Below are 57304 nucleotides of genomic sequence, written 5' to 3'. Positions count from 1 at the left end.
CGCCCTCGGCCTGCCCGGCACCCACCTGTTCGCCGACGCCATCAACCCCGGCCGGCACGGCAACCTGATCCCCCAGCTCCGCACGCTCGGTGCCCAGATCGAGGAGATCTCGCCCACCCAGTGTCGGCTGACCGGCCCCCAGCGGCTGACTGGCGCCGCCGTACAGGCCACAGACATCCGCACCGGCACCGCGCTGCTGATCGCGGGACTGACCGCGCGGGGCACCACCACCGTCACCGGCCTGGACCAGCTTCAGCGCGGCCACGCCGACCTGCCCGCCAAACTCCGCACCCTCGGCGCCGACATCACCGAGGTCACCCGATGACCCCGGCCACGCGGACGCTGGATCGGATCGTCGCCACCACCGACGTCCACTCCAACCTCGCCCACAGCGCGGGGATGCTCACCCAGCTCCACGCGGAGCGCGGGCGGTCGCTGGTGGTGGACTGCGGGGACTTCTTCGAGGGCACCGGCTTCTACCGCCTCGGCCGCGGCGGGATCGAACGGCAGATCCTGCTGTCGCTCTACGACGTGATCGCGCCCGGCAACCACGGCTGGAGCCACCACTTCGAGCCTGGCCTGCACGAGCTGACGGTCTGCGCGAACGCCGTCGCCGAGGCCACAGGCCGCCCGCTCTTCCGCCCTCTGCACCTGGTGGAGATCGGCGGCCGGAAGGTGGCGGTCACCGCCGTCATCAACCCGCAGGCGTTCAGCGCCATCCCGCTCGACCAGCGCGCCGGACACCGCGCCATGGACCCGGTGCGGGCCCTGCGCGAGCTGCTGCTGGCCCACCACCACGAGGTGGACACCTGGATCCTGCTGTCCCACTCCGGCTTCGAAGAGGACCGGGAGCTGGCCAGTGAGTGCCCGTTCCTGGACATCGTCTTCGCCGGGCACTGCCACAGCGACCACTACGCGCCCGAGCCGGTCGGCACCACCCTGGTCGTCAAGGGCGCCGAACTCGGCGCCGGGTATGCGCTCGCCGAGCCCGTCGGCTCAGGCTGGGCAGCCCGCACCTGCCGCTTCCCCGACACGGCCACGCTCCCCGCCGAGCTGGAGGCGATCGGCGAGGCGATCGAGGCGATCAGGGCCCGGCTGGCCGCGCCGCTCGGGCCCGTCGCCCGCCGCTGGCAGCACACGGTGCCCGACCGGCGCGACCTGCTGGAGGCTGCCGCGGCCCGGTTGCACACCGGTCTGGGCGCCGAAGCCGTGATCCTCAACGAGACCGCGCTTCGGCCCACCGCGCTCGGCGAGGTGCTGCACCTGGCCGACCTGCTGGCCATCGAGCCGTTCGGCAACCAGCTGGTCCACGCGGCCCTGCCCGAAGCCGTCTCCGGGGACCTGCCCGGTCTGCTGGCCCACCTCACCGAACGGGCCGGGCCGCTGGTGGTGGCCCCCGATCCGCTGCCGCCCGGCGTCCGCAGCGTGCTGACCACCGATTACCTCGCCGAGACCTTCCTGGCCGGCCGCGCGGACGAAGCCGGGCTCCAGCTCGGCCAGGCCGTCCGGCACGTCCTCGCCGAAATCCCGCCCACCCGCGTCGAAGGAGAAGCCGAATGATCCTCACCGGACCGGAGATCACCGCCGCCGTCCGCGACGGCAGGTTGCGGATCGCCCCGTTCGAGCCCGACCAGGTCAACCCCAACAGCTACAACGTCCGCCTCGGCCGGACGCTGATGACCTACACGGGCGACGTCATCGACGCCCACCACCCCAACCCCACCCAGGAGATCGAGATCGGTCCGGGCGGGTTGGTCCTTGAGCCCGGTGAGCTCTACCTCGGCCATACCGTGGAGGAGGTCGGCTCCGACACCTTCGTGCCCCTGCTGTTCGGCCGCTCCAGCGTGGGCAGGCTCGGCCTGTTCGTCGAGATCACCGCCCCGATCGGCGACATCGGCTTCCACGGCCAGTGGACCCTCATGCTCTCCCCGACCCGCCCGCTGAAGGTCTACCCGGGCATGAAGATCGGCCAGATCATGTTCTTCGTCTCCGTCGGCCCGGTCGACCTGTACAGCGGCAAGTACCAGGCCGCGCTCGGCCCGCAGGCCTCCGGCTACTGGCGCGACCAGCCCGGCGTCGAGGCGGTGGCCCGATGATCCTTACCGGAGGTGCCATCGCCGCCGCCGTCACCGCGGGCGAGATCGCCATCGAGCCCTTCGACCCGGCCCGGCTGTCCCCCAACGCCTACGACTGGCGCCTGGGTGAGACGTTACGGGTGTGCGACGGCGACCTGGACGCCGCCGCACCCACCGCCTTCGCCGAGACCGTCATCCCGCCGGGCGGCATGGTCCTGGAGCCGGGCGTGCTCTACCTCGGGGTAACGCTGGAGCGGACCGGCTCCGAGCGGTACGCGCAGATGCTCAACGGCGACCGCACCACCGGCGTGCTCGGTATCTGGGTCCACGTCTCCGCGCCGCTCGGTCACGCCGGCCACGCGATCCGCTGGACGCTGGAGATCCGCGTCGCCAGGCGCGTGCGGGTCTACCCCGGCATGACGTTCGGGAAGCTGATCTTCCTTCAGACCTTCGGCGCCCCGGCCAGCTACCAGCAGCTCGGCCTCAAGTACACGGCCACCGACGGCATCGACATCTCCCGCCTCTACGAGGAGATTCCCGGAGGTGCGGCATGACCTTCCCACGACCCGGCCAGCCGTTGGTGGCGACCTGCCTCGACCTGCCGGCCGGCAGCCCCGGCGGCAGCGTCGAGCTCTTCCGCGACCTCTACACCGGCGAGGACCCGCTCATCCCCGCCCGCGCCTTCATGCTCCAGCCGCCTGGGCGCCGACCCGCAGTCCCGGCCGGACTCGAACTGCTGGCCGTCACCGGCAAGACCCTCGAAGGCCCCGCCTTCCGGCGGTACGTCGCCGCGCTCGGACAGGCCCTCGCGCATGCCCTGGCCCCGGAGCAGATCGGGGTGCTGCACCTTCACCACCTGGCCTTCGGCGCCACCCCGGCCCTGATGCGGGCCCTGCCCCATCACCCGCGGATCGCGCTGGTCCACGGCACCGACCTGCTGTTCGCCGAGATGCACCGCGACCAGCTTCGGGTGCTGCGCGAGACCGCCCGCCTCGCCGACGCCATCGTGGCACCCACCCCCGCCATGGCCGACCACCTGATCCGCCTCGCACCCCAGACCGATACCCACAAGATCCACCACATCCCATGGGGCATCCCCGACCACCTCCTCACCACCCCGCCCGCCGCACCGAAGCGCTCCACGACCAGCCACCTGCGGCTGCTGTACGCCGGTCGGCTCACCGCCGAGAAGGGCGGCGACGTCCTCATCAAGGCCCTGACCGCCGCGAGAGGGGTCGAACTGAGCGTCGCCGCCCCGCGCGCGGAGTTCAACGCGCTCCAACCCGTGCTGCGGAAAGCCGGCATCCACGCCCGCTACCTCGGCTGGCTCCGCCGCCCCCAGCTCTGGCAGGCGTTCACCGAGCACGACGCGCTCGTCATGCCGTCCACCACGCTCGAGGCCATGGGCCTGGTCGCCCTCGAAGCCCAAGCGTGCGGCCTGCCCGTCCTCTACCAGCCAGTCCCCGGCCTGCGTGAAACCCTCGGCGGCTCAGCGCTGGCCACCGACTTCACCGACACCGCCGCCATCGCCCGCGACCTGGACCGGCTGCGGACCTCGCCCAGCCTCCTGCCCGCGCTGCGAAACGCCGGCCGGACCAACGCGGCCCGCTACCCGCTCAGCACCACCGCGGCCGCCCTGACCGACCTCGGCAAGCAGTTCAGCTGACCGGGGTTCGCGCCGAAGCCCGCCCCGCTCCGGCCAGCTCACTACGCTGGCCGGAGCGGGGACGTCCACAGTGAATCGGGGAGACGATGACACCCAGCACCGACCGCATCCACCAGCTCCTGGCAGGCGGCGTACGCGAGCACGCCTACCCCGGGGCCGTGTGGGCCGTCGGCGACGCGGCCGGAACCCGGGCCAGCGGCACCGTCGGCGTCCTCGACCCCGACCAGCCAAACACTCTGATGCACCTGGACACCGTCTTCGACGTCGCCAGCCTCACCAAGATCCTCGCCGTCTGGTCCACCATCGGCGCGCTGTGGGAGGACGGCCGGCTCCCGCTCGACCAGCCGCTCGGCGGCTTCTGGCCCGAGGTCACCGGCCGCCCCCTCGGCCAGGTGAACGCCCGGAGCCTGCTGACCCACACCGCCGGTGTGCCGCTGCGGGCCCAGCTGAAGAACCTCTACGGCACCGACCCGGCCGCCGTCCGCACCGGGGTCCTGCACGAGGCCCTGCACCGCCCGCCGGGCGAGGCCGTCGAGTACACCGACCGGGCCGCCCTCATCCTCGGCTACCTCGCCGAACACCTCTCCGGCCAGCCGCTCGACAGGCTCGCCACCGAGCGGATCTGGCGTCCACTCGAGATGCACGCCACCCGCTTCGGCCCGCTGGCCGCCGACCAGGCCGCCCGCTGTGCCCCGACCGAACTCGACCAGGACACCGGCACCCACCTGCAGGGCACTGCCCACGACTTCTCCGCCCGCCTCCTCGGCGGCGTGTGCGGAATCGCCGGCGTCTTCTCCGCCCTGGACGACCTGGCCCGCTTCCTGCGGTACATGCTCGACCCGGTCACCGCACCCGTGCAGCCCGGCTTCGGCCCCGCCTGGACCGAGGAATCCCTGGCCGTCCACACCGGTCAGCTGGAGCCCGTACGCGGCCTGTTCTGGCACCCCGCTCCCGGCACCGCCCCGGCTGAGCACACCTGGGTGCACTACGGCTTCACCGGCACCGCCATGTGGATCTCACCCAAACGAGGAACCTGGGCCGTGCTCCTGACCAACAAGCTGTTCCTCACCCGCGACCGGCAGCCCCTCACCGACATCCGCAACGCCTTCCGGGAACTGGCGTTCAGCTGAGAACTCCAGGTGAACGCGGGTGCGCTACTCGGCTACTGCGATCCTCTCGTCAGCGCGAAGCGGCTGAACCCGCCTTCGACTCCCCAGCGGGCGATGAAGGGAGACGCCACGGCCAGCAGGGAGAGGGGTGCGCCGACAGCGCTTGGAAGGCTGAGCTGGGAGACTGCCCACGCGAGCCCCAACGACAGGAGCCAGGCTCCGAGGAACCAGACGCGCTCCCAGTCCCGTGCGGGCCGTCCCTGCGCGAGCTTGTCCTCGGGAAGCAGGGCCACGTACTTTCCGGCCGCGTAGTTCTCGGAGATGGTCACGACCATGACCGCCAACTCGCGCAGCGCGCTCTCGGGGTCCTGGTCCAGCTTGGCCTCCGCCTGCCGCAGCGAGCCGATCACACGAGCCGCGTGCGCGCGGATCTCCTTCCGGCGCGGTGAGAAGAGCCGAGTATGCCGAGTGGTTCGATGTGCCCGCCGCAACCCTCGTTCGACGCCGGCGCACTGGTAACTGATCCAGCGCAGGTACGTGACTCGCTCGATGGGAGAGACGCTGAAGGCATGTCCGCAGGAGGTGACCACGAGACTGGCCCAGCGGATCAGCTCGTAGCGTTCGACATCAGCAAGGTCGTTGTAGGCCCTGCTGAGCGGCCGGAACAGCCTGACGGTGATGGCGACGACGACGACGCCTCCACCCCACAGGGCTGCGAGCCGCAGGACTGCCTGGAGCGCGGGCACACCAGCGGACGGATGGTCCTTGATGGTGGCCACGAGAGGCACCACCATCCCGGCCAGGTACGCAAGCCGCATAGCCCAGACCCACAGGGAGTGCGGGAGCCGCGCCCGCCAGAACGCCCGCAACGCCTCAGCAGTTCGGGAGAGGTCCGCCTCCTCAGCGCCCATCGACTGCAAGGCAGCCTCGAGGCCAGCGGCTTCGGCTTGTATCTCCCGCGCGGATCGAACAACGACGATCGCCATGGCCCCCCTCAGAACGCATCGGTGGCCAGAGCATGCCACGAAAGCTCGCTGGCTTCGTAGCGGATCACAGCATTCGAGGATGCGGGCCCGGCGAGGTTGCCAGCGACGACCGCCCTCGGAGCTGTGCACCCGCACGGATCACTCTGACAGCACTGCCTTCCAGGGTGGGTACCGTCTCAGGCGCGATGCTGGTCGATGGAGATGACCGAGCCTCCACGGGATGCGATGTGTTCGCGCAGGGCCTTGTTCTCGTGGTGCAGAGCGCCGATGACGGTAGCGGCGGCGTCGAGCTTGCGCTGCAGCTCGGTGATCTTCTGGGTCTTCTTGCACAGGTCGTCCTGCAGCTGGCTGATCTCGGAGTCGCGCCGGGCCTCTCCCACGGTGCGGCGGCCCTGCTGGGCGGTGTAGGTGTTCCACTCGTCCATGACTGCGGTGGCGCGGTTCATGGTCGCCCGGCTGACGCCGGCCTCGCGATACAGGTTCTCCTTGGTCATCTTCCCGTCGGTCACCCGCGGGCGCCCCTCGATGAGGCGGGCCATGGCCTCGCGCAGGGCCTTCTCGGTGGCCGGGGTCACCGGGGCGGTCACTGGGTGACCTTCGCGATGACCGCGTTGACCTCGTCCAGCTGCAGTTGCAGCGAGGCACGGCGGTCGGGGTGGATCTTGGGTGAGGCCATCTGTCGTTCCACGCTGCCCTTCTCCGCGGACCAGATTCCGATGTGGTGGAGTGTGACGATCGCGTTGCCGCACCGGCCGGGGCGGCACATGTCGTGCAGCGGTCCGGTGTGACCGACGGGGATCTTGGCGTTCTCGCGGCAGACCGCGCCGGCCGGGTCTCGGTCGTCGACGGTGCAGTGGTTGAGCTTGCCAAAGCGGATCGGTATCCGGGTCTTGCGAAGCAGGTCGTATTCGACGCGGCCGTCGCCCTGGCGGGCGTTGCCGGTGGACCTCATCTGCTCGGCGGCCTCCTCGACCGCCCGGAAGGCCGCTGTGACCCGTTCCGCGCCAGGGCCGAAGCCGATGGGCCGGCCCTGCTTGTACTCGTCGTAGAAGGCGCTCAGGCGCTCGAAGTGGACGTCCTCCAGGGCCGTGTCCAAGAGCTTGGCCCAGTCGGCGTCCGGGGCGGCGTATCCCTCAGTGAGCCGGTTGGACAAGGTCCGCTTGGCCGCGTGGTGGAGCTGGGTCCCCAGGGCGATCTCCCATCCCGGTTCGGTGCTGGTGAGCATCGACATGGTCTTGCGGAACTGGTGCGGGGATGCCGAACCGGGCGGGATGTGCAGACCGTGCGAGGCAGATCGCGTGTTGACGTACGCGACGAAGTTCTTGACCACTTCACCGCTGTCGAAGGCGTCGCCGTGCTCAGTGGCCAGGATCTTCCCGCCTCCCACACCCGTCGCGAAGATCAGATCGGGGTGCTGGGAGAGCTTCTCGGCAACCCGAATGGTCTCCGCGACGGGTTCGATGATCCACCAACGCTCCTTCGGGACGCTGGGGTTGAGCTTCTGAAGACGGGAGACGACCGCCGGTGTGCCGTAGTATTCAACAACCGAATTACGGGTAATTGCCCTGATTTCCGAGTCGCGCATCATGCTCAACGCGGCGATGAAGGTGAAGCAGGCACCGCGCAGTGCCGTCAGTTCCGCGGCCAAGGCCGTGGCGTCGAAGCCCTCGACCCAGGGACCTCGGCTGCCGTCGGCTCGGGTCACCTGGCACAAGGTGCCCTGGAGCCCGCCGGGGATGCCCCGCCCCTGGGCCACGGCCTCCTCCAGCTTCTCCCGGTGGGAAAGGAGCCGGTTCGCGTGCGCGGCTGTGACGCCAAGGGTCAGGGCGAGCTGGCGAAGGTTGGGCTGCCCTGCCCGCCGGGCAGTAGCGGCCGTGTGCACGGGGATGCGGTTGTCGGGATCGGCCAGGTAGCGGCGCAACCGCTCGTCGATCCCGCGGGCGGACGGCTGGGCTGCCTCGACCAGGAGCCGGTAGTTCTCGCGGGCGGCCAGGATGTCGGGTGCGAAGTCGTGGATGTAGGCCCAGGACGCGCGGACCAGCGCGAACCAGACTTCCGGTCGGATGTTCTTCGTCGTGAGTCCCTCGGGGGTGTACTCGGCGACCTCGTTCACCGTCTGCCCGGGCCAGGGGTCGGCCGGCAGGCCCCCACCAGTCAGCAACCCGTGGAGCGTGACCAGACGGCGCAGGTGGCGGACGTCTAGGACGAGGGCGCTCGCCTCGACCTGCCCTCTGCGGAACGTCAGGAAAGCCCGGATACGGCTGAGCTCCCAGCCGCTGATGTCGCTGGACATTCCCTGACTTTGCGCCCATGTCGCCAACAAGCGCAGTGTGCTGATCTGGGCGTAGACGGTCAGCGGACTGTACGGCCTGCGTGCGACGTTGATGCCGCGCTCCAGCACGGCGGGATGCTGCGGGTTGAGCATGGCCATCGCGACTTCTCGTCCCCGCAGGTTCCACACAGGGTCATGGTTCGGCAGCGGGACAACCCAGGCAGCGGCTGCCATGTTCGCGGCCCTGGGGGTCGCGATCATCGGCCAGCGGGAGGTGTCGCCGAACACGGGCACCGGCACGCCGGCGGTCAGCGGGTGGGACTGCAGGACCGGCTCGTCCGCGGCGAAGATCGCGCTCGCCAGGGGCGCCGGGGAAGCCGAGGATGCGGGCAGGGCGGTGGTCATCGGTCGAACTCCGTGTACGCGGCAAGAGGGATCTGCAAGGTGGTGCCGTCGGCGGCGATCTGCTGGCGGGCCGCCTGTTTCTCGGCAGGACTGCGCTCGGCGAGCACAGCGGACAAGTTGGTGTGGCGCTGGCCCCAGTTCAGGGCGAAGTGCTCCGGGGACAGCCGGTCGCGCAGACCGTCCAGGAAGTCGCTGTACAGCAGCAGCTGGGGGAGGTTGGAGGGCAGGATGAAGGCGTTGCCGCATTCCAGGCACCTCAGCGGTGCGACCGGGCATAGGTCGCCCTCCTTCTTCGCGTACGGGGACTGCCGCGGGTTGCGGCACCCGCTCACCCCCATGTCGAGGTAGCCGTCGCGGAGCTGACCGGCCTGTTCCGCGGTCAGGTCCAGCGCCTCCAGGCTCTCGGGGGAGGAAAGCCCTTCGAGGGCCTGCTCGTCGACCAGGACGGGCCCTTGCAGGGCCCGGTCCAGCCACTTGCCCTGCGCGCGGCTCACCACGGCTCCGGACAGGGTCCGCAGAGTCGTGCCGTGGGCGTAGTGGCCCAGGAACGTGGCCACGCTGTGGTCGTCGGCGGCTGCGGCGACAGAGCCGCGACGGGCGATGACCTTCTCCACCTTGGTGCTCTTGCGGATGCGGCGGATCTCGTGGGGCTCTGCGATGTCCAGGCCGTGTCGCCGAATCCAGTCACCGAAACCCACCTTCACGCGAGCTGTGGAGAAGCTCGCCACCCGGATGTCACGTGTGGACTTGGCCACGACGGCATGCAGGAACAGGCGGTCGCTGTCGGCGGGACCGGCCAGCGGCCGGGCCTTCTCGGTGGCCGCGATTAGTCGTCGGATGATGTAGGCCACGTTGAGGGAGCGTCCTTCGGGATGGATCACGTCCTGCGCTGTAGAGAATTCGCGGTACCGGACCTCCTTGCCCCGCAGCTTCGTGAGCTGGAGCCGCACGCCGTTGGGGGTGAACTCGATGCCGGACAGACACAGCGTGCTGATCTCCTCCGGGGCGTGGCCGGTGGCACAGGCCAGAAGCACCCGGAACGCCTGCAGGTCGAACGAGTTGGGGTAGAGCAAGGACGCCATGGCCTTCGCCAGGGTGAAGGCAGCAGGGCTGCCCGGTCCGTACGGCTCGCCGGTCACCGCGAGCATGTCCGCGAGCATCGCGTGTGGCTCTGCCGACCAGTGCTCCATGTGCGGGGGTATCTGCTCCAGGAACTGGGACATGGTGATCTCGCCGCGCTCCAGGGCCCACAGGACATTGCCGGGGTCCAGCCATCCGTACTTCTCGGGATGGCCCTGGGCCTGCCCGATGAGGGCTTGGCCGTGCGCCAGCCGCTTCTCCAGGGCGCGCAGATGCGCCCAGCCCGCCCGAGCCAGGATCCGCTTCTGCGCCAACGGGAACTCGTCCAACTCGGACGACTGTCCCAGCGGCACCGTGTGTCGGGCGCTGAGGAGTGCGAGGAGCCCCGGCTCAAGCGTGGCGCCCTCGCGCTCGCTGCGGCTGCGGATCAGCCGGTGAAGGGCATAGACATAGTTGGCGGGCGTCACCGAGCCGACCGGATACGACGCCGGCAGGCTCCTGCCGAAGTCGCCCACGAGCGGGGCGAGAGCTGGTTCCGCGCGGCCCAGCGACGCGTCCTGCGGGCGATCGGTGCTCTTGCCCACGTGCTCGGCGAACAGCTTCAGCGCCCTGGTGTACATGTCCACGTTGCCGCTGGTCCAGCGGTGCAGTTCGGCTTGCCGGACCAACTCGTCGGCCAGTTCGCCGACAAGCCTCGAGCAGCGGAAGTCCCCGGGGTTGATCGTTCTCTCAACCATCCTGGTCGACGCCGCCAGCCTGATCGTGAGTGTCCGGGGCCCGATGCGGTCCAGAGCCGGGGCGGACGGCGGGACGGCCACAGCAGGGGTGTAGTCACCGCGCAGGGGCATGGGATGCCTCCAGACCCAGGGTCATGGCCTTGGCGGCGATCTCGGTGTAGGTGGCCCCGTCGTGCTGGGTCCACTGCCGGAAGGCGTCATCGACGTATTTCATCGGATCGTCCATGTAGCGCACGTAGTGATATGTACTGGAAAGGTGCTTATGCCCGAGTCGCTTCTGGACGAGGGTGATCGCGGCGAGGTCGAGGATGTCGATGGGAGAGATCGCGGCGCCGGCCTCCAGCTCCCGCCGCTGCTCGAACTGGCGGAACTTCAAGTGCCGCAGCAGCTGCAGGGCGAACGTGTGGCGAGCGTCGTGGAAGCGCCAAACCTTGCGCGGCAACTGCGGGGCGGACGGGTGGCCGGCGTGCTCGGTCATGCGGGTCCAGGCGTCCTTGCGGATCGCGTCCCAGGACGAGGGGCCGATCATCAGCCCGCCGTGCCCGATGAAGATGGCCATCGCCTCCAGGCCGCCGCCGTCGCGCTCGAAGACCGTGACGCGGCGCATCTCCGGGTCCATGGCCTGCATCACGAATACTCGGCGCCGCCCCTGGTAGGTGCCGGTCAGCTTGCCTGTCGAGTGGTCGATGTCGGTGACGACGAACAGGTCCCGGGCCCTGCGGGCCAGGGAGCGGGCGGACGTGTCGGCGATCTCGTCCCGTTCCAGCATGAAGAAGTTCGACAGCATCGCCCGAGCCGCGACCGGGGCGTACACCACGCGGTGCATCCCGTACTTCGCGCAGGCTTGCAGGTCGAACTCGGTGGACCCCGTTGGTCGGTAGCCGTCGAAGAAGCCGAGTTCGGGCAGCAGCGTGGTCGACCACTCTTGCTTGCGCATGCCGGTCAGCAGCGCCAGTTCGAGACCGGCCCGGCTGCGGTGCGGGTACCAGCCCCGGAAGCCCAGGTTCAAAGTCGCGTCGGGCAACTGGCCACCGAGTCCCACGTCCCGGAAGTACAGGTACTGGTCGGGAGCGAAGTGACGGATGTCCATCCCCCGGGTGATCCCGGAGGCGAGAGGGTTGCGGCCGTCGCCGTCGAGGCGCACGGGCCGCCGCTTGACGTGGCCGTTGTCGAGAAGCCAGCCGTACAGCCGGTCGATCACTCCTGCGTCGCGATCCCAGGTGCCGTCATCGATCGGCTCCTCCTGCAGCTCAGTCCGAGACCGGCGGAAGGCGGTCAAGTCGGCCTCGGTAGCCAAGAGCACACTGGTCCCCCGCTGTTCCAGGAAGTGAACGAGGCTCCGAATCAGGTAGGCGTACTGGCGCATCGTCTTCCGGTCGCGATGGCGCATCGAGAGGTGCCGAAACCAGCCCGACAGGTACTCGATCGGGCGCATCTGAGCGTCGAGGAACAGAGGCGTGCCGTCCTTGATCACTCCCTCTTCAAGGATCGCGCGCACCTCGGCCGCTGAAGGCCCGACGCCTGGGTGCCATCGATCGAGCAAGTCGGGCTTGATGTAGTGAAGTTCCACTCAGATCCCCTTGAGACAGTTCGATCCATAAGAGATAGCACTCCAGTTCGATCCAGCCCGACTGCCCAACCTTTCGAGCTGAGACAGTTCTGAACCATCCGCAGAAGTCGTGGAGTGGTGCGGGGCGCAGTAGGGCGCGGTGTCGATCAGCGGACGCCCGACCGGGAGCAGGCCCGCCACCGAGTGGACGGCGGTGACCTCCAGCGCCTCCTGCTGGGTCAGCGGCGGGAGCAGCGAGGGCAGGCGCTCCGCCAGCATCGTCTTGCCCGCGCCCGGAGGCCCCTTCAGATAGAGGTGGTGTCCGCCGGCGGCGGCGATCTCCAGGGCTCGCCGGGCCTCGTACTGGCCGGCCACGTCGGCCATGTCCAGTCGACCCGCCTTGTCGTCGGACAGGCCCCGCACGCTAGCGCTGGGCAGCATCAGCCCGGCCATCAGCGGATCGGGCCGGCCCGCGATCGGATCGGGCGGCTCCTCCGGTGCCGTCGCCCCGGTCAGGATGGCGACGAGTTGGCGCAGGCTGCGGACACCGATCACCGTCGTCCCGGGAACGAGCGAGGCCTCGGGCGCCGTCTGCTCGGCGACCACGACCCGCTCGTACCCGGCGTCGGCGGCGGCCAGCACCGACGGCAGCACCCCTCGGACCGGCCGCACCCGGCCGTCCAGCCCCAGCTCGCCGATGATCAGCAGGTCGGCGATGGCGGAGGGGTCGAGCCGCTCGGCGGCGGCCAGCACGGCGCAGGCCACCGCGAGGTCGAAGCCACTGCCGCTCTTGGGCACCGAGGCGGGGCTGAGGCCGACCGTCAGCTTGCGCTGCGGCCAGGCCTCGCCGCTGTTGACGACCGCGGCACGGACCCGGTCACGGGCTTCGGTGAGCGCCTTGTCGGGCAGGCCGACCAGGGTGAACGCGGCCACTCCGGGCTCCAGATCGGCCTGGACCTCGACGATCACTCCGTCCACGCCGACCAGCGCGACGGAACAGGTACGGGCGAAGGCCATCTCAGACCACCCCCCGCAGGTGGTCGACCAGGGCCGCACCCCGCGCCCGGTTGACCACCGCGACCAGGTCGATTCGGACCCCGCCCGGTGGGGCGGGAGGCCAGTGCGGATCGGTGGGCCCGGGGTCGTAGTCCGGCCCGGCCAACTCGGCGAAGTGACCGGGCCAGCGCTCGGCCATCCAGCGCTCGGCGAGGCGTTGCAGCCTGGCGGCCTTGGCCCGGTCGATGGCCTCGGTGGGCTGCTGGAACCCCCGCTCGGAGCGGGTCTTCACCTCGCAGACCGCCACGGTGTCGCCGTCGAGGGCGACGATGTCCAGCTCGCCCTCGACGCAGCGCCAGTTGCGGTCCAGGATGCGGAGCCCGGCCTCCGCGAGACGGCGGGCGGCGACCCGCTCCCCGTAGCGGCCGAGGCCGTTCCTGGTGCTGCGCTCCGCGACCGCCCGCGGAGCCTTGCCTGCGTCGACCGTGTCCGGTACGGCCTGGTCCTGCACGATGGTGTGCTGCATGGTGACCACCTCCGCCGAGGAGGCTGCACCAACACGCACGAGGAGGCCCGGGAATTCTCATCCCCTGTGGATAACTCGGACCTGTGGATAACTTTTGTCACCCGCAGGAGTGAGAAGCCCCCGTCCCGCGAAATTCGGCTGGACAACGCGGGACAACATCGTCCAACGTCAGCTCCCGAAGCCGGACTCGTCCGAGGGCAGCTCCAGGTCGCTCTTCGCGAGTTCCTCGATGTTCACGTCCTTGAAGGTCAGCACCCGGACCTTGCGGACGAACCGGGCCGGCCGGTACATGTCCCAGACCCACGCATCCGCCATCGACACCTCGAAGAACACCTCGCCCTGGACCGAGTGCACCTGCAACTCGTAGTCGTTGGTGAGGTAGAACCGTCGTTCGGTCTCGATCACGTACTTGAACAGGCCGACGACGTCCCGGTACTCCCGGTAGAGCTTGAGCTCCATCTCGGTCTCGTACTTCTCGAGATCTTCGGCACTCATCCAGGCGTCCCCTCAATTTGTCAGTCCACCCATTGTGGACCACCGCACCCACGGTCAGAGCCGCACCGGATGCACCGGCGGGCCCTCGACCAGCAGCCGTTCCAGGAAGTCCGCCAAACCGGCCGGGTAGACCGTCTCGGCCGTCCCCCTCAGTTCCTCGACCGTCCACCAGCGCGCCGCGAGCAGCTGGGCGTGCTCGTCCGCGCCCGTTCCCCAGTGGTCCAGCCCCGTCTCCGTGGTCCGGGCCAGGTGGAACCACTGCTCCTGCTCGTAGCGCTGTCCCTGGAAGGAGAACGACACCGTGCCGTACGCCACCAAGGGCCCCAGGTCCACTCCCCGCAAGCCGGTCTCCTCGGCGAGTTCCCGCTCCGCGGCCTCGCGCACACCCTCCCCCGCCTCCAAGCCGCCCCCTGGCGTGAACCACCACGTCTCCCCCGGGGTGGCCGGGTCGGCCCCCAAGAAGAGGAGGATGCGGTCCAGCCCGTCCAGCAGCAGGATCCGCGCCGCCCTGCGACGCCGTGCTGTCATGGCGGCGCTCCACGCTCCTTCCGTTCGCATCGGTGGCGCTACCGATCCTGCCACCCGACGTGGTCGCCCGGGGCGATGTTCGGCAGAGCGGCCCTCCCGGCGGCGGTCCCGCTCAGGAGCTGCGCCCCCGGAGCCGGCGGGCCAGGCCCGCCACCCCGCCCGCCGCCGAGGTCACCACGATCAACGCCGCGCCCGCCACGGTGGCGTAGGCGGCCGGCTCCAGCGGACCGGGCCGCGAGGCCTTCGGGCCCGCGAAGCCGTCGAAGTCCGTGACCCGGTCGAGCAGGCCCGTCCGGCCGAGGGGCAGCAGGGTGGCCTCGACCCTGGCCTCGACGGCGTCGGCCGGGACGGTCCCGCCGTCGACCTCCAGGTGGGTGCGGGAGTCGAGCGAGCCCACCCGGTTGTCACCCAGCAGGAACAGCCGGCCCTGCGGCACCGTCACGCTGAACGACTCGCCCTGGCGGCCCCGCGTCGCGAGGTAGGGCTCGTCCACCGGCTGCCCGTTGACCGTCAGCCGGTGCTCGTTCCCCGTGGTGGTGGCGACGGTGTCCCCGCCGACCGCGACCACCCGCTTGACCATCAGCTCACCGCCCCAGGCCTGGTCCCGGAAGACGACCACGTCACCCCGCCCGATGTCGCCGCCGCCGGCCTTGCGGGCGAGCACGGTGTCCCCGGTGCGCAGCGTCGGGTGCATCGAGGCGGTGGGGATCTTGTACGGCCGGTAGTCGATGGCGATGAGGGCGAAGCCGCCGATCATCAGCACCAGCCCGAGCGCCAGCGCGACGCCCTGCACCACCGCGGCGGGCCGGCGGCCCGCCGGGGCGGGCACGCTCGGGTGGTCGGCCGTCTGTTCCACGACACTGCTCATCGACACCGTCCACCTCTGGCCGACCGGAGAACACCACTGGCACGCCGGAGGCACGGGCGGAGAAGCCGACGGGCCGTGGCACGTCCGAGCAGATTACTCGTCGGTACCACGGCCCGCGCAAGAGCCGGAGCCAACCCGGTGGAACCCTGTCCGGTGGAACTCAGGACTCCTTCCGGCGCTCCACCCGGACCCGCACCCGGCGCACCAGTGGAAGCAGGGCGACGGCCCCCACCGCACCGGCCACGGGCGGCGCCATCGGCGCGGCCGCCGCCAGGCCCTTCTGGTCGAAGGTGTCCGGCACCGGCAGCGTCGACCAGTTGCCGATCGGCCAGGCCACCACGAAGGCGCGCCCGATCACGTTGTCCACCGGGACGGTGCCGCCGCCGGGCTGGTCCATGTGGAAGCGGGAGTCCAGCGAGTTGGCTCGGTGGTCGCCCATCACCCAGATCCGGTCCTTGGGCACCTTGACCGGTCCGAAGGGGTGGTCACCGCAGGGGGTGTTGCCCTGGTAGACGTACGGCTCGTTGAGCGCGACGCCATTGACCTTGACCGGGCCGTCGCCCTCGCACTCGACGGTGTCCCCGCCGACCGCGATGACCCGCTTGATCAGGTCCTTCTCGTTGGCGGAGGGCATCAGACCGACGAAGCTGAGCACGTCCTGCACGCCGCGGACGAAGGCGTTGCTGCTCTGCTGGGTCGGCTCGTCGTTCAGCCAGCCGCCCGGGTCGTGGAACACCACGACCTCGCCGCGCTCGGGCTCGGCCCCGAACCACGGGGTCAGCTTGTCCACCAGGACGCGGTCGCCGACCTGCAACGTGTTCTGCATCGACTCCGACGGAATGGAGAACGCCTGGACGAAGAAGGTCTTGATCACCAGGGCGAGGATCAGCGCGATGCCGACCAGGATCGGCAGTTCCTTCCAGAACGAGCGCTGCTTGCGCGGCTTGGGAGAGGCCTCCGATTCCGCCCCGTCCGCGGGCTCGGCCTCCGCGTGCGGGGAGTCCGGGGAGTCCTCCGGTCCGGTGCCGCCCTGCCCGTCAGTGCTCTGGGCCGCCGTCTCCTCGGCCGAGGCCGAGGGCGATGCGGACTCGGCGGACCGGTCCGCCCGATGGCCTGAGCCCTCGGGCTCCCCGGCGCCCGAACGGGCGCCGATCACCAAATCCCCCACAACGTCTCCTCCCTGCTGTGCGGACGCCCGCGCGCCCGCGTTCAGAGTGCCGCACAGCGGGCACCACGCTCACCACGACCATGAACGCCTCAGGGCTGCCCATCGCGGACGCTCCTGACACCAGCACAGCCTCGGCCCGCGGCCGGAACCGCTCCAGGCCGCACCTGCACTTCTCTATCACTCCAAGACATCCGGCTCGCGGTCTCACACGCGAGGCCAGGCCGGTCGGCGGCCTGCGAGGCTCACTCCGGAGGCCGCCCCGACCGGCGAACGACGAGCGGAAGGATGCCCAACACACCCATAACGAGCGGAGGTTCCACAGGAACCGGCCCAACGCCCACCGATCCCGCGGCAGTTCCGCCGGCCTGCGGCGTCCGGGCGAGAGAGGAGAGTGAACTCGGCGCATCGAGTTGATGGAACCGGTCCAGCGGCCAGACGATCACGAACGCGCGACCGACCACGCCGCTCAGCGGGATCGTCCCCTCTCCCGGGTTGCCCATGTGGAAACGGGAGTCGGCGGAGACGTCCCGGTGGTCCCCCATGACCCACAGCCGCCCCTGCGGCACCTCCACCTTGAAGGTCTGCCGGGACGGCGGGTTGCCGGGCGCCACGTAGGACTCGTCCACCGGACGGCCGTTGACGCTGAGGCGCCCCTGCGCGTCGCAGCACTCGACGGTGTCCCCGCCGACGCCGACCACCCGCTTGATCAGGTCCTGTTCGTCGTCGGAGGGCAGCATCCCGACGAAGGTCAGCACCTGCTTGGCCGCGCCCAGCACCGGGCCGTCGTCGGAGGGCTTGCGATCGTGCTCCAGCCAGCCGCCCGGGTCCTTGAACACCACGACATCGCCGCGCTGCGGCTCACTGCCGAACCAGGGGGTCAGTTTGTCCACCAGTACCCGGTCCCCGATCCGGATGGTCTGCTCCATCGAGCCCGAGGGGATCACGAACACCTGGAGCAGGAAGGTCTTCATCACCAGCGCCACCAGCAGGGCCACCAGGATGATCATCGGTACCTCGCGCACCAGCGAGCGCTTGCGCCGACGGGCCGCCCTGCGGGCACTGCGCCGGCGCTCGGCCCGGCCGCGCACCGGCGGGCCCCCGGCCGGTCCGTCGGCAGCCGGTCCGCCGCCGGCCAGTCCACTGGCAAAAGGTCCGTCGGCAACAGATCCGTCGGCGGCCGGACGGCCCCCATCCGGCCGATCCGCATCCGGGCGGTCCGCCGTCGGCCGGTCCGCGCTCGGCCGGTCGGCGAGCCGTCCCCTACCCCTGGTCCCCATGCCCACCCGTCCTCGCGGTCCCGGCGAAGGCCGCGGGCCGGTCCAGGCCGGTCCAGCGCGAGAACGGGTAGACCACCCAGTCCGCCCGGCCGATCACCTTCTTCTCCGGCACGAAGCCGCCGCCGGGCTCACCGAGGTGGTCGCGGGAGTCCCGGGAGGCTCCGCGGTGATCGCCCATCACCCACAGCTCGCCGGTCGGCACGACCACGTCGAAGGCCACGCTCGACGGGTCGTCGCCCGGGGCCAGGTAGGAGGTCTCGTCGATCGGCACACCGTTGACGGTGATCGGCGCGCCCGGTCCGGTGCTGGTCACCCGGTCCCCGCCGACGCCGATCACCCGCTTGACGTAGACGGTGTCCCCTGCCGGGGCCAGTCCGAGATCCTGGGCGAACGAGCGCAGACCGTCCAGGAAGCTCGACGGCTTCGCCGGCTCCGGGAGGAAGGAGCCCGTCCCGTCGAAGACCACGACGTCACCCCGCTGGGGGTGGCCGCCGAAGGCGTAGGCGAGCTGGTTCGCGATCAGCCGGTCGCCCGGACGCAGGGTCTCCTCCATCGACCCGGAGGGCACCGCGAACGGGCGCGCGACGAAGGCGTTCACCAGCAGCAGGGCCGTCAGGCAGATTCCGACCAACAGCAGCAGGTCCCGAGAGCGCGAGGGCCCTGGCTCCTCGTCCTGCTCCTCCTGAGCCTCCCGCTCGTCCTGATCCCCGTGCTGGTCCTCGGCCCCGTCCCGGTCGTCCCGGTCGTCCCGGTCGTCACCGCCATCGCCGTCACCGCGATCGTCACCGTCACCGGTATCGCCGCCATCACGACGGTCCACGCCGTCGCGGTCCGAGCCGGCGGCCCCCGCCGCGGTGTCTCCGACGGCCTCACCGGCACCGGCCCGGGAGACAACACCGGACCCGCCCCCGGAAACGACCGCGAACCGCGACAGCGAGTCCGCACCGGTGGGTGCGGGACTGCCGTCGCGGTCCGCGGGTGGTTCGTGCGTGCTCATCGGGGGGTGAGCATACCTTGCGGCCGTTCGGCCCCCTCAGAGCGTTCCGATCCCCCGGCGAGGCCGGGAGCCGGTGGATCAGCGGTCGCGCTTCTCCTTGATCTTCGCGGCCTTGCCGCGGAGGTCACGCAGGTAGTACAGCTTGGCGCGGCGAACCGCACCGCGGGTCACGACCTCGATCTTCTCGACGACCGGGGTGTGCACCGGGAAGGTGCGCTCCACGCCGACGTTGAAGCTGACCTTGCGAACGGTGAAGGTCTCACCGACGCCGGCGCCGTGGCGGCGGATGACGACGCCCTGGAAGACCTGGACACGGGAGCGGTTGCCCTCGATGACCCGGACGTGAACCTTCAGGGTGTCACCGGCGCGGAAGGCCGGAATGTCGCTACGCAGCGAGGCCGCGTCGACAGCAGCGAGCTTGTTGCTCATGTTGCTCTCCATCGCAGGCGCCACGGGCCGCCCACGGAAAATAGTCACGATGGGGTCTGTTGCGGGCCGCATCGGCTGACGACGATCCCCCCGTGGCGAGGGCGCCGGTCCACGTGCCCCCTACGGAAGGGAACCAGCGACAGACAACAGCGGCCTATTCTTCCACACCACCGGCCACGGACCGAAATCGGCCGAGCTGCTCGTCCCAGGCCAGGCCGAGGATGCTCAGCGCCTCCCGCTCCTTCTTGTCGAAGGCGCCGTACTGCCAGCGTTCGACCAGGTCGGGCCGGTTCGCCAGGGTCCGGGCGAAGGCCTGCTCCCGCCGCCAGCGGGCGATCTTGCCGTGGTTGCCGCTGAGCAGCACGTCCGGCACCACCCGGCCGCGCCACTCGGCGGGCTTGGTGTAGACCGGGCCCTCCAACAGGTCGGCCATGGCTCCCGGTGCGAAGGAGTCGTCGCGGTGGGACTCGGCGTTGCCGAGCACCCCGGGCAGCAGCCGGGCGATCGCCTCGACCATCACCAGCACGGCGACCTCGCCGCCGGCCAGCACGTAGTCGCCGATCGAGACCTCGACCACCGGCATCCGGGTGGCCGCCTCCTCGATCACCCGCCGGTCGATGCCCTCGTACCGCGCGGGGGTGAAGGCCAGCCAGGGGCGTCCGGCCAGCTCCTGGGCGAGTTCCTGGGTGAACGGGCGCCCGCTCGGGGTCGGCACGACCAGGGTGGGCACCTCGCCCTCGGGCCCGCCGGCGACCACCGCGTCCAGCGCCTCGCCCCACGGCTCGGGCTTCATCACCATGCCGGGGCCGCCGCCGTACGGGCTGTCGTCCACGGTGCGGTGCACGTCGTGGGTCCACCCGCGCAGGTCGTGGACGTGCACGTCCAGCTGGCCGCGGGCGCGGGCCTTGCCGACCAGCGAGATGTCCAGCGGCTCCAGGTACTCGGGGAAGATCGTGACGACGTCGATCCGCATGCCGATCTGCACGCCACGCGGCACAGCGTCACCGACCGCCTCGGCGGCCACCTCGACGCTCTCCTCGGCAGTCACCTCGACGGACCCACCGGCACCCGCCTCGACGGGCCCACCGGCACTCGCCTCGACGCCCGCTCCGACAGCCACCTCGGCGGTCACTCCGACTCCTCCGAACCATCGGCGCCCTCGGCCGAGGACGTCCCGGCGACCTCGGCCTGCTCCAGGTCGATCAGCCCGGGCGGCGGGGTGATCACGGCGCGCTGGTTCTCCAGGTCGATGGTCGGCACGATCTGGGTGACGAAGGGCACCAGCACGTCCGTCCCGTCGGCCGTCCTGACCGTGAGCAGGTCCTGGTAGGGCAGGTGGACGACCTCGGTCAGCTCGCCGACCGGGGTGCCGTCGAGCAGCACCACGTCCAGGCCGATCAGCTGGTGGTCGTAGTACTCCTCCGGATCCTCGGGGCTCTCCTCCGGGTCGACCTCGGAGATGAGCACGGTGCCCCGGAGGGCCTCGGCCGCGTTGCGGTCCTTGACACCGGCGAAGCGCAGCAGCAGCCGGCCGCTGTGCACCCGGCCGGACTCGACGGTCAACGGCCCTGCCGACGCGGGGTCGGTGAGCACGACGGCACCCGGGCCGAGCCGGAGTTCCGGCTCGTCGGTGCGGACCTCGACACTGACGTCCCCCCTGATGCCGTGGGCACGGCCGATCCTGCCGACGACGAGCTGCACGGTGATCGTTCTCCTGGAGTTCCTGAGCCGAAACGAAAAGCGACGGGCTGCGAAGCGATGATGCGACGGAAATACGGATGGAAATGCGAAAAGGCCGACCGGGACGACATGCGTCCCGGTCGGCCTCACAAGCCCTGACGGCTGAACGAGCAGCAGCGTCAGCGAATGTTGTCCACGTCGACCAGGTCGACCCGGACGTTGCGACCGCCGAGGGCGCCGACCACGGTGCGCAGAGCGCGCGCCGTACGGCCACCCCGGCCGATCACCTTGCCGAGGTCATCGGGGTGCACTCGCACCTCGATGGTGTTACCCCGACGCAGGTTGCGCGAGCGCACCTGCACGTCGTCGGGGTGCTCGACGATGCCCTTCACCAGGTGGTCGAGGGCGTCCTCGATCACGATCAGGCCTCGGCGGCGGCGTCGGCCTCAGCCTCGGCCTTGTCCGACTTCTTGGCCTTCGGGGTGATGGCGACGCCGGTGGTGGCGTCCTCGAAGCCGGCGACGGCCTTCGCGAACAGGTGCGAGAAGTCCTCGACCTTGGGCTCCGCGACCTTCAGCGGCTCCGGGGCCGGCAGGCCCTTGAACTTCTGCCAGTCGCCGGTCAGCTTGAGGATGGCGAGCACCGGCTCGGTCGGCTGGGCGCCGACGGACAGCCAGTACTGGGCGCGGTCGCCGTCGACCTCGATCTTCGAGGGGTTGTAGGTCGGCTGGTAGATGCCGATCTCCTCGATCGCGCGACCGTCACGCTTGGTGCGGGCGTCGGCGACGACGATGCGGTAGTGCGGGGCGCGAATCTTGCCGAGACGCTTGAGCTTGATCTTGACTGCCACGGGAGTGGATTCTCCTGGTGTTGACGTGGGTGAGCGGGCTGGCCACCGCGTGGGGTTGCGGGGCTGACCACTCAAGGGACACGCCAGCCGTAGGAGAGAGGGGTCCTGCTCGGCTGCCGAGTACTCAGCTGTCCATTCTGCCACATGGCCGGGAACCGCCTGTACGCGAGCCCTTGACCAGGCGGCCCGCCAAGCGACCGACCGGGTGGCCGGCCACGCGACCGGCCGGCCGGCTGACCACACGGTCACGCGGCTTCCCTGACCCCGGAAGCCGAACCCCGTGGACGCCGGCGGTTCCGTCGAGGGCCGACCGGGAGCCCCCGCTCCCGGTCCGACCCAAAGACTCACCGCCGTTCCGCGGTACGCGTCCTGCCGCACGGCCGTCCCGCCGCGCGGCGCGCACCGCTCGTGTACCCGCGTACCTGCCTCGTGCACCTGCCGTACCTCGTGGTCCGGCCGGGCCGCTTCGCTCCGGCCCGCCCCGGCTCACTCCCGTTCACTCCGACCGGACCGCTGCCCGCACAGCAGCCCCGCCTGGACGTCGACCGACTAAGCGATCTTGAACGGCTGCTGGCACGCGCCGCAGACGATGGACGCCTGCGCGAGCACCGAGGGAACGACCCGGACGTTGCGTCCGCACCCGCAGACCGCCTTGACCCGCACACCGCCCCCGGAGGAGCCGTGCCGGGCGGCCGGGCCGCGGAAGGCGCGCGTAGCACCGTCGCCGGCCACCGCCTCCTGGTGCGCCCCGAGGGCACGGTCCAGGCGTTCGATGGTCTCGGTGTACCGCTCCTGCGTCTCCTTGAGCATGGTCACCTGGGAGAAGCCGCTGCTCGCGTGCGGCTCGACCGGGTGCGCCAGGCCGAGCTCGGAAGCGAGCATCAGGAAGCGCCGGTTGTGGTAGCGGCCCGCCCGCGAGGTGTCCCGGATGTCCCGGGCCGCGGCCAGACCGTGGGCAGCCTCGTGGAGGAGCCGCTCGAAACCGAGGCGGGTCCCGCAGGCTGAGGAGGACTCACCGATCAGCGCCTCGGGCGAGGCGAGGTCGGGAAGGTCCTGATGGAAGGCCTGGATGTCGCTCCAGGCGGCGGCCAGTTCGGCCGCGAGAACGAGGGGCTGTGTCGTGCTCACGCTAGACCAACGATGGAGTGCGAGCCGATGTTCCGCATGTTCTCGTTCCCGGGGAATTCACAGGGAACTCCCAGGAATGCGAGGCCGCGCGCGAATTGCGCGTTCCGGATCTGACGCAAGACCAACCCCCTGCCGGTTTCGGCCCGTAGCGACGCCGTGGGCCTGATGAATTCCGTCCGGGGGGCGGGCTGTCGCCACCCAGGACGTACGGCCCGTGAGCCTGCCGGATTGACAGGGCCACGGGCCGTACACCGTACCGCTATTCCGTTAATACCGGGAGTTGACCGGCCAGTAGGGATGTTGCCGCCGGGGCCCCGCCGGAACCGTTACCGGATTCCTACTCATCCGCATTCCGGGCAAATGTCGCCGCCTACGGTCATTACCCGCGGATGACCGACGTCCGGTGGACATCCGCGGGACATCCACCGAACACCGGACGGATGTCAGTACGCCCGGGCGACGAGCGCGACATTGCCTTCCTGGTCGTCCGTCTGCGGCACCGAACCGTCCGCCGCGACGATGCAGCGCACCGAGACGCCCTGCTCGGCCAGCTTGGCCTCGCCCTCCGCGCCGAGGTCGGCCCAGGAGATCCGGCCCCAGCCGGTCGCGGCGGCCTCGACGGCCTCGTCCATGGTCTTGACGTCGACCGTGCGGGACTCGCGGCGCTCGCGGGACTGGCGCAGCAGCAGCGCCTGGTCCTCCTCCAGGACACCCGGGAGCAGCGCGGCCAGGGCGTCGATGGAGACCGGCTCCTTGCCGCCCGGAATGCGGCGGGCCAGCATCGCGGTGCCGTTCTCGAGGTCGCGCGGGCCGACCTCGATCCGCAGCGGGACGCCCTTGAGCTCCCAGTCGACGGCGCGGCGGCCGAACGGGGTGTCGGTGCGGTCGTCGACCACGACCCGGATGCCGGCGGCCTCCAGCTGGGCGCCGATCTCGCGGACCTTGGCGATGACCGCGTCGTCACCCTTGATCGCGAGCACGACGGCCTGGACGGCGGCCAGGCGCGGGGGCACCCGCAGGCCGCTGTCGTCGCCGTGGGACATGATCAGGCCGCCGACCATGCGGGTCGAGACGCCCCAGGAGGTCTGCCAGACGTACTCGCGCTCGGCGCCCTGGAGCTGGTAGGTGGTGTTGAACGCCTTGGCGAAGTTCTGGCCCAGCTCGTGGCTGGTGCCCATCTGGAGCGCCTTGCCGTCGCACATCATGCCCTCGAGGGTGAGGGTGTTGATGGCGCCGGCGAAGCGCTCCTTGGCGGTCTTGCGGCCGAGCACGACGTCGATGCCGAGCACGTTGGTCATGAAGTCGCCGTAGACCTGGGTGTGGATCATCGACGCGTAGTCGCGGGCGTCCTCGTAGGTGGCGTGGGCGGTGTGGCCCTCCTGCCAGAGGAACTCGGTGGTACGCAGGAAGACGCGCGGGCGCAGCTCCCAACGGACCACGTTGGCCCACTGGTTGATCAGCAGGGGCAGGTCGCGGTGGCTCTGCACCCACTTCGAGAAGTACTCGTTGATGATCGTCTCGGAGGTCGGCCGGACGACGATCGGCTCGTCCAGCTGCTTGCCGCCGCCGTGGGTGACCACCGCGAGCTCGGGGGCGAAGCCCTCGACGTGCTCGGCCTCCTTGGTCAGGTAGGACTGCGGGATGAACATCGGGAAGTAGGCGTTCTGCGCGCCGGCCTTCTTGATCCGCGCGTCCATCTCCTGCTGCATCCGCTCCCACAGGCCGTAGCCGTACGGTCGGATGACCATGGTGCCGCGCACCGGACCGTTGTCGGCCAGCTCGGCCTTGTTGATGAGGTCCTGGTACCAGCGCGGGAAGTCTTCCGCCTGAGGGGTGAGAACGGGTGCCTTAGCCATGGGGCGAATGGTACGGGGAGCGACCCCCCGACTTCGAATCGGTATCACGCCCGGGGCCCTCCGCCGACGCCCCGGACGCCGCCCGGGGGGCGTCCGCAGGGGGCGCACCACCGCGACACGCGCGCACCACCCTGCACCCCTCTGGACGCCGGGCCCGACCCGCTGTTCGCTGGTGTGGGGCGGGACTTTGGGGGAGCCGTAGCAGCACACCGAAGGACCGGATGGGAGGCCGCGATGGCTTCAGCTCGGACGACCGGCACCACCGCACGACCGACGGGCGCACGCCCGCACCACCCGCAGCCCGGAACCGCCCGGCCCGCACGGGCGCGCGACTGGGCGGAGATCCAGGAACGCATGCTGGTACCGCTCTACGAGGCGGTCCACGACCGGATGGAGGTCGGCCCGGCGAGCAGCGTGCTGGGCCTGGGCTGCCGGTCCGGACTGGCCCTGCTGCTCGCGGCCGGCCGGGGTGCCCAGGTCGCCGGGCGGGAACCGCGGGACGAGCTGCGCGAGCTGGCTCACGGCCGTCGGCTGCGGGTGTGCGCCGGGGCCCGGACGGCCGCGGCCGTCCCCCGCCCGGCCCATTCGCTGGTGACGGTTTTCGAGCAGCCGCCCGGCGCCGCCGAGGCCGGCCCGGTGGTCGCCGAGGCCGCCCGGCTCGTCCTCCCGGGCGGGCACGTGGTGCTGGCCGCCTGGGGCCCGCCGGAGCGCTGCGAGAGCGCCCCGGTGCTGGACGTGGCCCGGCGGATGGCGGGCCGGACCACCGCGCGCGACCCGTTCGAGCTGAGCGCGCCCGGCGCGCTGGAGGACCTGCTCGCCCCGGCCGGCCTGCGTCCGGCCGGCAGCGGCCGGGTGAGCTGCCCGTTCGCCTACGCCGACCTCGACAGCGCGGTGCGCGGCCTGCTCTCCACCGGGCTGTTCGAGCCGGCCGAGGAGTTCTCCGGCGCCTCGCTGGTGGCCAAGGAGCTGGAGGAGACGCTCCAGCCGTACCTGCGGGCGGACGGCTCGGTCCGGATGGAGAACCTGTTCCGGTACCTGATCGCCGAGCGGCCGCGCTAGGAAGCACGAAACCGGGGGCGCCCGCCACCACGGCGAGCGCCCCCGGCTTCCGGCTTCACGCCTGGTCGATCGACTTCCCGCCGGCCCCGCCGGGCTCCCCGGCCGCACCGGACTCCTCGGGTCCAGCAGCCCCCGCAGACCCCGTGGACCCCGCAGCCCCCGCAGGCTCCGCTGAGTCCTCGGAGGATGCCTCCCGCGGCACCCCCGCCGCCCGGTACGCCGCCGCCTCGTCCAGCGTCTCCGCCTCCAGCAGCGCCGCCGACAGCGCGTCCAGCCGGTGCCGCTGCTCGGTCAGGATCCGCACCGCGTCGTCGTAGCACTCGGAGACGATCCGCCGGGCCTCCTCGTCCACCGCGTCCAGGGTGGTCGGGGCGGCGGAGAGCCCGTACGCGCCCTGCGGGTCGGAGGGCACCGCGGTGAGCCGGCCGACCCGCTCGCTCATCCCCCAGCGCCCCGCCATCCCGCGGGCGATGTTGGTGACCTGCTCCAGGTCGCTCTCCGCGCCGGTGGTGATCACCCCGTAGACCACCTGCTCGGCCGCCATGCCGCCGAGCGCGCCGATGATCCGCCCCCGCAGGTAGGGCTCGGTGTACGAGTAGCGGTCGTTCTCCGGGGTGGAGAGGGTGACGCCGAGCGCCCGGCCGCGCGGCACGATGGTGATCTTGCGGACCGGGTCCGCGCCGGGCTGGAGCATGCCCAGCAGGGCGTGCCCGCTCTCGTGGTACGCCGTCCGCTCGCGCTCCTCCTGCGGCATCACCAGCGGCCGGACCGCGCCGAGTTGGACCTTCTCCAGGGCGTCCGAGAGGTCCCGCTCGTTGACCGCGTCCTGCCGGCGCTTGACCGCCAGCAGTGCCGCCTCGTTGACCAGGTTGGCGAGTTCGGCGCCGGTCATCCCCGGCGTGACCTTGGCCAGCTGGGTGAGGTCGGCGTCGCCGGCCAGCGGAACGCTGCGGCTGTGGATGCGCAGGATCGCCGCGCGGCCCTCCCGGTCGGGCGGGCTGACGGTGATCCTGCGGTCGAAGCGGCCGGGGCGCAGCAGCGCCGGGTCGAGCACGTCCGCCCGGTTGGTCGCGGCGATCACGATGACGCCCTCGGAGCCGCTGAAACCGTCCATCTCGGTGAGGATCTGGTTGAGGGTCTGCTCGCGCTCGTCGTGCCCGCCCATGCCGCCGCCCGCGCCGCGCTGGCGTCCGATGGTGTCGATCTCGTCGATGAAGATGATCGCCGGGGCGACCTTGCGGGCCTCGGCGAACAGCTCGCGGACCCGGCTGGCGCCGACGCCGACGATCATCTCGATGAACTCGGAGGCGGAGGCGGAGAAGAACGGCACGTCCGCCTCGCCGGCGACGGCCCGGGCCAGCAGGGTCTTGCCGGTTCCGGGCGGACCGCTCAGCAGCACGCCGCGCGGCATCTTGGCGCCGAGCTTGCGGTACCGATCGGGGTTCTTCAAGTAGTCGACCACCTCGGTGAGTTCGGCCTCGACCTCGTCGATGCCGGCCACGTCGGCGAAGGTGGTGCGCTTGCCCTCCTCGGCGGTCACCGGCTTGGGCGGGGCCTTGCGGCCGAGCGGCCCGCCGCCGAGCCCGCCGGCCATCCGGCGGGCGAGCAGCACCCAGATGAAGACCAGCAGCAGCATCGGGGCGAGCGAGAGCAGCAGGTTGGTGAGGAAACTGCGCTGCTGGACCGGCGAGGTGGCGGTGACCTCCACGCCCTGCTGCTGCAAGGTGCTCCAGAGGTTGTCGCCCGCGAAGGAGGGCCGCTGGGTGTCGAACTCGGTGTAGTCGCCCTTGCCGCCGTCCGGTTTGGGCTGGGCGGTCTTGAGCTTGCCCTCGATCGAGTCGCCCTTGGCGTAGATCTTGGTGATGTTGCCCTTGTTCAGCTGGTTGTTGAACTCGGTGTACGAGATCGTGGTGGCCCCGGCGGGGCCGAAGAGGGACAGCAGCAGGTCCGAGATCAGGAACACCACGAGGGCGGTGAGGGCGAGGCCCACCCAGCCGCCGGGCATCCGGCGCTTGGGCGGGGGCGGGGGCGGGGCGCCCTCCGAGCGCCAGGGCTGGTCGGGGGTCTGACGCGGCGGCACGGGTTCGGTCACCCATCGGACAATACGGACAGGTGCTCGGGCGAGCCAATCGCAACGCCGCGCCCGGACCGCCGTACGGCCGCTCCGACCCCTCCCACCAGCGGCTATGCCGCCGCTCCCGGCCACTCCTCGGCGGTCAGCGCGAACCGCTCGTGGTCACGCCAGTCTCCCTGGAGGAACAGCATCCTCGGAGTGAAACCCTCGTGCCGGAAGCCCAGCCGCTTGGCCATCGCGATCGAGCGGTCGTTCTCCGGCTGCACGTTGATCTCCAGCCGGTGCAGGCCCAGCCCGTCGGCCGACTGCGACGCGAAGCAGCGGTCCAGGACCAGTCGCATGCCCTCGGTCATCCGCCCGGTGCCGCTGAACGGGACGTACGAGTCGTAGCCCAGCGAGGCGTTGCAGAACCGGCTCATCACGATGTTGGCGACGTTCACCTTGCCGACCAGCCCACCGGTCTCCCGGTCGAGGATCAGGAAGGTGCGCAGCCCGGGCCCCTGGCGCTCCAGCAGGTCGGGCAGCCCGTCCGGCTCCACCGGGTTCCACTTCCCGATCTGCTCGGCGGACCGCCGGACCGCTTCGGCGTACGCAACCGCGTCCTCGGCCCTCGGGGCCCTGATCATCACTCGCATGCCCCCATCATCGGACACGCGATCGGCCCGTCGCCCGGAAATACCGGACGACGGGCCGATCGGAGCCGATCAGGACCGGCCCCGGTCTGTCGTGGAACGACCGGGGAGCGATCAGGGCCGCTCAAGGACTACAGCAGGTCCTTGAACTCCTTGGGCAGCTCGAAGTCGGCGGGGCCCTTGCCCGCGCCGAGGCCGAACGCGCCGCCGTCCGCCGGGGACTGGCCCGCGCCCGGGCCGAGCGCGCGGCGCTCGGCGGCCGCGGCCTCCTCCTGCGCGCGCTTCAGCGGGTTGCCGCTCTTGCGCTTCCCCTTGGCCTGCGGGGCCTTCTTGCCGGACTTCTTCGCGCCGCCGCCCATGCCGGGGATCCCCGGCATGCCGGGCACGCCCTTGCCGGAGGCCATCGCGGACATCATCTTGCGGGCCTCGAAGAACCGCTCGACCAGGTTCTTCACCTCGCCGACCTGGACGCCGGAGCCCTTGGCGATGCGGGCCCGGCGGGAGCCGTTGATCAGCTCCGGCTCGGCACGCTCGACCGGGGTCATCGACTTGATGATCGCGCCGACCCGGTTGACGTCCTTGTCGTCGATGTTGTTGATCTGGTCCCGGATCTGGCCCATGCCCGGCAGCATGCCGAGCAGCTTGGAGATCGAGCCCATCTTCTGGACCTGCTCCAGCTGGGACAGGAAGTCGTCCAGGGTGAACTGCTTCGGGCCGCCGCGCAGCTTGGCGGCGATCTTCTCCGCCTCGGCCTGCGAGAAGGTCTGCTCGGCCTTCTCGATCAGCGAGAGGACGTCACCCATGCCGAGGATGCGCGAGGCCATCCGGTCCGGGTGGAAGGCGTCGAAGTCGTCGACCTTCTCGCCGTTGGAGGCGAACATGATCTGGCGGCCGGTGACGTGCGCGACCGACAGGGCGGCACCGCCGCGGGCGTCGCCGTCGAGCTTGGAGAGCACGACACCGGTGAAGTCGACGCCGTCGAGGAAGGCCTGGGCGGTGGTGACCGCGTCCTGGCCGATCATCGCGTCGACGACGAACAGGACCTCGTCCGGGTTCACCGCGGCGCGGATGTCGGCGGCCTGCTGCATCAGCTCGGCGTCGATGCCCAGGCGGCCGGCGGTGTCGACGACGACGACGTCGTACTGCTTCTGCTTGGCGTACTCGATCGAGTCCTTGGCCACCTGCACCGGGTCGCCGACGCCGTTGCCCGGCTGCGGGCCGTAGAAGGCCACGCCGGCGCGCTCGGCGACCACCTGGAGCTGGTTGACCGCGTTGGGGCGCTGGAGGTCGCAGGCGACCAGCAGCGGGGTGTGCTTCTGGCTCTTCAGCCAGTGGCCGAGCTTGCCCGCGAGGGTGGTCTTGCCGGCGCCCTGGAGGCCGGCCAGCATGATCACCGTCGGACCGCTCTTGGCGAACCGCACCCGGCGGGTCTCGCCGCCGAGGATCGCGATGAGCTCCTCGTTGACGATCTTGATGATCTGCTGCGCCGGGTTCAGCGCACCGGAGACCTCGACACCGAGCGCCCGCTCCTTGACCTGCTTGATGAAGGCCCGGACGACCGGCAGCGCGACGTCCGCCTCCAGCAGCGCGATGCGGATCTCGCGGGCGGTGGCGTCGATGTCCGCCTCGCTCAGGCGGCCCTTGCCCCGGAGGTTCTTGAACGTCGCTGCGAGGCGATCGGAAAGGGTGTCGAACACGTCGTCGCGGGTCCTCTACGGCATCGGTATCGGTACGGTCGTCGTCCCCCAGGGTATCCGGCCGCCCCGGGTACGGTCTCCACCCCCGGTCGGAACTCCTCCCCGGAACCGGACGCGGGCCCGACGCGGGCCGGACACAGACCGCACGCGGGCCGCACGCGACCCGAGCCGGAACCGGCGCTCAGCCCAGCGCGGCCCGGACCGCCGCCGCCACCTCCCCCGCCCGGCGGGCGGTCAGCGGACGGCCCAGCGGGTCGGTCAGGTAGAACGAGTCGACGGCCTCCGCGCCCAGCGTGGAGACGTGCGCGGTGCGCACCCGGACGCCCGCCCCGTCCAGCGCCCGGCCGATCCGGTGCAGCAGTCCGGGGGCGTCGTGCGCGCGGACCTCCAGCACGGTCGCGGTCGCCGAGGCCACCGCGGGCGCCACCGCGACCAGCGGCGGAGGAGTGGGGATGCCCCGGCGGCGCGGGGCGGCGGCGTCCCGCTCGGCGAGGCGGCGGGTGACGTCCAGCGAGCCGTCCAGCGCCCGGCGCAGATCGGCCCGCAGCCGGGCGGCCTCCGGCAGCCCGCCGTACTCGGCCGCCACCCGCCAGGACAGCAGCAGCACCGGTCCCGCGCCCACCGGGTCCAGTTCGCGCAGCCCGGCCGAGCGGACGGCCAGCCGGTGCAGCGCGAGCACCCCGGCGGCGGTGCCGAGCAGCCCGGGACGGTCCGGGACGGCCAGGTTCAGCTCGACGCCCATCGGCTCGGCGCCCGGAGCCGCCCCCTCGAACCCCTCGAACCCCTCGAACCCCTCGAACCCCTCGAACCCCTCGCACCCCTCGCACCCCTCGGACCCGGCCCGCAGCGACAGCGCCGGCTCACCGGTCCTGGCGGCCTCGACGGCGAGCCGCTCCTGCTCGGCGGTCGGCGCCGCCTCCACCGGCGCGGCGCCCGCCCCGGCCAGCCGGTCCGCCACCCTGGCCACCAGTCCGTCCACCAGCGAGGCCCGCCAGTCGCTCCACGCGGCCGGACCCGTGGCCAGCGCGTCCGCCTCGGTGAGCGCGTGCAGCAGCTCCAGCTCCGGCAGGGTGGTGACCACCTTGGTGATCGCCTCGACGGTGGCCGGGTCGTCCGGGTCGCGCCGGGTCGCGGTGTCCACCAGGGTCAGGTGGTGGCGGACCAGCACCGCCAGGGTCCCGGTGTCCTCGGCGCCGAAGCCCATCCGGGCGGCGAGGTCGCGGACGATCACCTCGCCGGACTCGCTGTGGTCCCCCGGCCAGCCCTTGCCGATGTCGTGCAGCAGCGCGGCGACCAGCAGCAGGTCCGGCCTGGCCACCCGGCGGGTCATCGCGGCGGCCCGCACCGCCGTCTCCACCAGGTGCCGGTCCACCGTCCAGCGGTGCACCGCGTTGCGCTGGGGCCGGCAGCGCACCCGCTCCCAGTCCGGCAGCAGCCGGCCGACCAGCCCCTCCGCCTCCAGCGCCTCCCACACCGGGACGGCCGCCTCCCCCGCGCCCAGCAGGGTGACCAGCTGCTCGCGCGCCTCGTCCGGCCAGGGCACCGGCAGCGGGCGGCACTCGGCGGCCAGCCGGCGCACCGTGGCGTACCCGACGGGCAGCCCGTTCTGCGCGGCGGCGGCAGCGGCGCGCAGCGGCAGCACCGGGTCGGTGGCCGGGCGGGCGCCCAGGGCGAGCACCGCCTCGCCGTCCTGCTCCACCACGCCCTCGGCGAGCGGGCGCCGCTCGGCCGGGCCCCGGGCCGCCGCGCCGGCGCCGCGCCCGAGGCCGGTGAACGGGATGCCCGGCCGGCGCACCCGCCGACCCCGGCCGCCGCGGGCCGCGAGCACCCGGTCCACCGCCCGCCAGGTGACGTCGCCCGCGTACGCGATGGTGCGGGCGGCTTCGTAGACCCGGCGCAGCAGGGTGTCGGCGTCCAGCACCCCGAGCCGCTCGGCGACCTGGTCCTGGTCCTGGAGGCCGAGCCGCTCGGTGGCCCGGCCGGTGACCAGGTGCAGGGCGTCGCGCACGTCGGCCAGCCGCTCGGCGGCGGCGTCCAGGCCCTCCCTGGGTGCGTCGGCCAGCCAGGTGGCGGCGATCGCGTCCAGCACCACGACATCCCGCAGGCCGCCGCGCGCCTCCTTCAGGTCGGGCTCCAGCAGGAAGGACAGCTCACCCTGCCGTTCGGCCCGCGCGCGGGCCAGCTCGCGCAGCTCGGGCAGGCGCGCGGGGGCACTCGCGCGCCAGTCGGTGAGCACCCCGGAGCGCAGCGCGTCGGTGAGCGCCCGGTCCCCGGCGAGGTGGCGGGCGTCCAGCAGGCCGAGCTGGGCCCTGAGGTCGGCGGCGGCGACCGCGCGGGCCTGGGCGACGGTGCGCACCGCGTGGTCGAGCCTGGCGCCCGAATCCCAGACCGGGTACCAGATCCGCTCGGGCAGTTCCCCGGAGACACGTCCTTCGTGCAGCAGCAGGACGTCCAGGTCGCTGCGCGGGGAGAGCTCGCCGCGCCCGTAGCCGCCGACCGCGACCAGCGCGACGCCGGACGGGGCACCGGCCGCCGCGAACAGTCCGGCCAGCCAGTCGTCGGTGAGCCGGGCGAGCGCCCGGCGGCGGGGGCGGCCGACGAGGCCGGGGGCGGCGAGCAGCGCGGCCCGGGCGGCGGGGTGGTCGTGGGGGTCTGGGAGGTCGGGAAGGCCGGGGAGGCCAGGGTGGGCTTGGGGGCCAGGACTGCTGGGAGTGGTCATGCGCGTGGGTCCCGTCCGTCGTGCGAGGGGAGACGCCATCGGCGGGCCCGCTCCCCCGGAGGGGTGACGGGCCCGCCCGGGCTTCGGCGTCTACAGGGCGTCCGGGCCGCGTTCGCCGGTGCGGACCCGGACTGCGGTGTCGACCGGGACGCTCCACACCTTGCCGTCGCCGATCTTGCCGGTCCGGGCTGCCTTGACCAGGACCTCGATCAGGTCGTCGGCGTCGTCGTCCTCGACCAGGACCTCGATCCGGACCTTCGGGACGAGGTCGACGGTGTACTCGGCGCCCCGGTAGACCTCGGTGTGGCCGCGCTGGCGGCCGTAGCCGCTGGCCTCGGTGACGGTCAGGCCGTGGACTCCGAAGGCCTGCAGGGCGGCCTTCACCTCGTCCAGGCGAAAGGGCTTGATCACGGCGGTGATGAGCTTCATCGGGCGTCGACCTCGGTCTTCTCGGCGGGCTTCTCGACAGGCTTCACAGCGGGCTTCTCTGCTGCGGCCGTCCCGGCGGCGGGCTGCTCGGCCGCGGCCGTCCCGACAGCGGCACCGGTCAGGCCGGACGCGGCCCGGGCCAGGCCCGCCCCCACGGCGCTGAAATCGTAGGCGGACTCGGCGTGTTCGGCCTGGTCGATGCCGGCCATCTCGACCTCCCCGGAGACCCGGAAGCCGACCAGCCGATCGACCGCCCTGGCCAGCAGCCAGGACAGCACGAAGGAGTACACCGCGACCACCGCCACGCCCATCGCCTGCTTGCCCAGCTGCCCGATCCCGCCCCCGTAGAACAGGCCCCTGGCGCCCTGGCCGACCCCGCCGGTGGCGAACAGGCCGACCAGCAGCGAGCCCATCGCCCCGCCGACCGCGTGCACGCCGACCACGTCGAGCGAGTCGTCGAAGCCCCAGCGGTACTTCAGCGACACGGCGGCGCAGCAGACCGCGCCCGCGACCAGCCCGATCGCCACCGCGCCGAGCGGGCTGACCGAGCCGCAGGCCGGGGTGATCGCGACCAGCCCGGCCACCGCGCCGGAGGCGGCGCCCAGCGTGGTGCAGGCGCCGTGCCTGAACCGCTCGCAGACCAGCCAGCCGACCAGCGCCGCGCCGGTGGCGACCTGGGTGTTGACCATCGCCATCGCGGCGACGCCGTTGGCGGCCAGTGCCGAGCCCGCGTTGAAGCCGAACCAGCCGAACCAGAGCAGTCCGGAGCCGAGCATCACCAGCGGCAGGCTGTGCGGGCGCATCGGGTCCCGCTTGAAGCCGATCCGCTTGCCCAGGACCAGGCAGAGCGCGAGGCCGGCGGCGCCCGCGTTGATGTGCACGGCGGTCCCGCCGGCGAAGTCGATCACGCCGTTGCGGTCGCCCAGCCAGCCGCCGTCGCCGCCGTCGAAGAAGAACACCCAGTGCGCGACCGGGAAGTAGACGATCGTCACCCAGAGCGCGATGAACAGGCCCCAGGCGGCGAATCTCGCCCGGTCCGCGACGGCGCCGCTGATCAGCGCCGGGGTGATGACCGCGAACATCAGCTGGAAGAGGGCGAACGCGGTCACCGGGATGGACCCGGTCAGCTCGTCGAGGCCGATCCCGCGCATCCCGAGGTGGTCCAGGTTGCCGATCAGGCCGGCGAAGGAGTCGGACCCGAAGCTGAGCGAGTAGCCGTAGAGGACCCACAGCACGCTGACGATGCCCAGCGAGAGGAAGCTCATCGCCAGCATGTTCAGCGTGCTCTTGGCCCTGACCATGCCCCCGTAGAAGAAGGCCAGCCCTGGGGTCATCAGCATGACCAGGGCCGCACTGATGAGTACGAAGGCGGTGTCGCCCGCGCTGAAGCCGTCCGGCATCGGCGTCTCCTCTGTGTCCAGTGCCGATCCGCACCCGGGACCCGTCCCGTGGTGCCACCCGGGGTGTCGGCGTTGGAGAGGAGCGTGCCGAAGGCTGGTTTCGGCTGGTGCGGCCGGTTGTTTCACCGCAGTGACGTGTACGACGCGCGGGTTACGGCTGCGTGAACCGCGGCCCCGCCACCCGGCCGGCGGCAGCACCGGCGCCGGACATACCACCGACCGTGACGGCGGCGGCCGTCACGGTCGGTGGAGCTTTTCCGGTGGCGCCCCCAGATGGAGCCCCAGGGCGGGACCCGTCAGGCGGGGCCCGTCAGACCACCGAGACGAACTCCGGGATGTCCTGGACCACCCGCTCCTTGAGCCGGCTCACCGCGTCCACGCCCTTGAAGCGGGCCGCCGCGGCCTCCGTGGTCTTGCGCACCCGGGAGTTCAGCCGCTCGGAGCGCACCTTGGTGGCGATGTCCACCGCCTGCTCGGCCATCACCGCCGCCTGCTCGGCCTCCTTCTGCAACAGGTGCACGCTGGCCATGCCGATCAGGTTGAAGGCGTACGAGCGCACGTGGTCGCCGTCCTGGCGGAAGAGGTCGACCGCGCGCTCCATCACCGGCGCCGACATCGAGGCGTAGAGCTCGGCGTTGTCCGAGTGGTACGCGAGGTCGCGGAAGGAGTGCGCGTTCTCGGCGTTCAGCTCGGCCGGTGAGAAGAACTTCAGCCAGTCCGGATCGCCGTCGCCCTCCCGGATGTCGGTGAAGGTGTCCTCGGACAGCCGGACCGCCCTGGCGCAGCGGTTGACCTCGCCGATGGTGGCGTAGGCGCGGGCCTCCATCGCGTAGAGCAGGGACTGCTGGCGCGCGGTGGCGGTGTCCCGGCTGCCGTACTGGGCCAGGTGGATCAGCTCCAGGGCGTCCTCGCCCCGGTTGAGGTGGATCATCTGGCGGCTCATGTCGGTGAGGATCAGCGCGCCGAACGGGCGGTCTCCCGCCTCCTTGGCGGCGTGCAGGGCGAGCACGTAGTACTTCTGCGCGCTCGGATGCATCCCGACGTCGTACGACATCCACCCGGCCAGGTGGGCGAGTTCGGCGGTGAGCCGGAACAGCCGCTTGGTGGTGTCCTCGCTGTACGTCTCCTGGAGCAGGTCGGTGACCTCGTGCAGCTGGCCGACGACGGCCTTGCGGCGCAGCCCGCCGCCGTTCTGCGCGTCCCACTGCCGGAACATGACCGTGGTCTGCTCCAGCAGTTCCAGCTCGGGTTCGGAGAGCCGGCCGGTGAACGCCTCGCCGCCGTTGGCCGCGGTGAGGATCGGGGTGGGGACGCCGGTCGGGCCGGGGGTGAGCCAGCGCTGCATCGGCTCGATCAGCGCGGCGCCCGCGGTCAGCGCCAGCGAGGTGCCGAGGAACCCCCGGCGGTTGAGCATGAGGTCGCTGCGGGAGTAGTCGCTGATCAGCTGGACGGTCTGCGGGCCGCTCCACGGCAGGTCGACGCCGCCGCCCACGGTCGAGACCGGGATCGCGGCACGCAGGCCGAGGTCCTCGATCGAGACCACCGAGCCGAACCGTTCGGAGAAGAGTTCCGACATGATCTTGGGGATCGGCTCGCGGGGCTGTTCACCGTCGAGCCAGCGGCGCACCCGGGAGGTGTCGGTGGACACGTGGTGGGCGCCGATCTGCCGGGCCTTGCGGTTGACCTGGCGGGCCAACTCGCCCTTGGACCAACCGCTGCGGGCGAACCACGTGGTCAGCTTCTCATTCGGTTGCTTCTCTGCCATGGGTAACGTCCCCATCCCGCCCGGCCCCTCGCGGGGCCCCCGAGTCGTGACCGCCCGACGGTTGCGGGCTCTTGCCAGACGTGCCGTACCTGAAGGTGCCGCCGCGCCGCGGTGCTGCCGGAACCTCGGCGCCGTCGCACTGGTGTGCCATCGTTGCGGACGATCCGTCAGATTCCCAACTCCCGTTCCTCCAGGGCCCGGGACAGACTCCTCGACGACATCCGCGTGCTGAACGTAATGCCCCGCGAGGGGCCCGCGGGAGCGGCCCTGGCGAAACGCCACCTTTCGCCACCCCCAGGAGTGAACCGAAGCCAGGGGCCACACGCTTCACTTAGGGAGTCCCGACGGCCCGGCATATGCGGGCAGCCCAGTCCCCCGGCGCATCCGGGAGGACTCGACAGACTCCGCAATCCACCGCAGCCACAGGCGAGTTCACCGTCCACTCCGGACAGCGGCAGCCCCACGCACACGACGATCCGGCATCGGCGCCGCCCCCACAAGGCGGCGCCCGAGGCACACCGGCGGAACAGGCGCACACCACGCGCCGCACGCCGCCACCGCACTACGCACCACACGGCTGACAATCGACACACAGTCACCGTCCCGTAACCATCGGCAACGAGAATCTGTTGGGGAAGGCATGGACAACCTGTTCGGCGAACTACGACTGGGGCACCTGCGGCTGGCGCCGCTGGGCGCGCGCCGCCGCACCAAGGTCACCGCGTCCCAGGCCGCCGCGGAGTACACCGGTCGCTGGGGCTGGACGGTCGTCACCGGCGGCCCGGCCACCGGCGCCACCGCCCCGACCCACTGTCCCTGCGGCGCCACCCGCTGCGCCGCCCCCGGCCTGCACCCCGTACCCGGGAGCGGCGGCCCGGCCGGCGCCGCCCGCACCGAGGGCTCGGTGCTGTTCCCCACCGGCCGCGCCTTCGACGTCCTGGACGTCCCCGAGCAGGCCGGCCTCCAGGCACTGGTCCGACTGGAGCGGATGGGCACCCAGGTGGGCCCGGTGCTCGCCGCCCCCACCGGCCGGCTCCAGTTCCTGGTCGCCGCCGGCACCGCCCGGCGCCTGCCCGACCTGCTGTACCGGATGGGCTGGGACGACGCTGCGCTCGACCTGGCCTGCCACGGCGAGGGCAGCTACGTCGCCGCCCCGCCCACCGTCCTCGGCGGCCTCGGCCCGGTCCGCTGGCTGCGTCGCCCCACCCGGGACAACGCGGGCTGCCCGCCCGAGGCCCGGCTGCTGCTCGGCACCCTCGCGTACGCCTGCCACCGCAGCCGCGAGCGCACCGCCGAGCCGGCCTGGATGGCCTCGTGACCCGTCCGCCCGCCACCGGATCGCGCTGAACCGGCGACTCCACCGGTCCGCCGGCCTGCCAGGCCGGCGGACCCGCCCGGCCGCCGGGCACGCGAAAGGGTCCGCCCCCGGGAGGGGAGCGAACCCTTCGCCAGGCCCGTGTCAGGCCCTCGTACGGCCTCGCGTACGCGGGGAGCCTCAGTCCCCGATCAGCGCGTCCACGAACGCGCCCGGCTCGAACGGCGCCAGGTCGTCCGCGCCCTCGCCCAGGCCGATCAGCTTGACCGGCACGCCCAGCTCGCGCTGGACCGCGACCACGATGCCGCCCTTGGCGGTGCCGTCCAGCTTGGTCAGCACGATGCCGGTGATGTCGACCACCTCGGCGAACACCCGGGCCTGGATCAGGCCGTTCTGGCCGGTGGTGGCGTCCAGCACCAGCAGCACCTCGTCCACCGGGCCGTGCTTCTCGACGACCCGCTTGACCTTGCCCAGCTCGTCCATCAGACCGGTCTTGGTGTGCAGTCGGCCGGCGGTGTCGATCAGCACGGTGTCCACGCCCTCGGCGATGCCCTCCTTGACCGCGTCGAAGGCGATCGAGGCCGGGTCCCCGCCCTCGGGGCCGCGCACGGTGCGCGCCCCCACCCGCTCGCCCCAGGTCTGGAGCTGGTCTGCGGCGGCGGCCCGGAAGGTGTCGGCGGCGCCGAGCACCACCGTGCGGCCGTCGGCGACCAGGACACGGGCCAGCTTGCCGGTGGTGGTGGTCTTGCCGACGCCGTTGACGCCGACCACCAGGACCACGGCCGGGCCCTCCTCGTGCTTGGTGGAGCGGACGGCCCGGTCGGCGTCCTTGCCGACCAGCTCGACCAGCTCCTCGCGCAGCAGCGCGCGCAGCTCGTCGGGCGTACGGGTGCCGAGCACCTTCACCCGGGTGCGCAGCCGCTCGACCAGCTCCTGGGTGGGGGCGACGCCGACGTCCGCGGTGAGCAGGGTGTCCTCGATCTCCTCCCAGGTGTCCTCGTCCAGGTGCTCCCTGGAGAGCAGCGAGAGCAGGCCCTTGCCGAGCGAGTTCTGCGAGCGGGAGAGCCGGGAGCGCAGCCGGACCAGCCGGCCCTCGGTGGGCTCGGGCACCTCGACGGCGGGCGCCGCCTCGGCCTCGGCGGGTGCGACCTCGACGGCCTCGGGGGCTTCGGGGGCCTCGGCCTCCGCCGGGAGTTCCACCTCCTCGATGGTGCGGCGGGGCGCCTCGGTCGGCGGCGCGGACTCCTCGCCGACCTGGGGCTCCTGCGGCGTGGGCTTCGGCGCCGTGATGACCGGCGCCTGCGACTTCGGGGGCAGCTGCTGGCGTCGTCTGCCGGAAACGACGAGGCCGGCGATCGCGCCGACGGCGACCACGGCGATGACTACGGCAAGGATCACGTATTCCATAACCGCTCCAGTATCCGCGACCGGAGCCCGGATGGACCGCAGCCGCCCTACACCGATGCGGTACGGACCGCCCGCGGCCGCCGTTCCCGGTGCTCTTCGCGCAGCCGCTGGCTGATCACCTGCGAGATGCCGTCGCCCTTCATGGTCACGCCGTACAGCGCGTCGGCCGACTCCATGGTGAGCTTCTGGTGGGTGATCACGATCAGCTGGGAGCTCTCCCGCAGCTCCTCCATGAGCCCGATCAGCCGGCGCAGGTTGGTCTCGTCCAGCGCCGCCTCCACCTCGTCCATCACGTAGAACGGGCTGGGCCTGGCCTTGAAGATCGCCACCAGCAGCGCCACCGCGGTCAGCGAGCGCTCGCCCCCGGACAGCAGCGACAGCCGCTTGACCTTCTTGCCCGGCGGGCGGGCCTCCACCTCGACCCCGGTGGCGAGCATGTCGTCCGGGTCGGTGAGCACCAGCCGGCCCTCCCCGCCGGGGAAGAGCCGGGCGAAGACGCCCTCGAACTGGGCGGCGGTGTCCTGGTAGGCCGCGGTGAACAGCTGCTCGACCCGCTCGTCCACGTCCCGGACGATGTCCAGCAGGTCGCGCCGGCTGCGCTTGAGGTCGTCCAGCTGCTCGCCGAGGAACCCGTGCCGCTCCTCCAGCGCGGCGAACTCCTCCAGCGCCAGCGGGTTGACCTTGCCGAGCTGCTGGTACGCCTTCTCGGCGGCCCGCAGCCGCTTCTCCTGCTCGGCCCGGACGTACGGGTACGGCTCCCCCGGCTCCTTCCCCTCCTCTGGGGTGGACGGCGGGACCGGCTGGTCGGGCCCGTACGAGGCGAGCAGTTCGCCGCCGTCGATGCCGAACTCCTCCAGGGCGCGGGCCTCCAGCTGCTCGATCCGCAGCCGCTTCTCGGCCCGCAGCACGTCGTCCCGGTGCCCGGCGTCGACCAGCTTGTCCAGCTCCTCCTTGAGGCCGCGGCCGTGCTGGCGGTGCTCGCGCAGCTCGTGCTCGCGCTCGGCGCGCGCCTGCTCGACGGCCGCCCGCCCGGCGTCCGCGCGGGCCAGCGACACCTCCAGGCAGGCCAGCAGCTGCCGGGCGCCCGCCGCGACGGCGTTCGCGACCGAGGCGTCGTGCTCGGCGCGCCGACGGCGCTCGGCGGCCCTGGCGCGCGCCTCGCGCTCGGCCCTGGCGGCCTGGTCCAGCCGGTCGGCCCGCCCGGCCAGCGCGCGGACCCGCTCCTCGTGGGTGCGCACCGCGAGCCTGGCCTCCAGCTCGGCCTGCCGGGCGGCGCTCGCGGCCCCGGCCAGCCGCTGCTGCCCGGCGGTGTCCGGCTCGTCCTCCCCGGACTCCGCCGACCCCTCGGCCGCGGCCAGCCGCTCCGCCAGCTCCTCGGCGGCGTCGAGCAGCCCGGTCAGCGCCTGCTCGGCCCGCGCGGCGGCGGCCGACAGCCGCTCGGCCTCCCCCGCCGCGGCGCGGGCCTGCCCGCCGAGCCGGCCGAGCGCCCCCGCGACCTGGGCCCGCTCCCGCTCCGACTTCCGCCTCTGCTCGGCCAGTTGCTCCACCTCGGCGACCGACTCCCGCCTCAGCTCGGTGAGTTCGGCCAGCCGATCGGCCGACTCGGCGCAGCGGACGGCGAGTTCACCGATCGCCCGGGCCGTCTCGTCCACCGCCACCCGGGTCTCCAGCAGGCTCGGCGCGCCGCCGGAGCCGCCCTGCGCGAAGCCGGCGCCGAGCCGGTCCCCGTCGGCGGTGACGGCGCGGAGTCCGGGGTGCTCGGCGACCAGCCGCAGTGCCCGGTCCAGGTCGGCGACCACCACCACCCCGGCCAGCAGCTGCCGTACCGCGCCGAGCAACCCGGCCGGGCCGTCGACCAGTTCGGCCGCCCAGCGGGTGCCCTCCGGCAACTCCCCCGCCTCGTGGGCCACTGCGGCGACACCGTCGATCAGCAGCGCGGCCCGGCCGGCGTCCTCGGCCCGCAGCAGCCGCAGCGCCGCCACGGCCGCGGCCGGCGAGTCGACGGCCACCGCGTCGGCCGCCGCGCCGAGCGCCGCGGCGAGCGGCACCTCGCAGCCCGCCTCGATCCGCAGCAGGGCGGCCGCCGGGCCGAGCAGCCCGCCCAGCCGCTCGCCCGCGTCCAGCAGCGCGCCGGTGCCGTCCTTGCGGCGCAGTCCGAGGGAGAGCGCCTCGTGCCGCGCGGTCAGCCCGGCCCGCTCGCGCTCGGCGGCGCCGGCCGTCTCCCGGGCGGCGGCGAGCCCGCTCTCCACGGTGGCCAGCCGCTCGCGCGCCCGCTGGTACCCGGCCTCTGCCTGCCCGTCGGCCCCGGCCAGGCCGTCCACCTGTCGCTGGAGTTCGTCCAGTTCGTCCTGCGCGGCCCCGGCGCGCAGCAGCGCCTCGTCCCTGGCCTCGGCGAGCCGGCCGATCTCGGCCTGCGCCGCGGCGGCCTTGGAGCGGGCGGCGGCGGCCTGCCCCTGCAACCGGGCCAGGCCCTCCCTGCGGTCGGCGATGGCCCGGGCGGCGTCCCGCAGCCGGCGCTCCTCGGCGGCCAGCTCCCGTTCCAGCCCGCCCCTGCGCTCGACCGCCTCGGCCAGCGCGTACTGCGCCTCCTCCAACGCCCCGGCCAGTGCGGCCTCCTCCGCGCGGACCTGCTCGGCCTCGCCTTCCAGTTCCTCGGGATCGCGCCCGCGCCGCTCCTCGCCCCGGCCCCCGGCGACGGCGTGCCGGGCCCTGGCCTCGGCCAGCCCGACGGTGCCGCGGGTGCGCTCGGCGAGCGCGGAGAGCCGGTACCAGGTCTGCCGGGCGGTCTCCAGGTCCGGCCCGAGCCGCTGGACCTGCGCCTCCAGGACGCGCTCCCGCTGCACCGCGCGGGCCAGCTCCTGCTCGACGGTGGTGCGGCGCAGCCGCAGTGCCAGTTCGTCCGCGACCTCGGCCTCGACGGCCCGGCGGAGCGCGCCCAGGTCGTCGGCGAGCAGCCGCAGCCGGGCGTCGCGCAGGTCGGCCTGGATGCCGGCGGCCCGGCGGGCGACCCTGGCCTGCCGGCCGAGCGGTCCGAGCTGGCGGCGCAGCTCGGCGACCAGGTCCTGGACCCGGTTGAGGTTGGCCTGCATCGCGTCCAGCTTCCGCAGCGCCTTCTCCTTGCGCTTGCGGTGCTTGAGGACGCCGGCCGCCTCCTCGATGAAGGCGCGCCGGCCCGTCGGGTCGGCGTGCAGGACGGAGTCCAGCCGGCCCTGGCCGACGATGACGTGCATCTCGCGGCCGATGCCGGAGTCGGAGAGCAGCTCCTGGATGTCCAGCAGGCGGCAGGTCTCGCCGTTGAGCGCGTACTCGCTGCCGCCGTTGCGGAACATCGTCCGGGTGATGGTCACCTCGGAGTAGTCGATCGGCAGGGCGCCGTCGGCGTTGTCGATGGTGAGGCTGACCTCGGCGCGGCCGAGCGGGGCGCGCCCGCTGGTCCCGGCGAAGATGACGTCCTCCATCTTGCCGCCGCGCAGCGACTTGGCGCCCTGCTCCCCCATCACCCAGGACAGCGCGTCCACCACGTTCGACTTGCCGGAGCCGTTCGGGCCGACGACGCAGGTGATGCCGGGCTCGAAGCGCAGGGTGGTGCTGGAGGCGAAGGACTTGAACCCGCGCAGCGTCAGACTCTTCAGGTGCACGCGGCCGGTCTCCTCTATCGCTCGCGACGGGAACCGACTGTATCCGGCGCCGGACACGACGAAGGGACGCCACATCCGGGCGTCCCTTGCAAGCTGCGTCCCTTTCGGGGCGGCTCAGTGCACAGCGGCGTCGATCTGCGAGGACCGGGCGGGACTCAGGTGAGAGCCGGCTCCCGCTGATCCAGATCGATGCTGCTGAGCAGCGAGTGCTCGTCAGCGACAGCGGTCAGAGCGTCGTTCTCGGCCTGCATCCGAAGGAGCTCGGATTCAAGGTCCTGGACGCGCTGCTGAAGCCGCCGCATCTCGGAGAGCATTCGCGGGTCGGGGCCGCCGACGTACCCGAGAAGCGCCTTTGCCATGATGAATGGTCCTCCACGCTGAGTGACCGAACCGGAACGGTCCAGGTCTAGGGGGAAGGGGGACGCACGCGCGGCGCGTCACCGGAAGTGCTGGCTGGGCACTACGGCACAACCACCGTGAGCTGGGCTCACGAGGGCATGCGCCTGCCGGGAGAACGCGGTCGTGTGCGCGGGCTTCCAGCGTCTCACCAAAGACGGAAAGGGTCAACACGATCACCGCGCGCTACCGCGCCCCTGTCACCTGCCCGGCGGTGTCGTCACGCCCGGGGGGGCTTCGGGATGGGTCCACCAGGTGCTCGTGGATCATCGTTCGATGCGGAGTCAACCACGAGTCTGCCCGGATGGCAACCTCGTGACACCGCAGGTTCGGGATCTTTTCCCGGACGGCCTCGGAGCGGGCCGCCGGGCGGGGGCGGCGGGACCGGCCCCGGGCGGCTCAGCGGATCCCGAAACCCTCGTAACCAGCGCCGACGGCCGTCCAGATCTCGGTGACGCCGCTGACGTTCCCCGGGGTGCCGGGGCCGCGCAGCAGGGCCAGCAGCTGCTCGCAGTCGGCCGCGAGCCCCTCCGCCACCACCTGCACCCGGCCGTCGCCGAGGTTGCTCGCGTAACCGGTCAGGCCGATCTCCAGCGCCCGTGCCCTGGTCCACCAGCGGAACCCGACCTGCTGGACCTTCCCCCGGACCCAGGCGGTCACCCGGACCGGTTCCTCACTGTGGGCGTCGCGACCGTGCATGCCCCGACCTTAGGACACGCCCCGACCGCACGCGCGACCGGCCGCGGGACGGACGGCCGCGGCCCCGCCGGAGGACCGGCGGGGCCGCGGGAACGGGCGGGCGGTTCGGCGGGTTACCAGTCCCCGCCGCCGAAGTCCCCGCCGCCGAAGTCGCCGCCCCCACCGAAGTCGCCACCGCCGAAGTCGCCACCGCTGCTGAAGTCGGCCGCGTTGAAGTCGGCGCCGGTGAAGTCGCCGCCCTCGTACTGGTCCTGGTAGCCGCCGCCCGTCATGGGCGCCGCCGCGTAGGCCGGGGAGCTCATCATCGAGCCGAGCATGGTGCCGACCAGCAGGCCCGGCAGCAGTCCGCCGCCGCCGAAGCCGCTGTAGTAGCCGCCCGCGTACGGGGCGTACGCCGGGCCGGCGTTCCAGTACGGCTGCGGGCCCTGGTCGGTGTCGACGGTGCGGATCGCCGGGTCGAGGCCGGCCGCCACCCGGTCCGCGTCGGCCTGGCAGACCGGTACCGAACGGGCGGAGCCGCCGGCCGGGGCCCAGTCCACGTCCTTGACGGACGGGCCGTGCCGCGGGTCCATGAAGCACGGCGGACGGCGCTCGGGCAGCGGCCGCTTGTCCCGCCGGGCGGCCAGGGTGGCCAGCGAGAAGCGGCCGTCCTCGATCGCCTCGGTGACCTGCTTGACGTCCTCGGGCCGCTTCGCCTCGTCCATCAGCCGCTTGGACTTCTCGTACGAGTCCAGGGCGTGGCTGTAGTCGGTGCGCTGCTCGTCGTCGGCTTCGGACGCGGCCGGGCTGAAGTCGAGCCGCTCCAGCTCCACGCCGAAGGCGGTGATGTCCTCGTCCACGACCCGGCGCAGCTGCTCCAGCTCGGCCCTGGCCTGGTCGTCCTTGCGCTTCTTGGCGCGCTTGAAGAGGAAGAAGACGCCGGCACCGGCCAGCGCGATCAGCACCACCGGGATGACGACCCAGGCGATCGAGGTGCTGTGGTTGACCCCGGTGCCCTTGGTCTGCGGGACGGCCTGGTCGACGAAGGAGTTCAGGGTGGCGTCGATGTCGCCGCCGCTCGAACGGAAGGCCGCGCCGGCGATGCGCTGCGGCTGGCCCGCGCCCATCGCGCCGCGGTCGCCGCCGGCGTCGAACTTGTCGCCGTGCCAGACCCCGTAGACGCCGTCGATGCCGACCAGGGTGCGGAAGTCCTTGAGGCCGGTCTTCGCGTAGGCCGGAGAGTCGGGGATGACCGCGATGAAGATCGGCTTGTCGGCCTTGTCGATCTTCTTGGTCAGCGCGTCGGCCTGGGACTGACTGAAGCGGCTGGTCATGTCCGGATCGACGTAGACCCGGCCCTTCTTCATGGTGGCCGCGGCGTCGCTCAGGCCGCCGGCCGCCGAGGCCGCGGGTGCCAGCAGGAGCAGCAGCCCGAGCAGCGCCGCCACCAGGGCAAGCGGCCCGGCGCCCCGGGAACGTCGTGCAAGGGATCTCATGCCCCCGACGCTACCGTGACCGGCCGCCGAGCACGCCATACCCCTCGCATACTGGTACCGGGAAGGCTCCCCGCCGTCCGCCGGGGCCGTTCCCCTCCTCGGGGATGATGTTTCCCCCAGCCGCCCCTGAGTCGGGCCTCGCACGGGAACCCCGGGAGGCGTCCGGACGTACGTTCCGGCGGGCCCGGCCCGCTTCCTGGCCGGTCCGGGGGGCGTGCCGACCGTACCGTGCGAGCGGGCATAGTGGTCCCGGATCCTCGGTCCCATTGCCTTTTCTTGACCCAGCCCGTTTCCTGACCCACCTCCCGATCGGAGCACTCGGTGATCATCGGCCTCGTCACCGCCGTGGCGGCATCCGCCTGCTACGGCACCGGCTCGGTACTCCAGGCCGTCGGATCCCGCCGCTCCGCCCGGGAGGAGGCGGCCAAGGGCGCCACGACCTCCACCACCGAACACGGCGGCCCGAGCCTGTCCTCGACCGCGAAGGCGGCCGTCACCTGGGAGTTCATCCTCGGCACGGTGCTCGACCTGATCGGTTTCGGGCTCGGCGCGCTGGCCGCCCGGCTGCTGCCGCTGTTCCTCTCCCAGACCATCATCAGCGCCAACCTGGTGATCACCGCGGTGCTCAGCATCAAGCTGCTGGGCATCCGGCTCAAGCAGCTGGAGTGGGCCTCGATCGCCGTGCTCTGCTCGGCCCTGGTGCTGCTGGCCGTCTCGGCCGGCCCCGAGGGCGGCCACCACGTGGCGATGTCCTTCCACTGGTGGCTGCTGATCGTCATCACCGTGCTGCTGGTCGGCGGCAGCCTGCTGGTGCGGCGGATGGGCGCCAACGGCGCGATCCTGGCCGGTCTGCTCTCCGGCTTCGGCTTCGGCGCCCTGGGCGTCGGGGTGCGCATCCTCAACGGCATCGAGCCGTTCGACCTCGGCTCGCTGCTCTCCGACCCGGCGCTGTACGCGGTCCTGGTCGGCGGCATCGGCGGCATGTACATCCACACCGTGGCGCTCCAGATCGGCTCGGTGAACGGCGCGACCGCCGCCCTGGTGGTCGGCGAGACGGTGCTGCCCGGCGCGGCCGGCGTGCTCTGGCTCGGCGACGCCACCAAGGCGGGCCTGGGCTGGCTCGGCGTGGTCGGCTTCCTGCTCGCGGTGGTCGCCGCGGTCGGGGTCGCCTACTTCGGCCAGGACACCCACGGAGCGCCCGGCGAAACGGCCGCGGACGAGCCGGAACTCGCCCGCGGGTAGCGCCCCTCCGGAGGCTCAACCCCCGCTGCGGGCGCGCGGCACGCGCTGGCAGCGGGGGCAGAAGTAACTGGAGCGGTTCATCCAGGCCGCCCGGCGGATCGGGGTGCCGCAGCGGCGGCAGGGCTCCTGCTCGCGGCCGTAGGCGTCCAGGTCCCGGGAGAAGTAGCCGCTCTCGCCGTTCACGTTGACGTAGAGGCTGTCGAAGCTGGTGCCGCCGACGGCGAGCGCCTCGGTCATCACGTCCCTGGCGTTGGCCAGCAGCAGGAGGGCCTGCGGGCGGGTGAGCGTCGCGGTCGGGCGGTCGTAGTGCAGCTTCGAGCGCCACAGCGCCTCGTCGGCGTAGATGTTGCCGACACCGCTGATCAGGCTCTGGTCGAGCAGGGCGCGCTTGACGGTGGTGTGCCTGGCCCGCAGCGCGGCCGCGAAGGCGGCGTCGTCGAAGCGCGGGTCGAGCGGGTCGCGGGCGATGTGCGCGATCGAGACCGGGGTGCCCTCAGGGTCCCCGTCCTCGGCCTCCTCGACCGCCAGGCCGCCGAAGGTCCGCTGGTCCACGAAGCGCAGTTCCCGCCCGCCGTCGGCGAAGCACAGCCGGACCCTCAGGTGCGTCTCGTCGGGGACCGCCGGGTCCTGGACGAGGAGTTGGCCGCTCATCCCGAGGTGGCCGATCAGCGAGAAGCCTCCCTGGGCCTCCGGCCTCCCGGGGCCGGTCAGCGGCACCCACAGGTACTTGCCGCGCCGCTGCGCGGTGCCGAGGGTGGTGCCGGTCAGCCGGGCCGTGAAGTCGGCCGCGCCGGCCGGCTGGCGGCGCACCGCGCGCGGGTGCAGCACCTGGACGTCGGAGACCGTCCGCCCGGCCACCCAGTTGGCCAGACCACGGCGGACGACCTCGACCTCGGGAAGTTCGGGCACGGGAACACGCCTCCTGCTCGGTACGGATCAGCAGGAGTGAAGGCTACTGCGCGGCGGGCCCGGCGTGCCGGGCCGCTGCTCAGGCCCCGGCGGGCAGCCGGTCGGCGTACTTCTCCCTGATCGCGCGCCAGGCGCTCTCGGCGGCCTTCTGCTCGGCTTCCTTCTTCGAGCGGCCGACGCCGCTGCCGAAGTCCTCGCCGGCCACCCGGGCCGCCGCGGTGAAGGTCTTCTCGTGGTCCGGACCGGACTCCATGACGACGTACTCGGGCACGCCGATGCCCACCGAGGCGGTGAGCTCCTGGAGGCTGGTCTTCCAGTCCAGGCCCGCGCCCAGCTGAGAGGACTCCTCGATCAGCGGGTCGAACAGCCGGTGGACGAACTCGGTGGCCGCGCCCAGTCCCTGGTCCAGGTAGATGGCGCCGATCACGGCCTCGACGGTGTCGGCGAGGATCGACGACTTGTCGCGGCCGCCGGTGCCCTCCTCGCCCTTGCCGAGCCGGATGAACGTGCCGAGCTCCAGGCCGCGGCCGACGTCCGCGAGCGCGCGGGAGTTCACCACCGCGGCGCGCAGCTTGGCGAGCGTGCCCTCGGGGACGTCCGGGTGGACGCGGTAGAGGGTGTCGGTCACCACGAGGCCCAGCACCGAGTCGCCGAGGAACTCCAGGCGCTCGTTGGTGGGCAGACCACCGTTCTCGTACGCGTACGAGCGGTGGGTCAGGGCACGTACCAGAAGGGCGCGCTCGAGCGTGTACCCGAGGCGCCCTTCCAGGACGTCGTATTCGGTCGAAGCCGGCCCGCCGGCCTTGCCACCGCCCGAAGAACCCTTCGGAACAATGGACGACTTGCGGGTGGAGTTACCGTCCGACATCGATCCGTACACCCCGCCGATCAGACCGAGAGGACCTGGCGACGGTTGTACGTGCCGCAGCTCGGGCACGCGATGTGGCCGAGCTTCGGCTCGTGGCAGCGGTCGCACGCCACGAGGGCCGGAACAACGGCCTTCCAGTTGGACCGACGGTGGCGCGTGTTGCTGCGCGACATCTTCCGCTTCGGAACAGCCACGGCTACTTCTCCTGGTTCTCGGCGAGACCCTCACGGGTGTCGCTGGTCTTGATCCCGTCACCCTCGTCGCCGGGGGCGGCGGAGAGTCCCTGCAGAGCCGCCCACCGGGGGTCGGCGGCATCGTGGTGGTGCGCCGGGTCGTCGCTCAGGCGCGCTCCGCACTCGGAGCACAGGCCCAGGCAGTCTTCCTGGCACACCGGCTGCAGCGGCAGTGCGAGCACCACCGCGTCACGCAGCACCGGCTGGAGGTCGAAGAAGTCGCCCTCCAGACGGTAAGTCTCTTCTTCCGAGTCCTCGTCGAGGTCCTCGGTCCCGGCGGTCCTGGCGCGGTGGCGCTCATCGGACTCCGGGTAGTAGTACAGCTCCTGGAAGTCGACGTCGACGTCGAAGTCGACGGGCTCCAGGCACCGGACGCACTCGCCCTCGACGTGGGTCTCGGCGGTGCCGGTGACCAGCACGCCCTCGACCACGGACTCCAGGCGGAGTTCCAGCTCGATCGGGCTCTTCTCCGGCACGGCGATCACGTCGATGATCCCGAGGCCCTCGGGGGCCTCCAGGGTCCGGCTCACCTTGCGCATCGAACCCGGACGACGGCCGAGCTCGTGCGTGTCGAACACGAGGGGGTCGCGGTGGTCGAGGCGGTTCACGGTGTCCTGACTTCCATAGCAATCAACGAGGAGCCCCATTCAAGTCGACATTGCGAGAGGGCAAGCCGACGGCCGGACATGGGGAGGCCGGAGTGGTCAGACTACCGGAGTCTCCGGCCAGGCCCAACTTCGGTCCCGTCAGGAGACTCCCGCGCGGCCGCGCCGGGGGTCGGCTCAGCGGCCTCCGAGCTCCCGCAGCCTGGTCATGTCGATCATGCTGGTGTCGAAGAAGCTGGTCTCGTCCAGACCCTGCCCCGGAGCCTGGGCCTGGCCCTGCTGCTGGGCCTGCTGCTGGTGCGGCACCGCCGGCGGGGCGCTCGGCGGCTGCGGGTAGGTGTAGCCGTCGTACGACTGCGCCGGGTAGCCCTGCTGCTGGGGATAGCCGTAGGCCCCCTGCTGCTGCTCCTGGTAGCCCTGCTGCTGGTAGCCGCCCTGCTGCTGGCCCCACTGGGTGTTGTACGGGTCGCCCTGGCCGGCCGGGTCGTACCCGCCGCCGTACACCTCGGCGTACTGCCCGCCGGGCTGCTGGGCGGCCGCGTACTGGTCGGTGCCCTGGGCCTGCCAGCCGGCCGCGGCCGGGGTCTGCTCCGGCCAGGTCTGCTGCTGGGGGACGGCCTCGCGGTACCAGGCGATGTCCTCGCCGTCGGCGTCCTGGGCGAAGCCCGCCGCCACCGCCTCGGCCCGCTCCTTGGCCTGCTGGGCCTGGTCGGCGGCGGCCAGGTAGGCGCCCAGCTCGTCGATGGGCCGCTTGCCGAGCAGCTTGTCCCGGCCCTTGCCGACCGCCTCCAGGGTGGCGCTGAGCACGTTCTCCAGCGTGGCGAGCTTCACATCGACGTACTCGTCCACCTCGGGGCTCGGGCTGATCCGCTGCGGGCGGAACTCCTCCGCGTCGCCCTCACCGTCGGACTCGGTCTCGAAGACGCTGGAGTCGCCGCGCAGCTTGGTGCGGCCCCGGCCGACCGCGCCGAGCGTCTTGGTCAGCACGACCTCGAAGTTGGCGAGCTTGCTGTCCACGTAGTCGTCGGCCTCGGCCCGCTTGCCGTCGACCTCGGTGCGCGCCTCGGCGAGGATCCGGTCGGCCTGGGCCTGCGCCTGGCGGACCACCTCGGTGTCCGAGATCAGCGAGCCGCGCTCGGCGTGCGCGCCCTGGATGATCGCCTCGGCCTCGGCCTGGGCACCCGCCACCACCTGCTCGTGGTCGGCCATCACCGACTGCGCCTGGGCGAGTTCGGCGGGCATCGCCGCCTTGAGGTCGTTGAGCAGGCCGATCAGCTCGGCCCGGTTCACCACGCAGGAGGCCGACATCGGCATCGAGCGGGCGTTCTCGACCGCCGCCACGATCTCGTCGACCTTGTTCTGCACGTCCACGGGGCTTCGTCTTTCCGTGTGCCGCCGACGGTCCGGCGGAGGCAGGCCCGACGCGGTGGACCTCACCGCGGGGCAGGGATACAGACTGTACGGCCACGGCCGGGCACGCTCACAACGCCTGAGCCGAACCGGTCCCGCGCCCCCAGAACAATCCGTGACGAACCGGCAGAAAAGGACAGAGGCCGGGCTACTGCTGGGCCTTGCGCTCCGCGATCCGCTCGACCAGCCGGCCGTGCACCACCTCCGGCAGCAGGTGCGAGACGTCGCCGCCGTACGAGGCCACCTCCTTGACCAGGGTCGAGGAGAGGAAGCTGTACGTCGGCGAGGTCGGCACGAACAGCGTCTCCACCCCGGTCAGGCCGTGGTTCATCTGGGCCATCTGGAGCTCGTAGTCGAAGTCGCTGACCGCGCGCAGGCCCTTGATGATCGCGGGGATGCCGCGCTCCCGGCAGTAGTCCACCAGCAGGCCGTGGTGCGACTCGACCACCACGTTCCCGAAGCCGGCGGTGACCTCCTCGATCAGGCCGATCCGCTCCTCGACCGTGAACATGCCCTGCTTGTTCCGGTTGATCAGGACCGCGACGTGCACCATGTCGTACAGCTTCGAGGCCCGCTCGATGATGTCGAGGTGGCCGTTGGTGATCGGGTCGAACGAACCGGGGCAGACGGCTCGGCGCATGGCGTGTGTGCTCCCTCGTGGGGTGACGGCTGCTGCGGGCCGCGGCCCGCTACTCCTGCTCGCCGGCCGCGGCGGCGGCGCGACCGTACCAGAGCGTGCCCTCGCCGTAGCGGCGGGAGCGCAGCACCTCGAAGCCTTCGGGCCAGCCGAACTCGCCGCCGCGGGTGCTGCGCTCCACGGTGACGAGTGCGTCCTCCGTGAGCCAGCCTCCAGCCCGGAGTGTGATCAGCATCTCGCGGATCTCCTCGTCCGTCACGGCGTACGGCGGGTCGAGGAAGACCAGGTCGTACGGGCTCTGCGGGGGCGGTCCCGCGATCACCTTCTCCGCCCTGGCGGCCTGCACCTCGGCGCCCGGCAGGCCGATCGTGCGGACGTTCTCCCGGATCACCCGGGCCGCCTGGCCGTCCGCCTCGACCAGCAGGACGTGCGCGGCGCCGCGCGACAGCGCCTCCAGCCCGACCGCGCCCGATCCGCCGAACAGGTCCAGCATCCTGGCCCCGTGCAGGGTGCCGTGCAGCGCCTCCAAGGTGGAGAACATCGCCTCACGGGCCTTGTCTGAGGTCGGGCGGGTGCCCCGGCCTGGCGGTACGGCCAGCCGGCGGCCGCCGGCCGCCCCGGCGATCACGCGGGTCATGGTGGGGGGAGGTCCTTTCGTCGCTGCCCGACCACGCTATCCCGACCACCGCCGTCCCGATCACCGCACGCGCCTCACCCCGGGGACCCGCGGCCCGGCGGGAACTCCCCCGCCGGGCCGCGGTCCCGCACGCGGAGGGTCAGCTCGCCTCGGAGCCCGCCGGCCGCTCCGGCAGCGCCGCGCCGAGCAGGGCCGGCGAGGCGTAGCGGGACCAGGACAGGCAGCCGTCGGGCGGGCAGAACTCGGGGCGGCGCGGGTCGTGCCCGAGCTCGCGCAGCTTGGTCCGGACGGAGTCGGGGGTGCGGCCGAAGCGGGCGGCGATCCGGGCGACGGTCTCGCCCTCGTGGAACCGCCGGACCAGCTCCTCCTCGTGCTGCGGGACCCAGGGGGCGCCGTGGCCGGGGTACAGCTCGCGCAGCACGTCACGGTCGGGGATGGGCTCCGAGACGTCGGCGACGATCGCCAGCGCCCGCAGCGCGCGGTTGAGCGCGATCCGCAGCGAGGCGACGTCCTCGACCGGCAGGCGGAGCCTGCCCGAGGCGAGCGGCGTGGCGGCCGCCCCCTCGCGCCAGCCGGTCAGGGTGAGGGTGACCTCGCGGTCGTCGTCGCTGGCGAGTTCGATCCGGAAGACCTTGTCGCCCAGCGGGAGCTCGTTGAGATGACGGAATGCCATGGCTTGACCCCCAAGTGTCGTGCCAGGTACGCACCTTGGGGGTGCGCCCTGAACACCTTCATTCTCTCGCGGGGGTCTGACAATCCGGCTGGGCGAAGCAGGGCTCAGCCCTTCTCCATGTAGGCCGCGCGGTCCTCGTCGAGCAGGCTCTCCAGCACGGTGCGCAGCTCCGGGTGGGCGGCCAGGTCCGGGTCCTCGGCGACCAGCCGGGTGGCCTCGGTGCGGGCGGTGAGGATGACCTCCTCGTCCTCCAGTACCGAGAGCACCTTGAGCGAGGACTTCACCCCGGACTGCGCCTGGCCGAGCACGTCGCCCTCGCGGCGCTGTTCGAGGTCGATCCTGGACAGTTCGAAGCCGTCCAGGGTGCCCGCCACCGCGTCCAGCCGGGCCCGGGCGGCGCTGCCCCCCGGCATGTCGCTGACCAGCAGGCACAGGCCCGCCGCGCTGCCGCGACCGACCCGGCCGCGCAGCTGGTGGAGCTGGGAGACGCCGAACCGGTCGGCGTCCATGATGACCATCGCGGTGGAGTTGGGGACGTTGACGCCGACCTCGATCACGGTGGTGGCGACCAGCACGTCCACCTCACCGGCCGAGAACCGGCGCATCACCTCGTCCTTGGCGTCCGGCGCGAGCCGGCCGTGCAGGATCTCCACCCGCAGGCCGCTCAGCGGGCCCCTGACCAGCTTCTCCGCCGTCTCCACCACCGAGAGCGGCGGCCGCCGTTCCTCGCTCTCGGCGCCAGCGTCGGCGACCTCCTCGAAGTCCTCCTCGGCCGCCTTGCGCTTCTTCCTGCCGTCCTTCGCCGCGGCGGCGGGCTCCTCGTCCCCGATCCGCGGGCAGACCACGTACGCCTGGTGGCCCTTGCCGACCTCCTCGCGGACCCGCTCCCAGGCCCGGGTGAGGAAGTTGGGCTTCTCCAGCGCCGGGACGACGTGGGTGGAGATCGGCGAGCGGCCGGCCGGCAGCTGGTCCAGGACGGAGGTCTCCAGGTCCCCGAAGACGGTCATCGCGACGGTGCGCGGGATCGGGGTGGCGGTCATCACCAGCAGGTGCGGGGGCTGCTCGCCCTTGGCGCGCAGCGCGTCCCGCTGTTCGACGCCGAAGCGGTGCTGCTCGTCCACCACGACCAGGCCGAGGTCCTGGAACTGCACCTTGTCCTCGATCAGCGCGTGGGTGCCGATGGCGATCCCGGCGTCCCCGCAGGCCATGTCGAGCAGCGCCTGACGGCGGGCGGGCACGCCCATCGAGCCGGTCAGCAGCACCACCCGGGTGCCGAGGTCGGAGCCGCCGAGCATGCCGCCCTCTGCGAGGTCCCCCATCATCTCGACGACCGAGCGGTGGTGCTGCTGGGCGAGCACCTCGGTGGGTGCCAGCAGCACCGCCTGGCCGCCCGCGTCCACCACGGCGAGCATGGCGCGCAGCGCGACCAGCGTCTTTCCCGAGCCGACCTCGCCCTGGAGCAGCCGGTGCATCGGGTGTTCGGTGGCGAGGTCCGCGGCGATCTCGGCGGACACCTTCCGCTGGCCCTCGGTGAGGGTGAACGGCAGCCGGGCGTCGAAGGCGTCCAGCAGCCCGCCCTCGCGGGCCCGGCGCGGCTTGGCGGGCAGCGCGGAGTCGGCGGCCCGGCGCTGGGCGAGGGCGACCTGGAGCACGAAGGCCTCGTCCCAGCGCAGCCGGTTCTGGGCGCGCTCGCGGTCGGCGTGGCTGCGCGGGCGGTGGATCAGCTCCAGCGCCTCGGGCAGCGGGATCAGGTCGTGCCGCTCGCGCAGTTCGGCGGGCAGTGCTTCGCCGACGTCGCCGAGGTGCTTGGTGAGCGCCGTCTCGACGCAGATCGACAGCTTCCAGCTGGGCATCTGCGCGCTGGCTCCGTACACCGGGATGAGCCGGCCGGCGAACTGCCTGGCCGCGTCGGAGCCCGCGTCCTCGTCGAGCAGCTGGTAGTCGGGCGAGACCAGCTGGCGGCTGCGGTTGAACACGCCGACCTTGCCCGCGAACAGGCCCTGGGCGCCCGCCTTGAGCTCCTTCTGCCGCCAGCCCTGGTTGAAGAAGACCAGCGAGAGCCGGCTGCGGCCGTCGGTGACGACCACGTCCAGCCGGTCGCCCTTGCGGCCGCGGAACGGGATCAGGGTGACCTTCTCGATCCGGGCCAGCACGGTGACGTGCTCGTCGATCTCCAGTTCGTCCAGGCTGGTGAGCTGGCCGCGCTCGACGTAGCGGCGCGGATAGTGGTGCAGCAGGTCCCCGACCGTGCGCAGCTTGAGGCTGTCGGCGAGCACCTTCGCGGTGCGGTCGCCGACGAGCTTGGTCAGTGGTTCATCGAGAGCGCCCATCAGGCCCCTGTCTACACCAAGGCACCGACGAACCGGGTGCTACTCCACCCCGATGAGCAGCGGCGCCGGTTCCTGCCCGCCGTGGAAGACCACCGCGTCCACCTCGGGCCGCCGGTGCCGGACGTGGGCGACCAGCCGTTCGGCGAGCGCCTCGTCGGTGCCCTCGCCGAGGACCAGCGTGACGAGTTCGCCGCCGGCCCCGAGCATCCGGTCCAGCACGCTCTCGCCGACCTCGGCCAGCCCGGTGCCGATCACCGCGACGTCGCCGTCGATCAGCCCCAGCACGTCCCCGGCCTGGCAGACCCCGGCCATCGTCCAGGACTCCCCCTCGGCGACGGCGAGTTCGGCGTACCTGGTGGCCCCGGCGGCGGAGGTCATGGCGACCACGTCCTCGTCGAAGCGGCGGCCGCCCTCGTGCACCGCGAGCGCCGCCAGCCCCTGCACCGGGGAGCGGGTGGGCAGTACGGCGATCCGTATCCCCTCCTCGCGCAGCTGGTCGGCGGCGGCGCCGGCGGCGGCGCGCAGTTCGGGGTCGTTGAGCAGCAGGACGACCTCGCGGGCGGTGGAGCGGCGCACCGCGGCGGCGAGTTCGGCGCTGGCCGGCGGGCGGTCCGGGTCGGCGTGCAGGACGACGGCGCCGGCCTGCTCGCAGAGCTCGGCCAGTCCCCCGCCGGACACCACCGAGAGCACCGCGCGGGCCCGGTCCTCGCGCTCGCCGGGCTCGGCGGCGGTGCCGGCCCGGGCGGCGGCCTCGGCGAAGTGGGTGATCCGGATCTGGTGCGGGCGCCCGGCCTCGACCCCGGCCTCCACGGCGGCGCCCGCGTCGTCCACGTGGACGTGCACGTTCCACAGGCCGTCGCCGCCGCCGATCACCAGCGAGTCGCCGAGCGTGCCGAGCCGCCTGCGCAGCGCGGGCAGCGCCCCGTCGGGGGCGTCCAGCAGGTAGATGACCTCGAAGGCGGGGTGGCCGGGGCCGGGCGGCCTTCGGCGCGTCTCACAGCTCTCCGCGGCCCGGACGTCCCCGCGCAGCGCGACCGGCCCCATCGGCTGCTGTCCGGCGACGGCGTCGGCGAGCGCGCCGAGCACGGCCACCAGGCCGCGCCCGCCGGCGTCCACCACCCCGTTCTCGGCCAGGACGGCGAGCTGCTCGGGGGTGTGCCGCAGCGCGTCCCTGGCGGCCCGGTAGGCGGTGTCGGCGACCTGGGCGAGCCCGCCCCCGGCCCGGACGGCCTCCCGGGCGGCGACCCGGGCGACGGTCAGCAGGGTGCCCTCGACGGGCTCCGCGACGGCCTGGTAGGCGGAGTCGGCGGCCCGTTGCAGGGCGGCCCGGAGCTGGTCGGCGCCGCCGCCCTCGGCCAGGGTCTCGGCGGTGCCGCGCAGCCACTGGGCGAGGATCACCCCGGAGTTGCCGCGGGCGCCGACCAGCGCGCCGCGGGCCATCGCCCGGACCGTGTCGGCCAGGCCGGGGGCCGGGCCGGCGCCGGGGTCGGCGAACCGGCTCTCCACCTCGGCGGCGGCGGACTCGACGGTCAGGTAGAGGTTGGTGCCGGTGTCGCCGTCCGGGACGGGATAGACGTTGAGCGCGTCGATCTCCTCGCGGGCCTGGCCGAGCGCGCGCAGCGCGAGCTGGCACCAGGTGCGCACGGCCGGGGCGTCGAGCGTGTGCAGCACCAGGTCTCCTCCGGAACGGGACGCCGTGCCGGCCCGAGGGACGGCGCGTGCCGGGGGGCAGCGCTCGTCCGGGCCGGCGGCGAGGGGTGATACCGGCAGGTTATCGGGGGCCGGGGAGGGTCGTCCGGTCCGGCGACCGGAGCGATCAGCCGGCCGGTCATGGTAGTTTCGTGGGACGGAAGCAAGCGTTGTATGCTCTTCCGGTTGCCTGGAACCGTCCAGGCTCACCCCCTTGTCCGACCCGGTTCACGCGAGTGTTCTGGTGGGTGAGCGGGGTTTTCGAAAGTATCTGATCTGAAGTCTTGGAGTGACTCCTGTGGCTGCCAACTGCGACGTCTGCGGCAAGGGGCCGGGCTTCGGCAACAGCATCTCCCACTCTCACCGCCGTACCCCCCGTCGTTGGAACCCCAACATTCAGACGGTGCGCGCTGTGATTGGGCGGACGCCGAAGCGGCTCAACGTCTGCACCTCGTGCATCAAGGCCGGTAAGGTCTCGCGCTGACGCGCAGACCGGCATGCCGGTCCTCCAGTGAGCCGGTTCATCCTCGGATGGGCCGGCTTCACTGTTTCCGTGACCGGCCACGCCGATTTCCGGCCGTGACCGTGGTGGGGGGGGGGCGCCCCGGGGCCCCCCCCCCCCCCCCCCCCGCCCCCGGGCGCCCCCCCCCCCCCCCCCCCCCCCCCGCGGGGGGGGCCCCCCCCCCGCC

Annotated in this window: 51 protein-coding genes and 1 pseudogene (1 of these 52 cut by a window edge); 10 read left to right on the top strand and 42 right to left on the bottom strand. The window is 72.3% G+C overall.

The genetic code is table 11. The features are described 5' to 3' along the window. The 6 genes from ACIQOW_RS36695 to ACIQOW_RS36670 all read left to right on the top strand — a co-directional run. Positions 1–325, top strand: partial view of a UDP-N-acetylglucosamine 1-carboxyvinyltransferase gene (locus tag ACIQOW_RS36695; RefSeq protein ID WP_401092174.1) — the final stretch only. 989 nt of this gene lie to the left of the window's left edge; only the last 325 of its 1314 coding nucleotides appear in the window; its start codon lies off the left edge, out of view; the stop codon is at positions 323–325. Then, positions 322–1560 carry a metallophosphoesterase gene (locus tag ACIQOW_RS36690; protein WP_401092173.1) on the top strand — a complete coding sequence of 413 codons (1239 nt, stop codon included), beginning with the start codon at positions 322–324 and terminating at the stop codon, positions 1558–1560. Before ACIQOW_RS36695 ends, ACIQOW_RS36690 begins: the two co-directional genes overlap by 4 nt. Then, the gene (gene dcd / locus ACIQOW_RS36685; protein ID WP_401092172.1) at positions 1557–2096 is read left to right on the top strand and encodes a dCTP deaminase; all 540 of its coding nucleotides are present in this window, start codon (positions 1557–1559) and stop codon (positions 2094–2096) included. The genes ACIQOW_RS36690 and dcd overlap by 4 nt, the downstream gene beginning before the upstream one ends. Beyond that, positions 2093–2629: a dCTP deaminase domain-containing protein gene (locus ACIQOW_RS36680; RefSeq protein ID WP_401092171.1), complete on the top strand. Its 537-nt coding sequence runs from the start codon at positions 2093–2095 to the stop codon at positions 2627–2629. The genes dcd and ACIQOW_RS36680 overlap by 4 nt, the downstream gene beginning before the upstream one ends. After that, positions 2626–3741: a glycosyltransferase family 4 protein gene (locus ACIQOW_RS36675; protein WP_401092170.1), complete on the top strand. Its 1116-nt coding sequence runs from the start codon at positions 2626–2628 to the stop codon at positions 3739–3741. The genes ACIQOW_RS36680 and ACIQOW_RS36675 overlap by 4 nt, the downstream gene beginning before the upstream one ends. A gap of 86 nt (positions 3742–3827) precedes the next feature. Continuing rightward, a complete protein-coding gene (locus ACIQOW_RS36670) occupies positions 3828–4871 on the top strand; it encodes a serine hydrolase domain-containing protein (protein ID WP_401092169.1) in 1044 nt (347 codons plus the stop codon). Between the two features lie 32 nt (positions 4872–4903). On the opposite strand, the gene ACIQOW_RS36665 is transcribed toward ACIQOW_RS36670, so the two are convergent. The 20 genes and pseudogenes from ACIQOW_RS36665 to proS form a co-directional block, all read right to left on the bottom strand. Next, on the bottom strand, positions 4904–5836 hold the full coding sequence (locus ACIQOW_RS36665; RefSeq protein ID WP_401092168.1) for a hypothetical protein: 933 nt from the start codon (positions 5834–5836) through the stop codon (positions 4904–4906). Between the two features lie 176 nt (positions 5837–6012). After that, the gene (locus ACIQOW_RS36660; protein WP_401092167.1) at positions 6013–6423 is read right to left on the bottom strand and encodes a hypothetical protein; all 411 of its coding nucleotides are present in this window, start codon (positions 6421–6423) and stop codon (positions 6013–6015) included. Continuing rightward, positions 6420–8513 (bottom strand): integrase, encoded by a 2094-nt coding sequence (locus tag ACIQOW_RS36655; protein WP_401092166.1) that lies wholly within the window; start codon positions 8511–8513, stop codon positions 6420–6422. The genes ACIQOW_RS36660 and ACIQOW_RS36655 overlap by 4 nt, the downstream gene beginning before the upstream one ends. Continuing rightward, positions 8510–10441 carry a hypothetical protein gene (locus ACIQOW_RS36650; protein WP_401092165.1) on the bottom strand — a complete coding sequence of 644 codons (1932 nt, stop codon included), beginning with the start codon at positions 10439–10441 and terminating at the stop codon, positions 8510–8512. Before ACIQOW_RS36650 ends, ACIQOW_RS36655 begins: the two co-directional genes overlap by 4 nt. Continuing rightward, a complete protein-coding gene (locus ACIQOW_RS36645; RefSeq protein WP_401092164.1) occupies positions 10425–11900 on the bottom strand; it encodes a hypothetical protein in 1476 nt (491 codons plus the stop codon). The genes ACIQOW_RS36650 and ACIQOW_RS36645 overlap by 17 nt, the downstream gene beginning before the upstream one ends. A 105-nt stretch (positions 11901–12005) precedes the next feature. Continuing rightward, positions 12006–12896, bottom strand: a pseudogene (locus ACIQOW_RS36640) (magnesium chelatase domain-containing protein); the annotation flags it as partial. A gap of 1 nt (position 12897) precedes the next feature. Further along, positions 12898–13401, bottom strand: a complete 504-nt coding sequence (locus tag ACIQOW_RS36635; protein WP_401092163.1) for a YraN family protein — start codon at positions 13399–13401, stop codon at positions 12898–12900. Positions 13402–13569: 168 nt separating this feature from the next. Then, positions 13570–13896 (bottom strand): DUF2469 domain-containing protein, encoded by a 327-nt coding sequence (locus ACIQOW_RS36630; RefSeq protein WP_188301739.1) that lies wholly within the window; start codon positions 13894–13896, stop codon positions 13570–13572. Positions 13897–13950: 54 nt separating this feature from the next. Then, positions 13951–14424 (bottom strand): NUDIX domain-containing protein, encoded by a 474-nt coding sequence (locus ACIQOW_RS36625; RefSeq protein WP_401092162.1) that lies wholly within the window; start codon positions 14422–14424, stop codon positions 13951–13953. A 112-nt stretch (positions 14425–14536) separates the two neighbouring features. Then, positions 14537–15292: a signal peptidase I gene (gene lepB / locus ACIQOW_RS36620; protein WP_401092161.1), complete on the bottom strand. Its 756-nt coding sequence runs from the start codon at positions 15290–15292 to the stop codon at positions 14537–14539. 160 nt (positions 15293–15452) lie between these two features. Then, positions 15453–16460 carry a signal peptidase I gene (gene lepB, locus ACIQOW_RS36615; protein ID WP_188301736.1) on the bottom strand — a complete coding sequence of 336 codons (1008 nt, stop codon included), beginning with the start codon at positions 16458–16460 and terminating at the stop codon, positions 15453–15455. A gap of 242 nt (positions 16461–16702) precedes the next feature. Then, complete coding sequence (gene lepB / locus ACIQOW_RS36610) at positions 16703–17548, bottom strand: signal peptidase I (RefSeq protein ID WP_401092160.1); 846 nt, start codon at positions 17546–17548, stop codon at positions 16703–16705. A 172-nt stretch (positions 17549–17720) separates the two neighbouring features. Further along, a complete protein-coding gene (gene lepB / locus ACIQOW_RS36605) occupies positions 17721–18557 on the bottom strand; it encodes a signal peptidase I (protein ID WP_401092159.1) in 837 nt (278 codons plus the stop codon). A gap of 255 nt (positions 18558–18812) precedes the next feature. Then, positions 18813–19163 (bottom strand): 50S ribosomal protein L19, encoded by a 351-nt coding sequence (rplS, locus tag ACIQOW_RS36600; protein ID WP_063347674.1) that lies wholly within the window; start codon positions 19161–19163, stop codon positions 18813–18815. A gap of 154 nt (positions 19164–19317) precedes the next feature. Beyond that, positions 19318–20136 (bottom strand): tRNA (guanosine(37)-N1)-methyltransferase TrmD, encoded by an 819-nt coding sequence (gene trmD / locus ACIQOW_RS36595; RefSeq protein WP_401092205.1) that lies wholly within the window; start codon positions 20134–20136, stop codon positions 19318–19320. 155 nt (positions 20137–20291) lie between these two features. Further along, positions 20292–20864 carry a ribosome maturation factor RimM gene (gene rimM, locus ACIQOW_RS36590; protein ID WP_401092158.1) on the bottom strand — a complete coding sequence of 191 codons (573 nt, stop codon included), beginning with the start codon at positions 20862–20864 and terminating at the stop codon, positions 20292–20294. A 158-nt stretch (positions 20865–21022) separates the two neighbouring features. Beyond that, a complete protein-coding gene (locus tag ACIQOW_RS36585; RefSeq protein ID WP_188301732.1) occupies positions 21023–21262 on the bottom strand; it encodes an RNA-binding protein in 240 nt (79 codons plus the stop codon). A gap of 2 nt (positions 21263–21264) precedes the next feature. Next, the gene (gene rpsP / locus ACIQOW_RS36580; RefSeq protein WP_188301731.1) at positions 21265–21693 is read right to left on the bottom strand and encodes a 30S ribosomal protein S16; all 429 of its coding nucleotides are present in this window, start codon (positions 21691–21693) and stop codon (positions 21265–21267) included. A 549-nt stretch (positions 21694–22242) separates the two neighbouring features. After that, complete coding sequence (locus ACIQOW_RS36575) at positions 22243–22821, bottom strand: hypothetical protein (RefSeq protein WP_188301730.1); 579 nt, start codon at positions 22819–22821, stop codon at positions 22243–22245. Positions 22822–23264: 443 nt separating this feature from the next. Further along, a complete protein-coding gene (proS, locus tag ACIQOW_RS36570; RefSeq protein WP_401092157.1) occupies positions 23265–24677 on the bottom strand; it encodes a proline--tRNA ligase in 1413 nt (470 codons plus the stop codon). A 234-nt stretch (positions 24678–24911) separates the two neighbouring features. On the opposite strand from proS, the gene ACIQOW_RS36565 reads away from it, so the two are divergent. After that, complete coding sequence (locus ACIQOW_RS36565; protein WP_401092156.1) at positions 24912–25736, top strand: class I SAM-dependent methyltransferase; 825 nt, start codon at positions 24912–24914, stop codon at positions 25734–25736. A 55-nt stretch (positions 25737–25791) separates the two neighbouring features. Here the strand turns inward: ACIQOW_RS36565 and ftsH are convergent, their stop codons facing one another. The 7 genes from ftsH to ACIQOW_RS36530 form a co-directional block, all read right to left on the bottom strand. Then, a complete protein-coding gene (gene ftsH, locus ACIQOW_RS36560; protein WP_401092155.1) occupies positions 25792–27828 on the bottom strand; it encodes an ATP-dependent zinc metalloprotease FtsH in 2037 nt (678 codons plus the stop codon). Positions 27829–27920: 92 nt separating this feature from the next. Next, the gene (locus tag ACIQOW_RS36555) at positions 27921–28445 is read right to left on the bottom strand and encodes a GNAT family N-acetyltransferase (RefSeq protein WP_188301727.1); all 525 of its coding nucleotides are present in this window, start codon (positions 28443–28445) and stop codon (positions 27921–27923) included. 128 nt (positions 28446–28573) lie between these two features. After that, entirely contained in the window at positions 28574–30139 is a 1566-nt protein-coding gene (gene ffh, locus ACIQOW_RS36550) for a signal recognition particle protein (protein ID WP_401092154.1), read from the bottom strand. Positions 30140–30320: 181 nt separating this feature from the next. Next, positions 30321–32858 carry a [protein-PII] uridylyltransferase gene (locus tag ACIQOW_RS36545; RefSeq protein ID WP_401092152.1) on the bottom strand — a complete coding sequence of 846 codons (2538 nt, stop codon included), beginning with the start codon at positions 32856–32858 and terminating at the stop codon, positions 30321–30323. A 90-nt stretch (positions 32859–32948) separates the two neighbouring features. Then, on the bottom strand, positions 32949–33287 hold the full coding sequence (locus tag ACIQOW_RS36540; protein WP_401092151.1) for a P-II family nitrogen regulator: 339 nt from the start codon (positions 33285–33287) through the stop codon (positions 32949–32951). Continuing rightward, positions 33284–34687 (bottom strand): ammonium transporter, encoded by a 1404-nt coding sequence (locus ACIQOW_RS36535; RefSeq protein WP_401092150.1) that lies wholly within the window; start codon positions 34685–34687, stop codon positions 33284–33286. The genes ACIQOW_RS36540 and ACIQOW_RS36535 overlap by 4 nt, the downstream gene beginning before the upstream one ends. Positions 34688–34997: 310 nt before the next feature. Further along, a complete protein-coding gene (locus ACIQOW_RS36530) occupies positions 34998–36452 on the bottom strand; it encodes a hypothetical protein (protein ID WP_188295351.1) in 1455 nt (484 codons plus the stop codon). Between the two features lie 640 nt (positions 36453–37092). Between ACIQOW_RS36530 and ACIQOW_RS36525 the strand changes: the two genes are divergently transcribed. Further along, on the top strand, positions 37093–37770 hold the full coding sequence (locus ACIQOW_RS36525) for a bifunctional DNA primase/polymerase (protein WP_401092149.1): 678 nt from the start codon (positions 37093–37095) through the stop codon (positions 37768–37770). 177 nt (positions 37771–37947) lie between these two features. On the opposite strand, the gene ftsY is transcribed toward ACIQOW_RS36525, so the two are convergent. The 5 genes from ftsY to ACIQOW_RS36500 form a co-directional block, all read right to left on the bottom strand. Next, a complete protein-coding gene (ftsY, locus tag ACIQOW_RS36520) occupies positions 37948–39174 on the bottom strand; it encodes a signal recognition particle-docking protein FtsY (RefSeq protein ID WP_401092148.1) in 1227 nt (408 codons plus the stop codon). A 47-nt stretch (positions 39175–39221) separates the two neighbouring features. Next, entirely contained in the window at positions 39222–42812 is a 3591-nt protein-coding gene (smc, locus tag ACIQOW_RS36515) for a chromosome segregation protein SMC (RefSeq protein ID WP_401092147.1), read from the bottom strand. 155 nt (positions 42813–42967) lie between these two features. After that, positions 42968–43171, bottom strand: coding sequence for a hypothetical protein (locus ACIQOW_RS36510; RefSeq protein WP_148642783.1), 204 nt, complete (start codon positions 43169–43171; stop codon positions 42968–42970). Between the two features lie 436 nt (positions 43172–43607). Further along, a complete protein-coding gene (locus ACIQOW_RS36505) occupies positions 43608–43907 on the bottom strand; it encodes an acylphosphatase (RefSeq protein ID WP_401092146.1) in 300 nt (99 codons plus the stop codon). Positions 43908–44020: 113 nt separating this feature from the next. Then, entirely contained in the window at positions 44021–45382 is a 1362-nt protein-coding gene (locus tag ACIQOW_RS36500; RefSeq protein ID WP_401092145.1) for a hypothetical protein, read from the bottom strand. A gap of 321 nt (positions 45383–45703) precedes the next feature. Between ACIQOW_RS36500 and ACIQOW_RS36495 the strand changes: the two genes are divergently transcribed. Further along, entirely contained in the window at positions 45704–46624 is a 921-nt protein-coding gene (locus ACIQOW_RS36495; protein ID WP_401092144.1) for a hypothetical protein, read from the top strand. 15 nt (positions 46625–46639) lie between these two features. Here the strand turns inward: ACIQOW_RS36495 and mutM are convergent, their stop codons facing one another. The 10 genes from mutM to ACIQOW_RS36445 form a co-directional block, all read right to left on the bottom strand. Beyond that, a complete protein-coding gene (mutM, locus tag ACIQOW_RS36490; RefSeq protein WP_401092143.1) occupies positions 46640–47533 on the bottom strand; it encodes a bifunctional DNA-formamidopyrimidine glycosylase/DNA-(apurinic or apyrimidinic site) lyase in 894 nt (297 codons plus the stop codon). A gap of 79 nt (positions 47534–47612) precedes the next feature. After that, entirely contained in the window at positions 47613–48401 is a 789-nt protein-coding gene (gene rnc / locus ACIQOW_RS36485; RefSeq protein ID WP_188298000.1) for a ribonuclease III, read from the bottom strand. A gap of 20 nt (positions 48402–48421) precedes the next feature. Continuing rightward, a complete protein-coding gene (gene rpmF / locus ACIQOW_RS36480; RefSeq protein ID WP_030056747.1) occupies positions 48422–48595 on the bottom strand; it encodes a 50S ribosomal protein L32 in 174 nt (57 codons plus the stop codon). 2 nt (positions 48596–48597) lie between these two features. Continuing rightward, positions 48598–49242: a DUF177 domain-containing protein gene (locus ACIQOW_RS36475; protein WP_317620186.1), complete on the bottom strand. Its 645-nt coding sequence runs from the start codon at positions 49240–49242 to the stop codon at positions 48598–48600. Positions 49243–49416: 174 nt separating this feature from the next. Then, positions 49417–50610, bottom strand: coding sequence for an ATP synthase F0 subunit B (locus ACIQOW_RS36470; RefSeq protein WP_401092142.1), 1194 nt, complete (start codon positions 50608–50610; stop codon positions 49417–49419). Positions 50611–50797: 187 nt separating this feature from the next. Then, on the bottom strand, positions 50798–51289 hold the full coding sequence (gene coaD / locus ACIQOW_RS36465) for a pantetheine-phosphate adenylyltransferase (RefSeq protein WP_188298002.1): 492 nt from the start codon (positions 51287–51289) through the stop codon (positions 50798–50800). A gap of 49 nt (positions 51290–51338) precedes the next feature. Further along, positions 51339–51923 carry a 16S rRNA (guanine(966)-N(2))-methyltransferase RsmD gene (rsmD, locus tag ACIQOW_RS36460; RefSeq protein ID WP_401092141.1) on the bottom strand — a complete coding sequence of 195 codons (585 nt, stop codon included), beginning with the start codon at positions 51921–51923 and terminating at the stop codon, positions 51339–51341. 139 nt (positions 51924–52062) lie between these two features. Next, on the bottom strand, positions 52063–52596 hold the full coding sequence (locus ACIQOW_RS36455) for a hypothetical protein (RefSeq protein ID WP_401092140.1): 534 nt from the start codon (positions 52594–52596) through the stop codon (positions 52063–52065). 104 nt (positions 52597–52700) lie between these two features. Continuing rightward, the gene (recG, locus tag ACIQOW_RS36450) at positions 52701–54926 is read right to left on the bottom strand and encodes an ATP-dependent DNA helicase RecG (protein ID WP_401092139.1); all 2226 of its coding nucleotides are present in this window, start codon (positions 54924–54926) and stop codon (positions 52701–52703) included. 39 nt (positions 54927–54965) lie between these two features. Further along, positions 54966–56597 carry a DAK2 domain-containing protein gene (locus ACIQOW_RS36445; protein WP_401092138.1) on the bottom strand — a complete coding sequence of 544 codons (1632 nt, stop codon included), beginning with the start codon at positions 56595–56597 and terminating at the stop codon, positions 54966–54968. A gap of 316 nt (positions 56598–56913) precedes the next feature. Here ACIQOW_RS36445 and rpmB point away from each other — a divergent pair, with 316 nt between their 5' ends. Beyond that, a complete protein-coding gene (rpmB, locus tag ACIQOW_RS36440) occupies positions 56914–57099 on the top strand; it encodes a 50S ribosomal protein L28 (protein ID WP_014138233.1) in 186 nt (61 codons plus the stop codon). The last annotated feature ends 205 nt before the right edge of the window (positions 57100–57304 follow it).

The sequence above is a fragment of the Kitasatospora sp. NPDC091335 genome (genome assembly GCF_044757205.1).
In the GTDB taxonomy this organism is placed as follows: Bacteria; Actinomycetota; Actinomycetes; order Streptomycetales; family Streptomycetaceae; genus Kitasatospora.
This window is presented reverse-complemented; position numbering and strand designations above follow the sequence as displayed.

Excerpts from the sequence above, each read along its gene's own strand:
- ACIQOW_RS36690 (WP_401092173.1), top strand. The coding sequence starts at position 322 with ATGACCCCGGCCACGCGGACGCTGGATCGGATCGTCGCCACCACCGAC.
- dcd (WP_401092172.1), top strand. The coding sequence starts at position 1,557 with ATGATCCTCACCGGACCGGAGATCACCGCCGCCGTCCGCGACGGCAGG.
- ACIQOW_RS36680 (WP_401092171.1), top strand. The coding sequence starts at position 2,093 with ATGATCCTTACCGGAGGTGCCATCGCCGCCGCCGTCACCGCGGGCGAG.
- ACIQOW_RS36675 (WP_401092170.1), top strand. The coding sequence starts at position 2,626 with ATGACCTTCCCACGACCCGGCCAGCCGTTGGTGGCGACCTGCCTCGAC.
- ACIQOW_RS36670 (WP_401092169.1), top strand. The coding sequence starts at position 3,828 with ATGACACCCAGCACCGACCGCATCCACCAGCTCCTGGCAGGCGGCGTA.
- ACIQOW_RS36665 (WP_401092168.1), bottom strand. The coding sequence starts at position 5,836 with ATGGCGATCGTCGTTGTTCGATCCGCGCGGGAGATACAAGCCGAAGCC.
- ACIQOW_RS36655 (WP_401092166.1), bottom strand. The coding sequence starts at position 8,513 with ATGACCACCGCCCTGCCCGCATCCTCGGCTTCCCCGGCGCCCCTGGCG.
- ACIQOW_RS36650 (WP_401092165.1), bottom strand. The coding sequence starts at position 10,441 with ATGCCCCTGCGCGGTGACTACACCCCTGCTGTGGCCGTCCCGCCGTCC.
- ACIQOW_RS36635 (WP_401092163.1), bottom strand. The coding sequence starts at position 13,401 with ATGCAGCACACCATCGTGCAGGACCAGGCCGTACCGGACACGGTCGAC.
- ACIQOW_RS36630 (WP_188301739.1), bottom strand. The coding sequence starts at position 13,896 with ATGAGTGCCGAAGATCTCGAGAAGTACGAGACCGAGATGGAGCTCAAG.
- ACIQOW_RS36625 (WP_401092162.1), bottom strand. The coding sequence starts at position 14,424 with ATGACAGCACGGCGTCGCAGGGCGGCGCGGATCCTGCTGCTGGACGGG.
- lepB (WP_401092161.1), bottom strand. The coding sequence starts at position 15,292 with ATGAGCAGTGTCGTGGAACAGACGGCCGACCACCCGAGCGTGCCCGCC.
- rplS (WP_063347674.1), bottom strand. The coding sequence starts at position 19,163 with ATGAGCAACAAGCTCGCTGCTGTCGACGCGGCCTCGCTGCGTAGCGAC.
- trmD (WP_401092205.1), bottom strand. The coding sequence starts at position 20,136 with ATGCGGATCGACGTCGTCACGATCTTCCCCGAGTACCTGGAGCCGCTG.
- proS (WP_401092157.1), bottom strand. The coding sequence starts at position 24,677 with ATGGCTAAGGCACCCGTTCTCACCCCTCAGGCGGAAGACTTCCCGCGC.
- ACIQOW_RS36565 (WP_401092156.1), top strand. The coding sequence starts at position 24,912 with ATGGCTTCAGCTCGGACGACCGGCACCACCGCACGACCGACGGGCGCA.
- ACIQOW_RS36555 (WP_188301727.1), bottom strand. The coding sequence starts at position 28,445 with ATGCGAGTGATGATCAGGGCCCCGAGGGCCGAGGACGCGGTTGCGTAC.
- ACIQOW_RS36545 (WP_401092152.1), bottom strand. The coding sequence starts at position 32,858 with ATGACCACTCCCAGCAGTCCTGGCCCCCAAGCCCACCCTGGCCTCCCC.
- ACIQOW_RS36540 (WP_401092151.1), bottom strand. The coding sequence starts at position 33,287 with ATGAAGCTCATCACCGCCGTGATCAAGCCCTTTCGCCTGGACGAGGTG.
- ACIQOW_RS36535 (WP_401092150.1), bottom strand. The coding sequence starts at position 34,687 with ATGCCGGACGGCTTCAGCGCGGGCGACACCGCCTTCGTACTCATCAGT.
- ACIQOW_RS36530 (WP_188295351.1), bottom strand. The coding sequence starts at position 36,452 with ATGGCAGAGAAGCAACCGAATGAGAAGCTGACCACGTGGTTCGCCCGC.
- ACIQOW_RS36525 (WP_401092149.1), top strand. The coding sequence starts at position 37,093 with ATGGACAACCTGTTCGGCGAACTACGACTGGGGCACCTGCGGCTGGCG.
- ftsY (WP_401092148.1), bottom strand. The coding sequence starts at position 39,174 with ATGGAATACGTGATCCTTGCCGTAGTCATCGCCGTGGTCGCCGTCGGC.
- ACIQOW_RS36510 (WP_148642783.1), bottom strand. The coding sequence starts at position 43,171 with ATGGCAAAGGCGCTTCTCGGGTACGTCGGCGGCCCCGACCCGCGAATG.
- ACIQOW_RS36505 (WP_401092146.1), bottom strand. The coding sequence starts at position 43,907 with ATGCACGGTCGCGACGCCCACAGTGAGGAACCGGTCCGGGTGACCGCC.
- ACIQOW_RS36500 (WP_401092145.1), bottom strand. The coding sequence starts at position 45,382 with ATGAGATCCCTTGCACGACGTTCCCGGGGCGCCGGGCCGCTTGCCCTG.
- rnc (WP_188298000.1), bottom strand. The coding sequence starts at position 48,401 with ATGTCGGACGGTAACTCCACCCGCAAGTCGTCCATTGTTCCGAAGGGT.
- coaD (WP_188298002.1), bottom strand. The coding sequence starts at position 51,289 with ATGCGCCGAGCCGTCTGCCCCGGTTCGTTCGACCCGATCACCAACGGC.
- rsmD (WP_401092141.1), bottom strand. The coding sequence starts at position 51,923 with ATGACCCGCGTGATCGCCGGGGCGGCCGGCGGCCGCCGGCTGGCCGTA.
- ACIQOW_RS36455 (WP_401092140.1), bottom strand. The coding sequence starts at position 52,596 with ATGGCATTCCGTCATCTCAACGAGCTCCCGCTGGGCGACAAGGTCTTC.
- recG (WP_401092139.1), bottom strand. The coding sequence starts at position 54,926 with ATGGGCGCTCTCGATGAACCACTGACCAAGCTCGTCGGCGACCGCACC.